This is a genomic window from Bacteroides sp. HF-4919 (assembly GCF_018860125.1).
This window is the reverse complement of sequence record NZ_JAHKNF010000012.1, coordinates 1-57,671: the sequence shown is the minus strand read 5'-3', so window position 1 is coordinate 57,671 and position 57,671 is coordinate 1. Positions and strand designations below refer to the sequence as shown.

Below are 57,671 nucleotides of genomic sequence, written 5' to 3'. Positions count from 1 at the left end.
ACACCTTGTTCTGTAAAGGCAAAAGGCATATATCGTGTACCACCTCTTTTGTTTGAGGACGCAATTTGCGACCTCAAACTTTCAAACTCTTTTTTTGTTAGTTCGAACATGAAATCGCCGGGGAAGCGCTTGAGGTTTCTTCTTACTGCTTCTTTCAATCGTTTGGTTTCACTCCCATAAAGTTCAGCTAAATCAAAGTCGAGCATTACCTTTTGACCTCTAACTTCGTATATTTTATTTTGAATAACTTGTAATTCCATAATTTATAACCTGTTTTTATAAGAAATTATTCAACTTTTGGTATGGTTCACACCCATTGTCTGTACATTATGAATTCGGCACACAGCGTGTGCCGAATCTTACTTTTCTAATTCGGTGGATGCCATCCGCCAATTTGGGTATAGTGAATTTGGCGGTTGCTGACCGCCGAATCTCTAAACTATACATATCATAGTCTAATATTGACATGATCTACTAATGTTTCAAAGTTCATAGGTGCAAAGTTACTTCTTTTATCCTCAAAGTTTTAGTTCTGGCAAGCTATTTATTGCTTCCTCTTTCAATTTATCCACCGCACGGGTGTACTTTTCCGTATGCTTTAATCCACTATGTCCGAGCAAGCTGGCTACTGTTTTGATATTAGCTCCATTGTTCAGGATATTCACTGCGAATGAATGACGGGCACAATGCCAACTGATATGCTTATTAATTCCAGCCCGTTTAACCCAACGTTTCACTGATTTACAACAACTTTCATAAGATGGCAAGTTAAAGATGAGCGCATCTTTGTTTCCGTCAGCAGGTGGCTCACCTATAACGGAAAGTAAACCATCATTTAGCGGAATAACTACGCCACTGTTTGCAGAATGACCTTTTGTTTTAGTTTGCTCAAATCTGAGCAACTTGTTGGAATAGTCTATATTCTTATAGGTAAGGTCTTTTATATCGCAGAAGCGTAGCCCACTGTATAGACAGAAGATGAACGCACGTCTTACATTCGGGTTCTCGTTTTCGTAATGGCAGTTGATAAGTGTCTGAATCTCTTCCAGCGAAAGTACATCTTTCCGCAATATTTGCTCATCCACCTTACATGAAACATCTTTGCAGGGGTCTTTCAACATCACATCATGGTCAATGGCATAGCGTACCACCTTTTTGAAACGCTGATAGATGCTTTTTGCTCCTTCACCTACGCTACGTGATTGCAGGTAGTCCACAAACTGTGCTATCATATCCTTAGTGATAAGTTCCGGTTTGATGCTGAACTCATAGATAGGGTATTGCTCTTTCAGAAAGTCTTTGAAACGACTAAGCGCAATTTGCACCATTCGCAAATCCTTCTTTGTATAGCTGTCTATATAGGCTTGAAAGTAGTCCAAAAAATTGATGGTTCGGTCTTTTTTCAACCGATAGCCCAACATACTTTCTTTAAACTCCTGTTCACGCTCTGCACGTATCTTTATGGCGAGCTCCAACGTTTCTTTGTTCTGCTGACGTTCCGCAGGGGTACGGGGCTTATCTATCAGATACAGACTAAGGTTTTCTTTTCGCCTGTTATGCTTTACTGCAAACTTGGGCTTGCCTTGCATCTTTCCACTATCATAGTACACTTGATTGCCGTTTTCATCTAATACGGGCTTCTCTTCTCTACCTAAATAATACTCTAAGTACAGGCTGATTCTACCATCTGAGAGCTTATTTTGCTCTAACTTGGGGTTTCTTTCGTTTTATTCTCTATCTTTGCCATACGCTACTGGTTTTATCCCGATTTGGGTACATAATCGGTAAAAAGTGCTAAGTGATTGATTTTCTTTTGTTTTTCGATGTTGTAAAGGTGCGAAAGAAAATGAGAATTCAAAGTGTACTAAGTAACAAAATAAGGGTGTAAAATGGCAAAAATGGAAAATATAAGAAAATATAAATCGTCTGATAATCAGTTGGCTATTTTCTCTTATTTTCCTATGATTTCTATAGTTTGCACCGGGTCTGGGTACGAAGAAAAAAGCTAAGTAATTGACTATTCAATACTTAGCTTTTTCTTTTATCTGAATTTTCCTCACATTTTCCCCACACGTGCAAAAAATACGATATTAAATGAATGTTTTTCTTTGGCTGAACATAGTAAATACACTACCTTTGAAAAGAATAAAGCCTATTAAATAAAAAGCAATGGAACAAGGCGTTTGGCAAGAGATAGAACAGTTATACCAAAAGTTTCAGAAACTTGGTATCAATGAAGCGGTGGACTATGATAAGTACTACCTGTATTCTCTTATTACCCATTCCACAGCCATTGAAGGCTCAACACTTACGGAACTTGATACGCAGCTTCTTTTCGACGAGGGAGTAACAGCGAAAGGGAAACCGCTTGTGCATCATCTGATGAATGAGGATTTGAAGCAAGCGTATGAACTTGCCAAAACCGAATCCAGTAGCCTTGTACAGATAACTCCTGCCTTGCTACAAAGGTTGAATGCAACACTGATGCGCACTACAGGCAGTGTACACAGTGTAATGGGCGGTTCTTTCGATTCTTCGAAAGGGGATTTTCGTCTATGTGGTGTTACGACTGGTGTCGGTGGACATTCTTATATGAACTATCTGAAAGTTCCTGCTAAGGTAGATGAACTTTGCGCTATACTGCAAGCGAAGCAGAAGACAGTGGGGACACTTCGGGAACAATATGAACTGAGTTTCAATGCTCACCTGAATTTAGTAACCATACATCCGTGGGTGGATGGTAATGGCAGAATGGTTCGGTTGCTGATGAACTACATCCAATTTTGCTATCACCTTTTCCCGACGAAGATATTTAAAGAGGATAGAGAAGAATATATTCTTTCCCTACGCCAATGTCAGGATGAAGAAACCAATCAGGTTTTCTTGGACTTTATGGCAAGGCAATTAAAGAAATCCCTCTCTTTGGAGATTGAACGTTTCAATGCTTCACAAAAGAGAGGGTTCAGTGTTATGTTTTAGAGGTCTGAGAGCCTATCTTTCCGTAATAAACGCTGAAAATTAATAATTTGCAAATAAACACCCAGTTTTATACCCAATAATGTAAAGCCGGGTGTTTTTGTACTATTTAACCAAATTCCTAAATTCCTCTTTTAGCAATTCAAAATAATGGCAATCTGTAAATACTCCATTCTTGAAGCAGGCATTACGATGTATGCCACATTTACGAAAACCTATTTTTTCTAATACTCTCATCGATGCTATGTTGCCAGCATAAACATTTGCACAAATGCGCATCACATCTGTATGATGAAAATAGCAGCTAATAGCCAGTGCTAACATTTGGGTCATAATCCCTTTACCCCAATATGGTTCAGCAAGCCAATAACCTAATTCTGCATTGTAGCGCTCTACATCTATACCACGAGCAAAACTTATATTACCAGCCGCTTCCTGATTTACTTCGATACAATAATTATTTTGTTCGTTTTGAATTGAAACGGACAGGATGAATTGTTGCGCATCGTTTTCAGAATAAGGATATGGTAGGCTATCACGGCAATTATCCCATATCTTTTTATTATTAAGATATTTAGCTAAAGTGGAAAAATCGTCTTTAGACCAACTTCTTATTTTGTATTTATCCACATCCATTTCTTTATTCAATTCATTTACCATTATAAATTCGCTGTATGAAATAAATTACTTAGGAAATGTTTCTGCTATTTGTTTAGCAACACGTTTTATAGCACCTCTAATGTCTGCTGATGCGCTGAATCCTAAGGTTGTATATGCGCCACGGCATGAAGCTATCGGGCGACCAGTGAGATAATCTATGAAATTTACAGTTACGACAGATTCTTCTTCTAAAATATCTACTCCATATTTTACCATAAGCAACTTTGATTGTTGATTCGGAGAAAGTTCGCCAATACGTATATCATTGACAAGTTTAAGACGGGAACTCTCTATGGCATCAAATAGTTGTATTTCATATTCCATCAGTTGAGCCGGAATATGATAAGTGTTGTTGTTGATAATTGAGGCATATTCATACCTCGACAAGTCCGCCTTTTGTGATATTACACTTTTAGAGGTTGTACAAGATGATGCTACTATACCAATTAAAAGGAGGAATGTGACTATTACTTTATTCATTTTTTTATTGTTTAGGTTCAACGTGTAGATAATACTTCTCTTGTGTCAGGTCATCGGGGTCAGTGGAGAGTTGATGCAACATCAGTATACGGGTAGTCTTGTTTTCCCAATACAATTCAGCTTTCACACCCTCTTCGGGCAGGCATTTGAACAGGTTCTCTTTTCCACCAGCATTTTGCCCTTCACCAATGTTATTCTCCATCAGTGTTTTGATGGCTTTTTGCGCTGCTGCCGGGAAGTCTGAATCCGAGAGTTGCTTATGGTTCACCGGGATTATTTTAGAAAAGGGGTTATAATCCTTTGCCACGATGTCATACACCTGATACTCATAATCTGTGTCCAGCAGGCAATAGGTTGTAAGGTTCTGTGGACTCTGCAACACGATTGTCCCCCATTCAATCCCCAAGAAATCACGTTCGTACAGTCTCACAGCGAGCGAGGTCTCATATTCAACCTTTCCTTTGCGATAGCCTTTCAGGTAATTTTTGATGGTACCGCTTTTGAAGAAGTGCGAACTCCATTCCGTAGCAAGATGTGTTTCCGTCCCTCCCTCCGTTGTATTGCTTTCATAGACTCTGAACGTATGAGGGAAACCCTCGGCACTCCAAACAATAGAGTCGTAATATTGTGTAAACTCAGGAAAGCCCAACGGGGTGTAATTGTCGTTTATATCCGTGATTCTGAACGTCACCAGATCGAGCGGTGCCGGGAATTGGGTGTCAAGGTGCATAAACGGAGTGAAGTATGCCTTTTTCATCTTGAATTTGGCTTCTTCGGGCAGAGGTTCCGGCTCTGGATCGGGTTGCCCTTCGTCCTTAAAGGTTCTAGACAAACAGATAATTGTACTTGCTGTTCTCTTTCCATCATTTGTCGAGATTGTAATCTCCTCGTATGCATCCGGGGCTTCCGCAACCTGACGGGGAAAATGAATCTTCAACTGATTGGCTTCCACCTTGAGCGTTGCCCATCCACAATCGTATGTGTAAGAACCGCCCGAAATAGGATTGAGCACATCGAAATTCTCGCAAGTCATCACGATATATCCCTCATTACCGTTTGCCTTGAAACATTCTTTAGGTATCCAACCTACGGTGCCACCTTCATACTCTACACTTTCCGGTGTCAGAATCTCATACGTCCAGAGCATCGGTCCACCGGGTAAAATATCATCCTTGTTGCAAGCCGTAAAAAGCAAGCAAACAAGCGTCATAAATGGCATAAGCAATTTATTCATATTCGTAATAATCCCTATGGCTCTATTGGGGGATTAAATTTATAATGAAAGAACGTGAGCCACCTATGCCACGTCTAAGTGAAGGTCGTAGGAAACCTTTGATGCAGATGTAACAAGAGCAGCCCACGCTATATGCGTGAGAACCACTATGCTATCTCTTACATCAGTCTGAAAATTTCCTACATTTTCACCTACAAGATAAACATAACGTTTCTTCTTTTCTCTAATGTCTTGGAAAGAGTTACCTTTATCCGAATACAAAATTAGCTATTTAATTGATATTTTGTATTATATAGAACGGAATTATAACTTGAATCCTCTACTTTTTCTAGGTTCTTCCGCAGACTGTCGTAAGCCAAAGTCTGCATTGCTGCCATATCCTCGTCATTGATTTACAGCTTGATGTTGCCGTTTCCGTTTTGGATAATTGCCAATAAGTCTGTCATAGGCTTCTTAAAACTGCCGGTTGTAAGGCTTCTCGTTCTGGCAGTATTATAAACGAAAAGCCACTACCCCGATTAGGATAGTGGCGCAAATATATAATGAAAATCAATCGTAAAATAATGATATTCAGTTAGCTAAATTTGTGAAATCCAAAAGCGAATTAAACGAATTTTAATCGGATAAATAGGCTTTCAATTCTTCGATGGCATCATGGTCTTCGCCAACGTCTTTTATCAACTTTTTGCCGTTTCCAAGTGGCGAAATGAGATTTTTGTATGCTTTCTGAATACCTCTTTCATGAACGATTTCTTGTTTATTAAACTGGTTGTACAGGCATTTCTGAAAGTCTTGATGGGACACTTCCGCATGAAACGGTATTCCACTAATGCGATAAACAACCGTGCTATATCTGTTTCTGTGGCATGGGTTTTCAATTGTGTGCCAATTTTTTCAATTAGAATGTCATGCCTTTCTATCAGAAGTTCGGGTAGCGTGCGTGGGTCGGCTCTGCGTCATGCGGTATAGGTCGCTCACTCGACAGCCTATCAGTGTTTGGAATATAAATATATCCCTCTGTATTGCCAGTTGCGGAGTGGCTGATAGGTCGGCATTGAAAATTTTGTCCTTTTCTTCAAGTGTTATGTAATGAGGTGTACCGTATGTACATTTTTCTATCGGGAATTTGTCGAAAGGTCTGTTGTTCAAGCTCCGTCGGGATATCTTGCAAAATCCGTAATCGTGTTACACTTATCCGTAATTTGTATACGGTAGATTTTGTTGTAACGGCATACTTTTGCATAGTGAATGTAGAGTAATAAATGTTATTAGAATTAGATCAAGGAGAAAGAGTTATGAATGACAGAAAGATTTTAATGGCGTACTTTTCATGTAGCGGCGTAACTAAAGCTGTGGCAGAGAAGTTGGCTGCAATTACTGGAGCAGATCTGTATGAAATTAAGCCGGAGATTCCTTATACGGAGGCTGACTTGGACTGGAATGATAAGAAAAGCCGTAGTTCGGTGGAGATGAGAGATGCTCTCTCGCGTCCTGCCATTTCCGGTACGTTGTTTCATCCGGAAGAGTACGAAGTTCTGTTTGTAGGCTTTCCGGTCTGGTGGTATATTGCCCCTACTATAATTAATACATTTTTGGAAAGTTATGACTTTGCCGGTAAAATAGTTGTTCCGTTCGCTACATCGGGAGGCAGCGGCATAGGAAATTGTGAAAAGAATCTTCATAAAGCATATCCGGATATCGTGTGGAAAGATGGAAAACTTTTAAATGGACGGATAACGCGGGATTTGGTTACGGAATGGTTTGAAAAGATTAGATTGTAAATTAAATGGAGGTATAAAAAATGTATATAGAAAATATTAGTTCACCGAAAGATATAAAAGAATTGTCAGTTCAACAACTAAATGTGCTGGCTGAGGAAATAAGAACTGCGTTAATCAGGAAATTAAGTGAACACGGTGGTCATATCGGCCCGAATCTTGGTATGGTGGAAACTACAATTGCACTGCATTATGTTTTTAACTCTCCCATTGATAAAATAGTTTTTGACGTATCCCATCAGAGCTATGTTCATAAAATGCTTACCGGAAGAATGGCTGCATTTCTTGATCCGGCTAAATATGATGATGTCACCGGATATACTAATCCGGATGAAAGCGAGCATGATTTCTTTACGATAGGACACACCTCAACATCTGTTTCACTGGCAATGGGACTTGCAAAAGGACGTGATCTCACAGGTGGCAAAGAAAACATCATCGCTGTAATCGGTGACGGTTCGTTGAGTGGGGGAGAGGCTTTGGAAGGACTCAACAATACGGCAATGCTTGGGTCTAACATGATTATTATAGTCAATGACAATGATCAATCCATTGCTGAAAATCATGGAGGACTTTATAAAGGATTGAAAGAGCTTAGAGACACGAATGGGGAGAGTCCTGATAATATTTTTAAGGCTATGGGGCTGGAGTATTATTACCTTGGAGATGGGCATGACGTGTCAGCACTCATAAAATTATTTACGTCTGTCAAAGATATAGACCGTGCAGTAGTATTGCATATCCATACGATCAAAGGTAAGGGATTGAAATATGCAGAAGAAAATAAAGAATACTGGCATGCAGGAGGTCCTTTTCACATCGAAGACGGTTCTCCCAAAGGACCCGGATGGCCGGTGAATGAAACTGTCAGGGAGTCTGTCTTAGACTTGATTGAAAAGAGGTCGGATGTAGTTGCAATTACTGCGGGAACACCGTCTGTAATAGGATTTACGGAAGACTATCGGAAGCGTGTCGGCAAACAGTTTGTTGATGTAGGTATTGCGGAAGAACATGCTGTTGCAATGGCAAGTGGTATTGCCAGGAATGGAGGAACACCGATTTTTGGAGTTTTCAGTCCGTTCTTGCAGAGAACGTATGACCAACTTTCGTCAGACTTGTGTTTAAATAATAATCCGGCTGTAATCATGGTGCTTATGGCTTCAGTATATGGGATGAACAGTAATACTCATTTGGGGATCTATGATATTCCGATGATTTCACATATACCCAATCTGGTATATCTTGCTCCGACGAGCAAGGAGGAGTATCTTGCCATGTTTAAGTATGCCACTACACAGAAGGCGCATCCCATTGCTATCAGAATTCCAATGATGATGCCTGAGACGGGAATTGAGGATACCACGGATTACTCTTTACTAAATAAATATCAGGTCGTACGAAAAGGTTCAGGTGTTGCGATTATTGCACTTGGAGATTTCTTTGAACTGGGCGTACAAATTGCCGATAAATATAAAATCCTGACAGGTAATGATGTAACACTGATAAATCCTAAATTTATCACAGGTATTGATGAAGAGTTGCTGGAGTGCTTAAAAACGGACCATGAACTTGTGCTTACTCTTGAAGACGGCATAGTGGAAGGAGGATTCGGGCAAACAATTGCAAGTTTCTATGGCTTATCGGATATGAAGGTTAAAAATTATGGAATAAAGAAATCATTCCCCACCGATTTTCGGCCTGAAGAACTGATGAGAGAGAATGGAATATCCGTAGAGCAAATAATAGGGGATATAGAATCCGTATGTAGAGAGAACGTTATGTGAGAACACTCACAATCTGTGGAATAAGTAAAAAGGAGGAAAATTCAGAATAAAAGAGATATTATGAAAAAGAATTTGGGTGCGACGCTGGCTTTATATCTAGCATAGGCTGTTGTCGTAGAAACAATGGAGGAGTTACGTGATGTAGTTCCTCCATTATTATCAGAAAAAGTTTCTAATTCTGTGAGAGTCTGTAATTATTCGGAACTACTCCGGTAATTCTCTTAAATAAACGGCTAAAGTATCGTATATTGGGGTATCCAAGTTTTTCCGTAACTACACTTACCGTATTATTAGAGTCGAGCAGCATGCTTTTAGCCATTTCCAAACGTTTTGACTCGAAATATTCATCGATATTTTTTCCACTTTCAAATTGTAGCAGGTCGTTGAAATAATGAGATGACAGTTGAAGTCTTTTTGCACAGTATCCCAATGAAGGCGATGTATTGCATTTTGATTTTCCGGATAGAATATAATCTTTCAACAATACATCTGTTTTCTTTATAATCTTTTTGTTAGCTTCGCAACGTGTGATAAACTGACGCTCGTAGAAACGGTTGCAATGATCTAATAACAATTCTATGTACCGTGAAATCAGTGTTTTGCTGTGGCAGTCTATCGCATGACAAAGTTCCTCTTCGATGTTGCATATGCATTCTACAGCCTTGGCCTTTTCCCGTTGAGAAAGGTGGAGTGCCTCCTCCGGATTGTAAAAAAAGAAGGAGTAATCTTTTATATGTTCTCCCAAAGAGGTTTGAGAAATCAAGTCCGGATGAAATGCCAGCAGCCACCCTTTTGAGGGAAGCGCTTTACTTTTGTTTATTTTGATAGATTCTCCCGGTGTGAGGAATACCAATGATGCATTGGAATAATCATAGTACTTGCGGCCATATAAAACATCATCGATCTCCCCTTCCATCATCAGGATGGTATAAAAATCAAATTTAATAACTTGCTGCTCCAGATTGGTCTTTGACAGGTCGATTACACTTACCAGCGGATGGAGTGTTTTGCAGCCCAGGCAGCAGTTGCATTGATGGACGGTTTCTATATTTAATATTCTTTCTTTCATAGGAGTCACTTATTTCCTGCGAAGATAGGATGTTCCGGCCAATATTGTTCTTCTTTGTCACTTATATCCGTAATCAAGGTTATGATATCTGTAATTTGTGTAAGAAGAGGTATGTCTTGCCACAATTTGCTATCATTAGGATAAAAGTGGAATGTTACGATAGATTGCTTTTGGAGTCTTTTCTGTTAATGAGGGTTAAATCTGCTTTTCTGAACAACTTAATAAACAATATTAGTAACACAGAGGTAAGTGACTGACATAGAAGTTCCTTATTGTTAGATGATTATAAACTACTTACCTTTGTATCATCTCAAACACAGAAAAGGAGATCTTTTTAATACTATTATTGATTAATAAATAAAGGAGTTATGAAGAATTATCAAAAAATGAGCGTAGCACAAGATGCACGTGTAGAGTTGCATGACAGTCTTGCCCTGACGGGTGCCGAAGTATCTATCAATCATCTTCCGGCCGGTGCCGGAGTCCCTTTTGTTCATTCACATAAACAGAATGAAGAAATTTACGGCATCCTTTCGGGGAAGGGCTTTATCACCATTGATGGCGAAAAGATAGAATTGCAGGCTGGGGATTGGCTCCGTATTGCTCCGGATGGAAAACGTCAGATTTCTGCTGCATCTGACAGTCCTATCGGTTTTATTTGTATTCAGGTGAAAGCAGGCTCCTTGGAGGGTTATACCATGACTGATGGAGTCGTACAATAAAAAGAATAGTTGATAAAACCGGTAAAAGGCTGAAGTGCACCCTAAAAGTTGGACAAAAAACTTTTGGGGTGCACTTCAGCCTTTTTAGATATTTTTACGGGATATAGCTCTGAAACGTGAGCAACTGTAGGGATTGGATATAATGGAAGTCTATGGCAGTAGAGAAAATTCGGATATTAACGTTTTTAGCTGTGATAAAATCTTTAGGTAAAAACAAGAAATTTAGTAACTCTCCGGCTGGTTTCATCCGGAAATTCTGTACATTTGCTGTGTAGGGTATAGATTGCGAGTATATGGTATGTATAGGTGATCATTAATTTCTCATTAAACAGAAAGGAAAAATATGGAAAATGTTATTCAGATACAATATTATCAATCGCCATGCGGAGAACTGATACTGGGGGCATACCGGGAAAAACTTTGCTTATGTGATTGGAAGATAGAAGAACGCAGGATCATCATCGACAGAAGAATACAAAAAGAGTTGCAAGCTTCTTATAAGGAGGGCATATCTGAGGTAATCACACGAACGATCGGTCAACTGGATGAATATTTTGCCGGACAAAGAACTACATTTGATATTCCTTTGCTTCTTGTAGGTACTGATTTTCAGAAAACTGTTTGGAACGAACTGCTGAATATTTCTTATGGAAAAACAATGTCTTATGCAGGGTTGTCTCAAAAGCTGGGGAATCCTAAAGCTATCCGTGCCATAGCTTCCGCCAACGGAGCGAACCCTATCTCGATACTTGTTCCTTGTCATCGTGTGATCGGCAGTGACCGTAAATTAGTAGGGTATGGCGGTGGGCTGCCTGCTAAGAAGATCTTGCTTGACCTGGAGTCCTCCGACAGGTTATTCTAACTGTTCAGGCTTATAAACGACTGACCGTATTATTAATGAAAGGTAGTCGAAAAACTGATTAGAAGAGTAACTTAAGCTCTTTGGCAATTCTGCAAGCTTCAATGGAGTTCTTTACCTGAAGCTTTTCCAATATATTTTGTCGGTGTCGGCTGACGGTATTTTTGCTTATAAACAGTTCCCGGGCGATCTCATGACTTGTTTTCCCCATATCGATCAACTGTAATATTGTCTTTTCCCTATCGGATAGCAATTTGCTACAATCTTGCTTTTCCAGTTCTATGATCTGTCCGTTTGTCGAGTTGATCACTCTGCAACTCATTGTAGGATCGACCGACAAATTGTAAAGACACAGAGCCAGCCACATACTGTCGTTTGAGTGAGTGGCTACATAGAACATCCTGTGTAGGATAGGGACATATTTCCCGGAAGGATCACGCATACGGAGTTTGCTCATAAGAAAGTAATCTGCACGTTTTTTGTGTGGAATCTGTTTCAGGAAATGGTAGAAACGGAGTTCCTGTACATACTTTTCCGCCAAGTCATCCGGATGGATATATTTAAAGACTTCTTTTTCCCAGATTGATTCAAGATTTTGATTATCTCCTTTTCGGGCTATGCCCAATGTCTCAGCTGTTCCTCCATAATAGATATAGCTGATATTGGTATGCATATCACTTAGAACGGCAATTGAATTTTCTATTCGTGCATAGTTGTATGCGATTCGTTTATATTCATTCAGTTCTTCCGGCAGCTGTTCATTTTTGCAGAAGGGCTGAGTCAGGAACTCTTTGTTCAGTTTGTCAACAATGTCCATATCGGGAAAAGAAATGGTTATTAATAAGCATTGTGTACTTAGATACAAGCTTTTACCTTTGCAAAGGTAATCATAAAACATAGTTATTTATGGAAAGTGAAAAAGAAAAAATGGGTACAGGCAGGCTTTACGATGCTAATTATGATACAGAATTGATAGCCGAACGTCAGTCTTGCAAAGAGCTGTGTTATACCTTAAATCATTTACCTCCCTCGCAGATAGCTGAACGGGAGGCCATTATCCGTCGGTTGTTTTGCAAGACGAAAGAACGTTTTCTGTTGGAACAGCCTTTTTATTGTGACTATGGCTATAACATTGAGATTGGTGAAAATTTCTATGCCAATATGAACTGTGTCATTCTGGACGAGGCTAAAGTAACGTTCGGTGATAATGTCTTTATCGCTCCATCCTGTGGCTTCTATACTGCGGGTCATCCTTTGGATGTGGAGCAGAGAAATCGAGGGTTGGAATATGCCCGTCCCATTCGTGTCGGAAATAATGTGTGGATTGGGGCGCAAGTGTGCGTATTACCGGGCGTGACGATTGGTGACAATACAGTGATAGGTGCAGGAAGTGTAGTAAATAGAGATATTCCTGCCAATGTGATTGCTGCGGGTAATCCTTGTCGCGTGATTCGGGAAATTACGGAAGAAGATAAAACAAAATATTTATTATAGAATAAACATAATCAAAAGGTAGCAATGAAAAAAGTATGTTTAAGCCTGCTTATGGGCCTGATGGCACAAATGATGTTTGGGCAGACACTGGAAAAAATGCAATGGTTCAACGAACCGGAACAATGGGAGATAAAAAATAACGTATTGTCTATGTCCGTTACTCCGCAAAGTGATTACTGGCGTATTTCTCACTACGGTTTTACAGTAGATGACGCACCTTTCTATTATGCCACTTATGGCGGTGAATTTGAAGCGAAAGTCAAGGTTGTCGGAGAGTATAAAGAACGTTTCGATCAGGCCGGCCTGATGCTCCGTATCGATCATGAAAATTACATTAAAGCGGGTATTGAGTTTGTTGATGGAAAATTTAATTTGAGTACCGTTGTCACTCATAAAACGAGTGACTGGAGTGTGATAACGTTAGATAAAACGGTACCTTATATCTGGATAAAGGCTGTCAGGCGGCTGGATGCAGTAGAGATTTTCTATTCATTTGATGATAAAACTTACACGCTGATGCGTAATGCCTGGTTGCAGGATCATATTCCTGTGAAGGTTGGACTGATGGCAGCTTGTCCCGATGGTAGTGGATTCAACGCTAAGTTTGAATACTTCCAGGTAAAGCATCTGCCGGACCAGCGCAGAGTGGAATGGCTGAAGAAGAATGCAGAATAAATAAGCAGAATGGAAGATAGACGGTTCGGAAAGTCATATCTTCCATTTTTTTGTGGTTGGGCTATATCAAGCAGATTGTCTGTTATCGCATTTATTTATAAATCAAACGACTTATAAATAGATAGCCTCCGAATATTTGCAGAGCCATTCCCGGCAGACCGATACGGAAATCCTGTACGGCACTGAAGAAATCGTTGACAAGGATCCATTCGCCTAAAGTGCCGACCACCTGATAGGATAACACGACCAGGAGGAGGATAGGGATGGAAATGCGTTTGTAGCGGTGGGCTGCATAACCGGCAGCTATCGCTAAAAGTGTCGATTTTAAGAGTATGGCGGGTAAGATCACCGGTTGGGGCATACCGAACAATAATGAGTTTAAAACAGGTGATAGAAGTGCTGTCAGTAGCCCTACTTTCCATCCGTATTTATAAGCTCCGATCAAAGTAAAAAAATAGATGGGTAACCAGGTGATACCACCTTGGGGAATGAGATGGAAAAGTTGGGGGAGTGCCATATTGCCCACTACGAACAGCAGCGTTGTCAGATACGTTTTCGTATCATTGTAATTCAATGAATAAAGCTTGATAGATGTTGTTTCCATAATTATGATGTAATAATTAAAAGTTAATACTAATTCCTCCCATACATGTAGCTTTCGGCATGGGGTAACCTGCGTTTATTTCATAACGTTGTGCCAGCAGATTCTCCCCTTTTACAAACAGGCCGGCAATAGAACAAATGCGATAACTGCCGCGAAGATTCCACAGGAGGAAGTTTTCTTTCTTTTTCTGAGGATCGACTGCCGTATAGAGTCCTGTCACATATTGTATTCCGGTGGAGAAACTCCATTTCTTCTGTGTGAAATCGATGCCTGTATATAGTTTATGTTCGGGTGCGGCTATCAGAGGATACTTCATATGAAGCCAACTGTAGTTAGCTGTCAGTCTCCACATGGGGTGAATGCGATATGCTATGTCGGCTTCTGCTCCCCAATTCTCGACTTTGCCTGTGTTTACGTTCAGTGGGCGTCCGTCTGTGCGAATGGTCTGAATCATATTGTCCCCGTTGATGTAAAAAAGGTTGACTCCATAATAAAAAGTACCTTTGAGTAAGCGTTGTGAATAAGATAGTTCGTAATTCCACAGCCGTTCCGGCAGCAAGTCGGGATTGGCCGGTCGGAACATATACAGTTCACGAATCGTTGGGTTACGGAATCCTTTACTGGCCATTGCTTTCAGGCTTGCGTCTTGTGGCAATTGTACCGACAAACCGACTTGTGGTATCCATTCCGTTCCGGTGACGGTGTGGTGATCTATACGGAGCCCTGCATCCATTGTCAGGTAACTGCCGATTGTCTGGCGGAAATCAAGATATCCGGCAATCTCATTTTCCGATTTATCCGAGATACCTTCTTTGTGTTTGTCCGCAATGAAACGGTTCCAGGCTTCACCGCCGAATTGCATATAGTCTATTCCTGCTGTCAGTCGGTTGCCGGAAAATAAAGAGGCACTCTGATACCAGGAGATTCCCATCATCCGGTCCTTGGAATTGAAGCGGTAGTCTGACGGTTCTTCTCCCGTACCATATCCGTCATTAATGTGATGTTTGCCCCAATTATAGAAAAATTTGAGTGCGCCCGATGTACGTTTGTATTTGTTTTCCAGAGCAAAAGAAGTCATGCCGCGTGTAATATGCGAGTCATTATCGAAAACCGGTGCACTGACAGTTCCCGGATTGGAAGCATTGAAGTGTGTCAGGTTCAGATCGGCCGATACGCTCCAACTGCGATCCAGCTCATAACCCAACCTCGTGTATCCCCCATATTGCTCAAATTCCATATCGGGACGATGACCGTTTGTCCGGTTATAAGATCCGGTAATAACGCTGTTGAAACGTCCTTTTTTTACTTGGTTGGTAGCTTCGGTCATCCATGTGTCATACGAACCATATCCCAGTCGGACTCCGGTTCTCACTCCGTCTTCCCGTTGCCGGCGGGTTACGATGTTGATTACTCCACCCATGGCATTCGAGCCATAAAGTACGGATGCGGGGCCGCGCACAACTTCCACTTTCTCGGCCAGCATCGATTGGTAAGCATCAGCAATGGGATGTCCCATCAATCCCATATATTGGGGATGCCCGTCAATCAATACCAATAATCCTGTAGTGGGGCTGCCACCTATACCACGCAGGCTGATACCGCCTGCCGCACCGTTTGACACTCCATATCCCATCACGCCACGACTGGTGGTGAACAATCCGGGAACCTGTTCTGTCAATGTGGGGAGCAGGGAAGGTTCGGAGCGTTGCCCGATGGTTTCACGGTTCACCACGGAGATTGTCATTGGCAGGTGACGGATATCGGTTTCATTCCTCGTGCCGGTCACTACCACGCCGTCTATTTCATAATTATGCCCTGCTTGTGTCGTATCTTTCCGGACTTGTGCCTGTAAAGATGAACTGAGGAAAGCGCATGCCAATAGAATGCCGAGTAGGTTTTTCTTCATCCTGATCTTGGAAAGGAAGTTTTCGATGATCCGGAATATTTCTTGTACGGATTCTATTCCGTAGCAAGCCGTCTCCAACGGACACCATCCGCTTTTGTCCCGGTTTTCGATGAAAGGCACCAGCCGTACGTAGTTCACCTCTATATTGGCATTGCGCAGGAGTGCAAGTGCTGGTTGGCTGATGACATCTGCATATACCTGCCGGATTCCTCCCAATACCATTAGACCTGCTGCTGCTTTTCCAATTACCTTGTCGGCGATGCCGGCTCCTTTCATAAAGGACGGGTCTTGCCGAAATAAGTCATATAAATCGGCAACGCCCCGCTGAGTGAAAGTTCGTATCTCCGTTCCGTTTCCGATGACACAGGAATATCCTCCGGAATGTAGAAGATCGATTATCTTTTCCATTATAGCGTTTCCTGTTTGAGTTGTTCTATAAAATGATCGATACGGTGCAGTTCGTCCGGAATCCGGATAGACTGCGGACAATGTGAGGTGCATTGGTTGCAGCCAATACAATGGCTGGCTTGCCGTAGTTTGGGTACACTGCGGTCATAGCCTATCAGGAAAGCGCGCCGTGCTTCTTTATAGTTTTCGCTTGTCCGGCTTTGCGGAATATTCCCTTCGTTTACGCACTTGTTGTAATGTACGAGAATGGCAGGAATATCGATGCCGTATGGACAGGGCATGCAATATTTACAGTCATTACAGGGGATGGTAGGGTATTGCATCATCAGTTGCGCGGTTTCTTCCAGATACTCTTTGTCGTCATCGGTCAGCGGAACCAGTGGTGAATAAGTGCGGATGTTATCCTGTAAGTGCTCCATATAAGTCATACCGCTCAATACGGTCAGTACCAATTCCGGTGAACCGGCGAAGCGAAATGCCCACGATGCCACACTGTCTTCGGGGCGTCGCTGTTTCAGTCGTCCCACGATGTGTTCAGGGACATTTGACAGGCGTCCACCCAACAGTGGTTCCATGATGACGGCGGCAATGTTTCGTTTGGCCAGTTCTCCGTACAGGTATTCCGCATTCACATTGTTTCCGGTTGCGTGGCGCCAGTCTACATAGTTGAGCTGAATCTGTACAAAATCCCATTTCACCGTATCGTGCATGGCAAGTACCTGGTCGAAAACCTCAACGTCACCATGGAATGACCAGCCGAGATGACGTATGCGTCCGGCCTCTCGTTCCTTGAGAAGAAAATCCAGCATACCGTTATCGACATAGCGCTCGTTGAATACCTTCATCCCGCCTCCGCCAATGGCGTGCAGCAGATAGTAATCAAAATACTCCACTTGCATATCCTTGAATGATTGATGATACATCGCAAGTGAGTTTTCGCGTGAGAAGTTTGAAAAATTCGATAGTTTGGTCGCTATGTACAGTTTTTCACGCGGATGCCTTTTGAGGGCAATTCCTGTTGCTTTTTCCGACCAGCCCTGTACGTATACAGGTGATGTATCGAAATAATTCACTCCATGAGCAATGGCATAGTCTACCAATTCGTTGACAGCTTCCTGATTGATAAGGTCTCCTTTTCCTTCCGGTGAAGGAACGGTAGGCCAACGCATACAGCCATATCCCAGGAGGGATACTTTATCTTTGATTCCGCCTACTGAGCGGTAAGTCATCTGGTCTGTCGGAACAGGAGAGGAGGCATTCCGTCCCTGGCTGCTTTTAGTTCCGGAGCCGCAGCCATAAAGAGCTGCTGTCGTTGTAGCGGCACTGATGCCCACAATTTTGAGGAATCCTCTTCGGTCTATATGCTTATTCTGTTTTTCCATATGTTTCTACTTTTGGGATGTGTTATATGATACGGTGTCTTTCGTGACCTTCTACATAGATGGCACTGAACGGGCGTGCCGGGCAAAGATTTTCACATGCTCCGCAACCGATGCAACGTTCGGTATTGATTGCCGGTATTTTGGGGGAGTCTGTTTGGTTCGGTATGGATAGAATCATCTGAATGGCTCCTGTCGGACAATGACGGGCACAATTGCCACATTCCACCCCGTCAGTCAGTGGTACGCAGTTCGCTTTTACCCAGACCGCATGCCCGATTTGAGTCGAAGACTTGTCGGCCACCGTGATAGGGCGGATTGCTCCTGCCGGACATACCTGAGAACAATCGTTACACTCCGGACGACAATAGCCGCGTTCGTACGACATTTCGGGCTGCATCAGGTTCATCAGTTTCGTGGAAGGACGCAATACCTGATTGGGGCAGGCTGATACACACAGTTGGCAGGCCGTGCAATGTGCAGACATATTACGCGCACTCAACGAACCGGGAGGTGTGATGGGTGTCTGCCGATTGGGTATTTTCTTATCTTCTATGGTGGCGAGTCCGCCATCTACTTTTTTCTCCTGTGCTTTGAGCGCCGATGTTGCGGCTACCATTGTCGTTACGGTCAGGAAGTTGCGGCGTGCTTCATTTACTTGGCCGGATGAGGCCAGAGGAGCATTCTGCTTCACTTGTGGTGATCCTGTTTTGTTTGTTCGTAATTGGTAACTGAGCGCTTTCTGCTTGCATTTGCCAAGGCAGTCCATGCAAGCCACACAACGGCTGTAGTCTATCGTATGTTCTTTGGAGTTGATGCATGCCGCTTTGCAATGGCGTGCACACAGTCCGCACCCGTTACATTTATCCGTATCAATCGTGACGCGGAATAAAGAATAGCGTGAAAGAAATCCCAGTACTGTCCCCACAGGGCAGATGGTATTACAGTAGGTACGCCCGTTTCGCCATGCCAGCAGAATCAGGATAACGAAAGTCGCTGCAGCGATGATAAATGTCGGCAGACTTTTCATCCAGACTTCGACGTCATAAAATGCATAACTGTCGATTCGTTCCGCCAGATGAGCAAACAGGTTGTTTCCCCATAACCAGATGGGTTGGAACAGGTTGTTTGCAATACGTCCGTAAGCACTATACGGAGCAAACAAAGTTGTGATGAAACTAACTCCTGCTATCAGGGTAATGATGAATATAGCCAATGCCCCGTAGCGTAGTGAAGAGAGTGCCGGAGAATAGGAGTAAGGCAACTTTTTCCGTCTTTTCCCAACCCAGGCTGCCACATCCTGGAATACTCCGAGCGGACAAATCACCGAACAGTAGATTCGTCCGAATACGGCTGTCAGAATTATTAAAAAGGCTACTACCCCTATGTTCAATGCCAGTATCGCAGGAAGGAACTGGATTTTTGCCAGCCAGCCGAACCAACCGTGCAGTGTTCCGGTGAAATCAAGGAACAGCAGGGTGATCAGTGTCAGGCAGATGATGCCACATGTTAGTCTGATTTTTCGTATCATTGCGTTTGTTTTTATTGAGTTTGTTATTTATCGTTTACAAGCCACGTCTTAAATTCCGATGCTTTGTTTTTGCTGACATAAACACGTTCCGGCACTTCGGTATCGAGTGTGATAAGCAGTCGGCTGTCAAACCAGATAGTTATATCCGTTACGCTGTCTCTGGCTATGACAAACTGTTTGTTAGCCCGGATAAAGTCTGTCGGATTGAGTGAGGAGACGATCTGTTCCAAGGTCTTGGAATAAGGATAACAGTTGCCGTCCTTCAGGCATACATATGTGTTTTTACCGGTTGCGTAGAAATAAGAAATCTCTTTTATGCTCACCGGGAGCAGTTTGTCTTTATGTGCAATCAATAGTTTGTCTTTGTACTTGGGTGCGGGTTTCAGCTGCGTCAGTTGTGCCAAATATTGCAAAAGGTCCTGTCGGGTCAGTTTGCTGTATTTTTCCAGTGCGTGTTCTACATCCTCCACCTTGACAGGTTTCAGTAAATAGTCTATGCTGTTCACTTTAAAAGCTTCGATGGCATATCGGTCATAAGCCGTTGTAAATATAATAGGAGTCTCCAGCTTTATTCTGTCGAAAATGGCAAAGGCCGATCCGTCTGATAAATGAATATCCATGAATATCAGATCCGGAGCCGGATTTGACTGCAACCATCCGACAGTCTGCGTGACACTTTCTGTATTGGCCATGACCCGGATATCGGGGGCTACCTCCGCGAGGATATCCGTCAGGTTTTCATAGGCAGCGGTTTCGTCTTCTACAATCAGTACTTTCATAACAACTACTATATTAGAGGTAGATATACCCGGAATGTCTCTTCGTCAGATTCCACCCGGATTTGCTTATTCATTAACAGATTGAATCGATTTTCCAAGTTACTTAGTCCGGTTCCGTTTGTGTCGGGCGGGGATAGTTTAGGGTAAATGGGATTGGACACCACCAGTTCAGATTGCTCGTTCAGCCGGATGGAGATCTCCATCTTGTGTTCGCTGTCTATCCGGTTGTGTACGGTGACGTTATCGACTAACGGAAGTAGTGAGAGTACAGGCAGTGTCAGCAAATCTTTTTGCCTTTCGGCTACGTCGATGGCAAAAACCAGTTTATTGGCAAAACGTACCTCCATTACGTATTGGAAAGATTGGATGAACTCCAGTTCTTCTCTCAGCGTGACGAGCCCTTTCCGGTCGCTTTGCAAGATGTACCGGAAGATATCAGATAGCTGATTGACGTACATCAGCGTGTTTTCATCATTCTTTTTTCGTATTAATGAAGATATTCCGTTCAGTGAGTTAAAGAAGAAATGCGGGTTTACTTGATTGGCCAGTGCGTCACAACGACTTTGTAAGTTCTCAAAACGAAGACGTTCTATTTCCTGCTCTTTTTCTCTCTGCCGGGTATAAAGCATGGAGATGTATCCTACCAATGTGCATAAAAAGCAGAGCGTGAAGAACTGGGAGATTAAAGTGCTTCCCAGAAAATCCGTATGGAAACCATGCGAAGAGATGGTGTACGAAACGGATGCGAAGAACAGATAACCGGTCAGTGCAAACAGGAAGTTGTGAGTCAGGCGTTTCCGGAATAGTGCTGTCGGGATCTGCCGCAGATTGTAGTTTATCAGGAAACCGATCATCCCCCAAAAGAAAAGGAAGCGATATATAAAATAAGAAAAGAAACCAAGGTAGTCCGATGGCTTCAAAGAGTTTAGCTCCCACGGAGTGCAGGCTATATTGGGGTATATGATAAAAACCGCACTGATCAGGCTGACCAGCGGAAGGTTTCGGGATATATATTTATCAAAGGAATCCATGATGCTCTTCTTTCTCACTGCAAAGAAAAGCAAAATAATGATTCCTTATTTGTTATGTCATGTCAAAACGAAAAAAGAGGCATAAAAGCGAAACTTTTTCATTTTTTCAGCATAAATACGATATAGTCTCTACACAAAATAAGAATGCAGAATGACAAAACCAAAGAAGCGATCAGCATAAATTCTTTCATAATGTTTGTTGGTTTTATAGGTTCTTTCCTATAAAGACAACACCCAATGAAAAATTCCCTACCCGGATAACTGTTTTATTTCATTTGTTTTTGTTCTGCTACGTATTTCCAGAGCGGTGCCGCATGTAATGCCTGTATGATTTGGTTGCTTTTCAGGAGTTCTTGTACCTCTTCAAAGGTGAGCAGATGCACTGTAAGTGACTCCGTATCTTCCAGATGTTGTATGTCTACTCGTTCTACATCCGTTGCCAGAAAGCAGTGAGTCAGATTGGTATGTGTGCTTGGATTGGCCGAAATCACCATATATTCCTGCCAGTTACCATTGCCGTATCCGGTTTCTTCCAGCAGTTCACGTTGTGCCGAAACAAGCGGTGATGCATCCTCTTTCTCGCATACACCCGCACAAAGTTCATATAGCTGTTTGCCGATTCCCGGTCGGAACTGGCGGACAAATACAAACTTTCCTTCTCTGGTGATGGCGATGGTGTTCACCCAGTCGGGATACTCAAGGATGTAGTACTCCGGGATATGATTGCCGTTAGGCAAAAGCATGTCGTCGCACCGTACGGTCAACCACGGGCGGCGAAATAGATATTTGCTGCTGACCACTTGCCAGGCTTCGTCTTTTGTTTCCATTGTTTTATTGATAACGGTTGCTGGCAAAGGTAATTAGAATAATTGTCAGGAACAATTGTTTTCATACGTATCTTTTTGGGTTTGAAAACCGTTGTGTATCTTTGGGGCGGATAAACAAACAGAATAATGAAAAACGCAATCATCTCTTTATTCCTGCTTTTTATTGCCGTGCAATATGTAGCAGCACAAAAAAAGGTTATTAAAATAGCCTGTATCGGTAATAGTATCACATATGGTGTAGGTACACGTAATCCTGCTAAAGACAGCTATCCCGCTGTGCTGGGGCAGATGTTGGGCGACGGTTATGAGGTCCGGAACTTTGGAGTCAGTGCCCGCACCATGCTGATGAAAGGGGACAATCCCTATATGAAGGAAGAGCGCTATCGGCAAGCATTGGACTATAATCCCGATATTGTGACTATTAAATTGGGGACCAATGATACGAAACCTCAGAACTGGCGATATAAATCCGATTTTAAGAAAGATATGGAGACGATGATCCGAACGCTTCGGGCATTACCGTCGAAGCCGGAAATTTATTTATGTTATCCTATTCCCGCATACGCTGTCCAGTGGGGCATCAATGATAGTATCATTGTTCATGGAGTGATGCCGGTTATCAACCGGTTGGCTGCCAAATACGGATTGAAAGTAATCGATCTGCATACTCCGTTAACGGGGATGAAAGAGTGTTTTGCCGACAACGTACATCCCAACGAAAAAGCTGCTGTCCGTATTGCACAGGCCATTTACCGGCAACTGACCGGCGAGGAACCACCGGCACATGTTTCTCAACCCTTCCCGGGACTTAAAGGTAAATGGAAAGGGTTCGATCAATATACTTTTGCTTATCAGGATCGGGAGGCTATTGTTGTCTGCCCGAAACATGCGGCAACCGGTAACCCCTGGATCTGGCGTCCTGCTTTTTTCGGTGCTTTTGCTTCAGTTGATGAAGAATTGTTGAGGCGTGGTTTTCATGTGGCATATTATGATCTGACTCATCTTTATGGAAGTCCCCGTGCCCGGAAGTCCGGTACTGATTTTTATTGGAATATGGTACGTATGTATGGACTATCTCCCAAAGTAACGCTTGAGGGTTTCAGTCGTGGAGGTCTGTTTGCTTATAATTGGGCGGCCGATCATCCGGATAAAGTGGCCTGTATCTATGTGGACGCTCCGGTTTGTAACGTATTCAGTTGGCCGGGACGTTCGCCTGAGAATGCCGGACTATGGAAAGGTCTGTTAGAGGAATGGGGGCTGGCGGATGATCAGATGAATTCATTTTCCGGTAATCCGATTGACCGGCTGAAACCTTTGACGGATGCGGGGATTCCGGTGATCTGTGTATGTGGAGACAGTGACAAGGTAGTGCCGTTTTCAGAGAACTCGGCTATTGTTCGCCAACGATATACAGCCATGGGGGCTCCATTCGAACTTATCTTGAAACCGGGAGTGGATCATCATCCGCATAGTTTGTCAGATCCTGCTCCGGTGGTCGACTTTATTATCCGCCATCAGCCGGGTTATGAAGCCAAACAATGCTATACATTAAGAGGTGACTATCGTAACTCGTATCAGATGTTTGAGAAAGAACGTGTTGGTACGGTTGCTTTTCTGGGAGGTTCCATCACAGAAATGAAGGGATGGAGGGATATGATTTGTGAAGATTTGAAGCAGCGTTTCCCTTATACAAAGTTTACCTTTATCGATGCCGGGATTCCTTCTACGGGCAGTACGCCCGGAGCATTCCGCTTGGCGGACGATGTGTTGTCCAAGGCCAAAGTCGATCTGCTTTTTGTGGAAGCGGCGGTGAACGATGATACCAACGGCTTTAATGCCATTGAGCAGGTAAGAGGAATGGAAGGTATCGTACGCCATGCTTTGCTTTCCAATCCGTCTATGGATATCATGATGTTGCATTTTATCTACGATCCTTTTATCCCGAAACTGGACGGAGGTCAGATGCCCGATGTGATTCTGAATCACGAACGGGTGGCGAACCATTATCTGATCCCTTCCGTCAACCTCGCTACAGAAATCGCCGCCCGTATGCGGGAAGGTGAATTCAATTGGGAACAGTTTGGCGGTACGCATCCCAAACCTTTGGGGCATGCTTATTATGCGGCTACGATAAATAAGGTGCTCGATGAAATGTATGCTTCTTGTGTTGCTGCCGGACCTGCCGTCAAGCCTCATGTGCTTCCTGCCGTGCCGCTGGACGGATATAGTTACACAAATGGCAAGTTGGTCGACATCCGGCAAGCTCATATAAATAAAGGCTGGCAGTTAGTCCCTTCGTGGACTCCGCGCCTTATTGCCGAAACGCGTCCGGGCTTTGTCGATGTGCCCATGCTTGAAACCGATCGTCCCGGAGCGAAACTGACACTCGACTTTGAAGGGACGGCTGTCGGTATCTTCTGTGTAAGTGGTCCGGCTGCCGGGATTCTGGAATATAGTATTGACGGTGCTACGTTTAAAAAGTTGGATACGTTTACGGCTTGGAGCGGCGGACTGTATATTCCTTGGGTATATATGTTCGATACGGAGTTGCCGAAAGGCAAACATCGTCTGATGCTCAGGATGTCAAAAGATCATCATCTGCAAAGTAAGGGTACGGCCTGCCAGATCAGACAGTTTGTGGTAAATGAATAGAATGAATGGTAAAGTTGGGTTGCGTTTGATTGAACATATACTGCCATCCGCATAACCTTCTTGCAGATAGATAAATGCTTTTCTGAAAAACATTCATTATTGTTTGTTGTTTTGTTCAGAAAAAACGTATCTTTGCAGTAGAACTATGGTTGGCATAAACATTTTTATGCCCATAAATACGCAGTTCTCTCCGGTCAAACGAAAAATGTAGCGATTTTTAAAGATGCACCGGATGAGTACAGCCTGTATCTGTATTGGTACGGGCTTACTTATCCATGCATCAAGGGTGCCGCTACATACCTCGTTTGTTGGATGAGTAATGCCCCGTACCTTTTCATATAATCACATTCAAGAAACCGTGCAGGGTAGATTATTTTAACTTTAATCTTTTTCCCTGTATGGCTAATTGGATTACTCTACGGCAAGCTGCCGAAAAATACGAGACTACGGTAAAAGATGTTCTCTCTTGGTCGGAACTTCCTGAAATTACTTTCACTTACGTAAACTACACTTTGTTATTGAATGATGACAGCGTGTGTGATTTTATTAAATTGCATAGTCTTCCGGCTGAAGCAGGAAAAGACTACGGTTGTGCCATCACCTTTGAAAATGTCGAGATAATCGCGAAATTATATGCTAATGCATTAGAAAAGATCCGTTTGCTGGAAAAGCAAACCGAACTGCTGAATGAATGTGTTTCCAAACAGTCAAAACTCTTTGAATCGATAGAGGAGAGGCTTGCGGCAATGCTGGTCTCCATGGGAGATACTGAAATTCAGGATACAGACCCAATAAACGAGGAATCGAAGTTTGCCGCTTTCATGAAGAAAATCCTCCTCTCATACAAAAAATGCATTTCGATCTTCCATCTTCCACCTTTTAAAAGATAACTGTCTGATTCGTAGTAAACTAATAGGGTGGAAGATGCGGTTTTTTAGCCGTTTATCTTCCACCCTCATCTTCCATCTTCCACCCGCTAAATTTCCTCTTTGGAAGGCGATTTTTTGATAAATACCAGTAGGCTTCCTCGCCCTTTTGGTTCGATAATTCCCTGATCTACAAATCGGTGTAGATCTTCCAACGCTTTATTTTTCAGTCGTCCGGTCAGTCGGGTGTAGTCCGAACGGGTGATAAAAGCATTTTCATTTAGATGCCTTTCCAGTCGAAAAAGCTTTTCTTCTTCGCTGAGCTGTGACGAGCTTCGTGAACCGTATTTGCCGGCACGTTCCACATAGCCCTTGGTATGTTTGCGAAACCACATCGAAGCCCTGAAATTAATGTTGTCGAAGTAAATGGATTGTGCGCGGATCTCTTTTTTATCTTTCACCGGATGCGTTGCCTTCAGGCTTGCCGAGAAATAGCCGATCTTGCCCAACTCCACATGGTATCCGTCCACCAGATATTTGGAGATTTTCTCTGTCAGGGCACAGAGCACTCCTTCCAGGTCGCCTACTGTGAAGGTGGAGGCTTCCGAAATTTCTTCAAGAATGGTGCGTGTCCGGATGGTTCCACTCGAAATGATGTGGGGATAAAGCTTGGGTTCCTCTCCGTTCTCTTTTTTAGAAGGAACTTCTCTGAAATCATAACGTGCTGCCATAATTTGTTTGGTTTTTAATTGTTGATAGTTATTTGTTTATTGGTTTTTCTTTCTTTGTTTTAGCCTTTTTCCTTTGTTCTTTACCTGAGCCCGCATCCCCGGGCTCATTAGCCTCGGTATGCAGGCCGGTCAGCCCGGGTATGCGGGCCCATGAGTCCCACTGTCCGGGCTTGGATAATGCTCCTATAAAGATACATAATATTTATCGTGAAAACAAGTAATACTCCTCTTGTTTGTTATTAAATATAATTGATTTATTTGTGATGATCCGCTTGCTTTATCCGGTAAGAAAGAGTACCTTTACCACATTATAAAAAACCGGAAAAACCATGAAAATAACCCTGATCCGAAAGGAAGAAACTGTCGTAGCACAACGTACGGTGAAACTCGAAACTGTGTTGGAGAATATGAAAACCGAAACCAAAACCTGCCCCGTGAGTGCTTTACGTCGGACACTGAAGTTTTCGGGTGGAAGTGGACATGTCACGGCGGTGGACAAACTGCCCCGTATCCTTTTTTCGGTGGAACTGGGCAAAAGCAAAGAAGTATCGGTGATGAAGGCTTATCATGGATTGGTGCTTCTGAGCGTGAAGGGACTCACCGGAGTAGAAGAGGCTGTCCGCTTGCGTGACAAGCTGGCCGGACTGCCCCAGACGATGATTGCTTTTGTCGGTTCGAGCGGCCGGAGTGTAAAGATACTTGTGCCTTTCCTCCGTCCCGACGGTTCATTGCCCGTAACCGTAGAGGAAGCCGGACTTTTTCATGCCCATGCCTACCAATGGGCGGTGAACTTTTACAGAGGGCAGCTTTTGGCGGAACACCGGGATGTTACGCTTGAGAATCCGGTGCCGGAACAGAGTTGCCGCTATTCATTCGATCCGGGACTCTATTTCAATCCGGATGCCTACCCCATCCGTCTGGAACAACCTTTATCGATGCCCGGCGAAGTTACCTACCGCGAAACAGTGGAGGCGGAAACTGATCCTTTGCAGCGTATGATGCCCGGTTACGAACGGAGCGAAATTATCTCGACATTGTTTGAAACTTCACTGTATGAAGCTCTTAATACGGTAGACTGCGACCGGGAGGAGGATTCTAAATCTTTGATCGTGGAACTGACCCGGAACTGTTTTCGTTCGGGAATCCCCGAAGAAGAGGTAGTGGGCTGGACGCTGATGCATTTCCGGGGTAAAGTGTCCGAAATACTGATACGTGAGACGGTTCACAATGTGTATACCGTTGAGAAGCGATTCGGAAGTAATCCTTGCATTTCCCCCAAGCAGACCATGGCTATACGCACCGACGAGTTTATGGGCAGACGTTATGAGTTTCGCTATAACATACTGGCCGGAATGGTGGAATATCGTGAACGGAAGACATTCTGCTTCGATTTTCGTCCCGTGACGGACCGGGTGCTCAATACAATTGCGGTAAATGCTATCAGCGAAGGGCTTGAACTTTGGGACAGGGATGTGAAACGCTGGATTAACTCCGAACGTGTGCCGGTCTATTCACCTGTTACCGACTTTTTGTATGGCTTGCCCCGTTGGGATGGAAAAGACCGCATTCGGGCGTTAGCCCGCTACGTGCCTTGCGACAATTCGCATTGGCCCGACTTCTTCCATCGCTGGTTTCTCGCAATGGTGGCCCACTGGAAAGGAAATGACAAGCAGTATGCCAACTCCGTTTCACCCCTGTTGATCGGTTCGCAGGGATGCGGCAAATCCACTTATTGCCGCAATATCCTGCCGCCTGATTTGAGAGCCTATTATACCGACAGCATTGACTTCAGCCGGAAACGCGATGCCGAGCTTTATCTCAACCGCTTCATGCTGATCAATATTGACGAGTTCGATCAGGTAAGTGTCAATCATCAAGGCTTCTTGAAACATATACTCCAGAAACCGGTGCTTAATGTGCGTAAGCCCAACGAGGCGGCTGTCCGCGAGTTGAAGCGTTATGCTTCGTTCATAGCGACCAGCAATCATAGCGATTTGCTTTCCGATCCTTCGGGAAGCCGCCGTTTTATCTGTATCAATATCACCGGCAGAATCCGTAATGATGCTGTCATCAACTATCCGCAACTCTATGCGCAGGCAGTGCGGGAGCTCCGTGACGGTGAGCGCTTTTATTTCTCTCCCGAGGAAGAGGCCATTTTGATGGAGAGCAATCAGGAATTTGAACTGCAAACTCCGGTTGAACAGCTCTTTCAACAGTATTTCCGCTCTGCCGGCGAGGGAGAAAAGTGTGAAAGCCTGCTCGCAGTCGATATTTTAGGACGCATACAAAAGAAAAGCGGCTTTAAACTGTCGGCTACGAAGATAGTGCATTTTGGCAGAATACTTCGTAAGCTGGGAGTGCCTTGCAGGAAAATGAAAAACGGGAATTTCTATTGTGTGGTGGAGTTGTAAAGGTAGCAGACTAATGCCATTTTGCAGTATAAGTATCATTTTTTACCTAATAGGCACTATTTTGCACTCGTGCTCTTTTTATTTTTTTAATATCTTTGTTACTAATTTAATTATTGTATATTTGTAGTGACGTTTGTGATTATAGGCATTTGACTTATAAGATAGCTAAGAGTTCTTGTCTCTCCGAATCGCCAAGCTTTTTAAAGACTGTGCAGGAACGTTTTCAACAGCACTGCATCTCGTTGAATGTTACTTACGAAGACGAGATGCGTGCTGTTTTATTTTTAGAATCTTTTGCAACTTGTGTTTTTTTGCCTATTTTTGCAAGTAATAATGGTGGGTTGAGCGAAACTTTATCATATTTTAGTTAACGAGCGTAAGTTGATTCTTGTCTCTGAAATCGCCAAATTACTGAGACTGCACAAGAAATATGCTTCAACGATTGTTTACCCTATATTATCGTATCCGTATCTATATCTTGTTTTCAGAGCGAGATATTCATCCTATAGTATAATGGGCGCAAGCAAAGTTGGTCATTGAGTGCAGAGGTGTTTGGCGATACCTGAGAGGCGCGATGGCAAATGGGCTTGCGCTTTTTGTATTAAAATCAATTATGAAATGCACAGGTATGGTAATAGACAAAAAACAGGCAAATAATAGGGATGCCCAGATCATTTTATCTTGTTTTAGCGACATGGTAATTGCATTCTCGCAAAGACGTGGCAAGTTTATGAATCAAAAACTTGAAATGATTGCTTTTCGAATGTCTTCGCAATATCAGGCCGATTTCGGGAGGAGTCAACATCTCTTTCTGAAAAAAGATGTCTGGATAAAACGGCCAAAATTACTACTGATTCTTTTTGAGTTGTTAACGATATTAGGCTGAAACTGTTTAATTCGGGATATACAACAAAATCCTTCTCAAGTATATGTATAAATCATGAATCATTAACATAACAAATAACATTAATTACAACATGGGACAAAAGTTTAAAATCTTGGGATCACTTGTGGCTTTTTTAATTTTAGCAGGAATTAGCTGCTGGGCTACGGAAAAGTCATTGCATTTATTATTACCGGCAGGATGGCCGGAAGTTTTGGTATGGGGCATTACTATTGCTTTCTTTGTTATGGCCTCGTATGGTAGCAAATTAATTGTGGACACACTTAGTTCGCCTGATTTTATTGATAATCGTAATTTGAAATTGTTTGGGGGTGTGTTACTACTTTTTTTCTTTTGGTTTATTATGAGTATGCCGACTAATACTCATACATTCTTTTACAATGACAAAATAGGATCGGTTATAACAAAAGATATAGAAACTACTAATAAATATCTACTTCAGCTAATAGATAAATGTACTGGTTCAACTATGATTCTTGATTCAGTAGGTAAAAGAATGAAAGATAAAGTTGAAGAACAGAGGAAACTTATTGTTGCTGAGTTTAATGGTGATGGACCCACAAGTAAACGTGGGAATGGGGTTAAGATTGGTGAACACCTGAATATTATCAATGGTATTTTAAATTCAAGCATTCAACAAGATTCACACTATAATAGTACGGATCCACAAATATTAAGTAAGTATCATGCGCAAATCAATGCTGCTTTGGCAAGTGCTTTGAGAACACATACTATCAGCGATAAAACTGTAAAAAACTCAAAAGTAGCAAAAGCTAAGTTAGAAGCAATGAATGACTCCATACAAGACCATCTTTCTGTGGGGATTGTATCGGAGGACGAAATCAAACAAGTAGAGAAGCTATTAACCGATGGCTATAATATAATAGCGACAAATAAACAATTTGTTGATTTTGATTCTAAAACTGATGATAAGGAGGTTTATACAAAAGAGAATGGTGATACCCGCACTAAGAGAATGGCATCAGTGATTGATGTGTTTTTTGTGGATTTTTTACACGGGAAATACCCTGCTTCTTTTTGGTATTATGTGATATTGTCTATTCTTGTAGATGTGGCAGCTTTCATCTTTTTTGATATAGCATTTAAGAAACAAGATAACGTATATTGATATGGAAGATTTAATCAATTTGAATGATGTTCATGTTGAACAGACATCATCGACAAACATTAGTGGAGAATCAATTAGACCTGCTTCGAATAATGATATGGGGCAAAATTCGTCTACTAATAATAACAAGAATAATGTTACGATAGGTGACCACCAATCTCCTATAGTGATGCTTTTTGGTCCAAGAAGTAGTGGAAAGTCAATGTCTCTCGTGCGACTTTCTCGTTACCTTAGAGAATGTGATTTTAAAATTGTAGTAGATAAGACCTTTAAATCAGATGATAATTATAAGGAAAAGTGTGACAATTTTCTTAATAATCTGGATACGAAAGAGGCTTTGCCTGGTAATGCATATACTGATTTCCTTCTTGTTAAAATAATCAAGAATGGGAAAACTATTTGCCAATTCTTAGAAGCTCCGGGTGAGCATTATTTTGATCCTAAGAATGTAAGTGCTACTAATTTTCCTCCATATATGACTAAGATCATAAGGAATTTGCCAAATAGAAAAATTTGGGTGTTCATTACGGAGGCAGAATGGGAAGTGGAGTCTGATATGAAAAAAGCATATGTCAGCCGTATTGCGAATTGTAAGTCTCAGTTGATGACAGATAAAGACCGGAAATTAGTTTTATATAATAAGATTGACAAGAAACCGGAACTTTTTGACTCAGGTAGAATACATATTAAGGAAGCTGAAAAGGCTATGAGTGATGAATATAAGGGATTGAAGAAACTATTTAAGAATAATAATCCGATCACTAGTCTTTGGTGTCCCTTTAATTATAAATTTGTTCCATTTTGTACAGGTTACTATAATAAGGAAGACGATACGCTCACTTATACTGAAAGTGAAGATATCTATCCTAGTACTCTGTGGAATAATCTCGTGAAATGTTTTAAAGGGTAAAATATGGCAAAGTTTAATTTGTATGTACATGGCGTTCCTATTGGTCATGATATTTGGGGAGCAAGTGAAGATTTGAGTTATATAAAAACATTTTACAATCACGATGCGGATGTAAAAGAGTCTGTAATATTTTGTATAGAAGTGTTACGTAATAAGACCTTTTATTCTTATTTGCGGCAGAATGATGTAGATAATGCTGAAAGTCGACCAGGCTCCTATTTCGGTATTACGTTAAGTTTTAGCAATTTATATTGTAGCAATGTGTATCTGTTGTATAAGATTTTTGATGCAGTATATAAACAGCTATGTCTTGGTAAGTTGATAGAACAGGATGGAAGGAAAGTGCGATATTTGGTTCGGCAATTCATTGATGATACTCTAACGTTAGAGAAAATAAATGCTGCATTTAGTCAGCAGATAGACAAGCTGCTAACTAATAGTTTTTTAGCCTTGGATGATTCTGCTAAACCAACAGGAATTGCCAAGTATAGTTTGTCCGATGTAGATAGTCCTGCTTTCATAGAATCTTTCAAATCAAAAAAGATACTTGTTTCTCCCGATTACATTTCAAAAGAAGATGAAAACGCATCACTTCAAAAACAAGTGCAACCTTTAAGAGTGCAATGTGAGCAATTATCGTCAGAAATTCTGCAATGGAAAAATAAATATGCAGCATTAGAGCAAAGTAATATTGTACTTCAGAATCAAATTACACCTTTAGAGAAAAAGGTAGAATCACTTGAATCTCAACTTGTGAGTGTTGTAACTGATGCAACTAGGGAATTTAAACAGAAGTTGGAAGAAACAAAGGGCGCTTTAGATAAATCTGAAAAAGAAGTTGAAATTTTGACAAATACCAATAAGAAAGCACAAGACGAAATAAAGAAGCTTAGGGAAGATATCAAGGTTATTGGTGAGAATAAAGATATTAATAATTCTGTTGCTCAAATTAAAGAACCACTTAAAAATCTCGCTCGCCTGATGGCGAGTCGATTTCCTGATGATCCTAGGAAGGGCAGTTCAATCAGGAAAAAGAATTTTAATAATCACGGTGCGTCTAATTTATTCAAAACTTGGATCTCGGTGATCAATTGTGTTTTGCTGTGTTGTGTTGTTGCTATTGGTGTATGGTATTATAGTCATCCTGCTAAAATTAATGAGGATAATTATGCCTTAGAAGATCAAAAGGTACAAATAGAGCAAATAGAGCAAAAGGTTCAAAAGCTAACGCAACAAGCTGAAGCAACTCTCACAGCGATACAAAAAACCTCTATAGAGATGCAGGCGGCTTTCAAGTCAAGAAAAGAAGATTCTAAGGCAGCGTCCAGAGAGGCTTCCAAGAAAACCAAGAAGGGAGGTTCGACAATCCAAGGGGCTTCTACTGTGTCACAAGAAACTATAAAAGCAGATTGATATGAGAATAGTGAATATTATTGTGTTTCTGGTAATGGTGCTTGCATGTTCATCTTGCAACACAAAAGGTAAAAAGCCTCCAGTAGACTTATCTGGCTTGAATTCAGTTACAGATATTAGCATTCCTTATACGGAGCTTAATGGTGTTAAAACCATTCCAGTAAAACTTAATGGAATTACTATGAGTATGATTTATGATACTGGATGTTCTGGGGTACACTTATCGTTGAATGAGCTACAAACTCTATTTAAGAATGGTAAATTCTCTGAAGATGATATTATAGGTTCTAACTATTCACAGATTGCAGACGGAAGTATTGTTGAGAATGGTCTGATCAACCTTCGTGAGGTCGAGATCGGTGGTGAGGACGGACTTGTGCTTCATAATGTAGAGGCGACGGTGGCGCTTAATCAGAATGCTCCAATTTTATTGGGCAATGATGTTTTGGATGAGCTTGCTTCCGTGAAAGTAGACAATGTCAATAAAACTATTAACTTCACACGTTATTAATAGGATGAATAGCTCTGTATATTTATTTGGTGAAATGGCAGAAGGATATACCCAATATCCGGAAGATAGTTCATCGGAAATATTTCATAGACTTTATGCAAATTCAAAAGCAACAACTCAGATTGCCATTCATCGTGATGGCAATCTGATGTATTATGGATATATTAGAAAGTTAGAAAATAACAAGTATCTTGGTTTATGTGTTGTTCTTAACGGAATCATGTTGACAAGAATTGATAGCCTTGTCTCTTTATTTGAAAATACTATTGCTTCATTGGTAAGTAAGGGCACTCTTATTCACTATAATGAAGCTGGTGACATTGTTACAAGTGTTAATAAGCTGTATAAGAACGAGCCCGATATAGACCTATTGGTAGAGCATTTAAGAGCAGGCTTTTTGAATTTTGAAAAGAATTCCAGAAAACTTCCTCCCATTAACTTTGCTGTTGCCAAAAATTCGATAAAAAATTTTAGTATCGAAGATAATTTTAATGAGATAGTTGAAGCGTCACACACTTATGGTTACACTTTTATATATAAGGATAAGGACTATAATACAGTTCAAATGAATAGTTATAAAGCTGTACTTAGTCGTGTGAATCAAAAAAATATAGAATTAAAAAAACAAAATCAAGGACTAAACGAACTGAATGATAAAATCCAGAAACAGAAGAAACAGTTTCGCAATGTTGTGATACTATTCATATTAGTTATGGGGTGTTTTATAGGATTATTTGCATTATATAATAGTTTAAATAAGACAGAACTGAATTTGGCAGATGTGGAAAATCAGTTAGTATTGGCCCAGGATACAATTAGAGATTTAAATAAAAATCTTATTGTGAAAAATAATAAGATCCAAGTGCTTGAAATCAAATGTGAACAAGAAGTTTCAAAGCGAAAAGAGGCGGAAGCTATAGTGAATAAAGTAACGTCTCGATACCCGATAATAATAACGAGTACTTCATTTGACTTTTCGTCCAGAAAATTGAATATCGAATATTATACAACGAATGAATGTGAAAAAAATATTAAGATAAAAGCTTATTGCGAATCATCTGGGGACTTTATTGAATCATCCGAGGGGAAATTAACTTTTTGGGATGGCGGAGGAAGTTTAACAGGGAATTTTTCAAAATTATTTAATTCGTCAAATTGGTATACATTTGAAGTTTGGGTTGATGGAGAACTGGTGGGAGGCGGAAGGCATTAGCTATTACTTTTAAAAGACACAGTATCTTGCTATCTAAATTCTGCCTCCACAATCTGGGTTTATTGGTTTGATTAATAGTTGTTTAGTGCTTCTTCTCAATCCGTATACAATCCAGTCCGAACAAAGTTCCTGTCGATAGCGGATTCCGTCCGATCAATTCTATCCGCAGGATAAATTTACCGTTTATGGGCTTGTGCATTTCCAGGCTTATGGCACCTGTCGGCTCGACTTTCTCGCTGTAACAGTCCAACTGCTTTCCGTTTTTTGGGTGATTTACATATAACCTTATATTGCCGTAGTCGGTTGCTTTGGTACAAAATAGACTCAAGCTGTATTCACGATCCTCAAAACCGGAGAATTCGAACTCGATGTAATCGCCTTCCTTACCGCCATGGCATACCAGGTGGTCTTTTAAGTTCCATTTGCCCGGATGCCCGCTGAGTCTTTGTCTGTCATAACGCAGTCTTTCTGATTTGGAAGTTGGCTGGATTTGGCAAAAATCAATGGCATTTGGTATGTTGCAGACAGGAGATTGAGTAGGGGTAGGCAATAACCCTGCTTCTATTTCTTCTAAGCCGGAAGAGCCTGTGGCTTCGGAACCTAAGTCTCCGTACCAGAATACAGTCGAAGAGTAATCTACCGTCCCGTTTTCCCAACCTAACAATTCGAAATCGAACTTCAATTGCCGGTTGAAGGGAATGGCATCTAAGCATCTGACTCTGAAGAAGCTGTTGTAGCCATAAAAATCTCGCATATCCTGGCGGGGTTGCCCGGCAAATGGTGTCTGACTTTTAAAATAACCATCGAAACTGTAGTAGTCTTCAGTGCCTGTTCCGAAATGGGAAGGAAATGGTTCGTGATCTACGGTTATTTTTTCATCTCCTTCCCCATACCACTCTGTCGTATGGTTGAAAAGTGATAGCAGGTCTCCCCGATAAACTCCTCTGCCGGATATAGTGGCGAAATTCCAATCCATACATTTTTCGTGTTCCATCCAGGTGACGACGGGCAGACCACGTTCCTGCTTCCAGGCTGTATGGAAATAGAGAGACCGGTTGTCCCACTTATAGGGCTGTGAAACAATATCTGTTTGTATATCGGCTTTGTATGGAGAGAGGTTCAAGATCGTGATTTCACAATCTTGCTTATAGGGCATCAACCATTTGCTGCAGACAATCCCTTTGCCGTCGGAATAGAAGAAAAAACTCCTGGACGCAAAAGATCCCATGCCGGAGCCTGCAAAATCGGATAGTGGAGCCCATACGGTTTGTTTTCCGTCAAAGCTTATGGTTACGATCAGGCTACGCATCAATAGGGCAAAATCGTCTGTTCCGGGTTTCAGGTTTTTATCTGTTTTCACATTGAACTGAAGAAGGCTGATCGCTCTTTTTCCTGTGCGAAGGTTCAGCTTTTGTTTTTCACCTTTATTTAATGAAAAACTCTGTTGATGGTTAAGTGAACCTTTGCCATAATCAGACTGGGGATCAAATCCCTTATCCATATTTTTATAGAGTGTGTCGGATGTTTTTTCTGCTAAAGCGGGTATGCGGTCTGCCACTTCCTGTGAGAAAGTTTCTACCGGAGTACCTGTGGGGTATTTGCGGTAATTGAACAAAAAGTGTCGGTTAGTCCGTTCGGGGGTAAGTTCCTCCATGGTCACTTTGCAACCGTTGTTATAGGGGACAGGTAGATAAATCAGGCTGCCTCTGTTCCATTTATTGTCCGGTTCGATTAACCCTTTCTTCAATCCTCGCACACCGAACTTCTGGAGATCATAAGAGGGCACCTCCCAGCCCGGTTCGTCTTTTCCGTCAAAATAGAAACGTAAGATTGTATTTATGCTGCCAAAGGTCGTGAGCCATATACGGGTAATGGCACCGGGACCTTTGTCCTCAAAAAGAACCTTTTCTTTCCGTCCGTTGCGTTCTTCGAGACGGATGAATCCTTCGCCGTCATCATTGGCAAACCAATTGGGCCGGTCAGGAGAAACGGACCTGCGATCGTAGCTGCTTTGCTGCATACTGCGATAGGGCAGGGCCGGATAGCGGCTCATTTCATCCCGTGAGGTCATCTCTTTCAGGAGATTTTCTACTGTGATCTGATATTTTGTCTGTGCAAATGAACAGGTGCACAGAGCGGAGAAAAGTAAGGTGATCCCCCATCTCATTATTCCTGTTGTAAACTCAGGCTTCGGAGAAGATAATAAGCGTTGTTTCCATTTTGTGTCCATAATACGATTTTATTGATGGTAAGTAGCCGCAATATTAAGAAAGTATATCGGATGAGGCTATAATGAATTGTACCAAATCATAGTACAGACGTTACATGAAGCATTTTTTTGGGGTTTTGCCGACTTATGGTGGTGGAGTGATCGGCTTTCCGCTATCTTTCTTGCATGACGCACACGAATTGTTATCCGAACAACTATAGAATATTGCGGCCGTCAGGAAAGGCAGGAATATTAATTTCTTTATAAATCTTCTGGTTCAGGTTTTTAATTACTTGCATATAACACTTTACTTCTCAAATGGTTTTATATATCTTTGTGCGTTGAACGCGATATATTTCAATTTATTATGAACGGATTTCTACTGTTGAAACGCCCTTTTATCTGGCTGGCCCGCTTTCGTCACCGTTGTGGATATGGGGTTCATTCACCATTTGCTTTCGACTTGATAACCAACGTCATTTATGAGCGTACCCCTTACTATGCTTACAGTTTGCTGGAGACTGAACAAAAGAAAATGTCGGTAAATCCCGGCAAGAAGTGGAAGCATGAATCAAAGAAGGTGAACCGGTTATTGTTCCGGTTGGTCAACCGAATGCAACCTGCTACGATTGTAGATGCCGGAACGTTGTCGGTATCGTCTCTCTATTTGCAGGCCGGACATGCTAAAGCGGGTTATTTGGGTGCTTCTGATTTGTCCGAACTCTTTTTGGAGAAAGATACACCTGTCGATTTTCTTTATTTGCACCATTACCGTGACCCGGAATTTGTAGAGAAAGTATTCGATATCTGTGCGTCGAGAACAACGGAACAAGGAGTTTTTGTGATTGCCGGTATCTGCTATACGAAAAAGATGAAAGCACTCTGGAAAAAGATACAGCAGGATGACCGGACGGGTGTTACATTCGATTTATATGATCTTGGAATCGTCTTTTTCGACCGTACGAAGATAAAACAGCACTATATCGTCAACTTCTGAATCCTTTTGTGTGTTAACCTTTACAGAAATAATAAACTTACTATCATTATGAAAAAGAGTCTTGTATATACAAAAACGGGTGATAAAGGAACAACGGGTCTGATAGGAGGAACCCGTGTGCCGAAAACCCACATCCGCCTTGAAGCGTATGGAACGGTCGATGAACTGAACTCGAATCTGGGATTACTGGCAACTTACCTGATGGACGAGCATGATTTGGATTTCGTACAGTCAGTGCAGGATAAACTGTTTGCCATTGGTTCGCATCTGGCCACTGACCAGGAGAAGATCCAACTGCACGATGTCAGTATTATTACCCCTGCCGATGTAGAAGCTATTGAACGTGAAATTGATGCTGCCGACGAAATTCTTCCGCCTTTACATTCCTTCATCATTCCGGGAGGAAGTCGTGGCTCGGCACTTTGCCACGTTTGCCGTACCGTTTGCCGGAGGGCGGAGCGGCGTATTCTTGCATTATCCGAAAGCTATACAATCTCTGCTGATTTGCTGGCTTATGTCAACCGGCTGTCTGATTATTTATTTGTCTTGTCTCGTAAAATGAATTTTAATGAGGGAAAAGACGAAATATTTTGGAATAATAGTTGCAAGTGAAATTTTTTATTATACTTTTGCCGAAAAATAGAGAGTAGGTATTAATATTCACATTTTAAATACGAAAGCTTATGTATTGGACGTTGGAATTAGCATCTAAACTGGAAGATGCTCCTTGGCCGGCAACTAAGGATGAACTGATTGATTATGCCATGCGGTCGGGTGCTCCTCTTGAAGTGATTGAAAACCTTCAGGAAATGGAAGATGAAGGCGAAATCTATGAAAGTATAGAAGATATTTGGCCGGACTACCCCAGTAAAGAAGATTTCTTCTTTAACGAGGAAGAGTATTAATAGTCTTCGAATAGTCTAAACAATTAAATATCAGCGCGACAGATAAAGGTGATTTGTTTGTCGCGCTGGTGTTTAAGGGTGCTTGGTGGTGTAGTTTGTTTGTCTAAATTGCGGTTTTTCTTCTCAAAAATGTAGTTTGTTTGTCTAAAATTCCATACCTTTGTTTCTCCTCAGGAATATTGCTAAAAGGAGGATGATATATGGGAAGACCGAAAAGACTATATCCGTTGGGCAAATATCGACTTCGCACACCAAAGGAGGTTGATAAAGATAAAGCCTATCCTGTCGAGTTGGAATATACTTGGAACAGGCAGATAATCCGTAAGACTACAAATGTCTTTGTCAAGGTTGCAGACTGGAATCAGAACGGCAATCAGGGACGGGGTGAAATCCGTGCAAGCTATGGTGGGGAGTTCAAACGGCTGAACCAACTTCTGCTTGCACGTGTTGAACGTATAGATTCGCAACTTGCCGAGTATCACGAAAAGCATCCGAACCAAATTACAGCGGATGTCGTTTCCGGTCTTCTTGCAGACAAGCCTTTGGCACGTCGTGATCAGGGAAAAGATTTTGTGGATTTCACATTGGAACGCCTTTCTTCGGATTATTCGAGAAACAGAATCGGTAGAAGCCGATACGAGAACGGAAAGAGTTGCATGAATATTTTCCAGACTTTTTTACGGGCGACCAAACAAGGCACATATCGGTCGGACGCAATATATGTTGGCGATATGATTCCGGAACTATTGGACAGTTATATCGTTTGGCGCAAGGAAATCAAACAGAATAGCGATGCGACAATCAATCATGCCTTGACACCGATATTGAAGGCGTGTGCATACGCAAGTGAAATGAGCATGATAGATCCTGCTGTGAATGCAAGGATTCAGGATATGCGTATCGTTACAAAAGTTTCACTTTCAGAGGAAGAAGTTGAGTTTGACGGAAAGAGCCTGGCCAAAGAACAGGTCTCTGCTCTTTTAGAATATTACAAGACCTGTCAGGAACCACGTAGAAAGGAATTTTTGGAAATGTTTTTCTTTGCGTTTCATGCTTGCGGACTTCGTGTGGTGGATGTGATGACCCTGCAATGGAAGCATATCGATTTTGCCCGGAAAGAGTTACGGAAGATTATGATAAAGACAAACAAACGTCATGTGATCCCTCTGACTGAACCTGCATTGCGCATATTGCAACAATGGCAGGAAAAACGTGCAGGATGCCGGTATGTATTTGACCTTGTGAAGGAAACTTTGGATCTGGATGATGCGGAGGCACTTTATAAGGCACGTAATAATGCGACTAAATGTATCAATCAGTCATTGGCGGTCGTGGGAGAGCAGATTGGGCTACCTTTCAGTCTTTCAATGCATGCGGCCAGACATTCGTTTGCGGTTTTTGCCCTAAATAAGGGATTGTCCATGTCTGTAGTCAGCCGATTGCTCGGTCATGGAAGTACGGATGTAACAGAGAAAGTCTATGCTCGTTTCTTGCCGGAAACCTTGTCTGCAGAAGTAGCCCGACTGAAAGACGAGTTAACTCCGCTTGAAATAATCTGATTTTAGAATGGTATTGAGATAATTAGTTTTTGTTTCTATTTTCTATGTAATTGAAATATTTATGCTACAAATAATATTCTTGGTTATAGGTCTTTTTATTATCGTTCTTGCATTGTCCTTTGCTTTCAAAAGATATGCAAGGCTGATTCTGTGGTCAAGTGCAATCACCTTGTTTGCTGGTACACTATTGCTTGTCGGAATCGGTGTGATAAATCCGATTGATGGAGACAATATTGGCTCTACAACGTTTTGGGGTACTATCATAACATTGATTTCAGGTGCAGCTCTCGCCTTTTGTGCTGAAATGCTGAAAGAGGGAAATAAGGGAAAAACAAAGGTGCAAAATGGCAATTCCTCTGTTTCAGGGAAGCAGACGGCAGATAACGAGGAAACTGTTGTTTTGATTGGGATGTTGCATACTGAACTGGCTATAAAAGTTTTCGCCAAAGCGATAGAGGCTGGTTATATAGGCGAAAAAGGTTCCCATTATAAGTGGAATGATTCCAAAGTTCTGTTGGCATATATGTGTGGGCGGATATATTGTGGAGACAAGCCTGAATATTCCGAAATGGATGAGAAATCATACTGGAAATTTGGCAGAATGGGAGTCTTCCCCGATACAGAACTGAGCAACTTGTTTGAAATGCCTGATTTGGGGCAATCTCGGTCGAATAGGAAAGACCTTGCCGTTCCTGCAAAATCCAAGGAAATCGATAAGTTTTTTGAGTAGCTGTCTGGCTACTCTTTTTGTTTATAATCAATGCTTTAATCTCCAACTCTAATATTATCTAATACAATCCTAACTTCAGTCTAATTCATTAGCCTAATTTACACTAACTTCTTAAGTATTAAGAACTTTTTACCTTCGCTGCCGTTATGGCCGATGTGCACAGTCGTGCCATAACATAAACCCGGCTTACAGTCCGAGTGTGCATTAGGAAGGAAGCCATAATACGAAAACTATGGCTAAAAAATTAGATGGAGATAAAAATCTATGTGAACGGGAACTCCTTGAGAAGATTCTCGGCATAGTGGAGAAACAGTTGCAATTACCACTTCCAAGTGAGGCAGGTGGGTGCTGTCTCTATGACAACAAGTCTTTGATGGAGAAATTGCACATCAAAGAGAAGTATCTGAAAAAGTTGCGTGACAACGGTTATCTCGGTTATTCGCGCGAAGGTGACAAATACTGGTATACACAGGAAGACGTAGACCGTTTTCTGCGCCGATTCCATTATGACGCTTTTGCTATTGGTGATGAACTGCCTAAACAGGAAGGAGGTGGCTATGTTTGATAATCTGCATTTGACCAATATGCTTCGCTCGGAAGTTGAAAGCGTTCCGGAGACAGGTCTTCCGTTGGATGCATTTCCAGACAAGATACAAGAGATTATACTAAATCTTGCCAGATACGAGAATTTCAATGTGGAATATACAGTTTCGATTATCCTTTCTGCCGTTGCTACTGCGGTAGGTAATTCTTGTCATATCCGCATAAAAGGAGAATGGAAGACCTGTCCGTCCATTTATATGATGTTGGTTGGTCGTCCTGGTCTTGGAAAGACACCTCCTCTTGGTTTTATATATAAACCGATTAATGAGTATGATGACCGGCTGCATGAAAAATATGAATTGGAATGTGACGAATATGAAAGAGCCATGTCTGTCGGCAAGCACGGGAATGACGGGGAAGGGCAGTTGCTCAAAAAACCGAATTTTGTAACGACGGTTATTTATGACTCCACTCCGGAGGCGATGATGAATATTCATCAGCATAATCAACGTGGGATAACATTGGTAGTCGATGAAATTCTGGCTTTATTCAATTCGGTCAAAAGGTACAATAGTAAGAATAATCTCATTGAAGATTTGCTGACAGCGTATAGCGGACAGCCGTTAAAGGTTATCCGCAAGTCCGAATCACGTCCTGTTCTAATCAAGAATCCGTGTGTAAATGTCATCGGTTCAGTACAGACGAATATGCTGCAGGAAGTCTTCCGCGCAGAATTTCTTGCCAACGGATTGCTTGACCGTTTTCTGTTTGTCTATCCCAAAAACAGGAAGATATCCGGATGGAGACGGGAAGAAAGGAATACAGTCCGCCCTGACGTCATGAATCAATGGAGGACAATAATCAATAGAATTTTAAGCATCCCTTGTATCCTTGATGACAAGGGCACAACGGTAAATCCCCGTATCCTTACAATGTCTGACGATGCGGAAGAATACTTTTATGAATGGTACAATGGAATTATCGATGCTGTAAATGCCATTGAGGATGATGCGAATGTTGAAAGCCGGAAGATGAAACTCAACGGCCATGTAGCACGTCTTGCCCTGTTGTTTCAGGTAATGAAATGGGCTACTGATAGTGGAGATATGCAATATATTGAGTGGGATTCCGTAGAATCGGCAATCCGTATGATTGATTATTATGAGGAAACATACAGGAGGATCCAGGAAACCATTGTCATAAACAGTATCGGCGAAACGAAGGAAGTCTGGCTTTCCCTATTGGGAGATAGGTTTACTTCCGGGGATGCTGTTATTGCTGGTAGAAAAGTCGATATGTCCAGACGTACCGTCTATTATGCGCTTGACCAATTGTGTCGACTTCAGCACCCTCTAATAGAAAAACTTCAGCATGGAGTCTATCGCAAACTTATGACAGAAAACACTGATGCACCTTGCACTATTGCACTTTCGTCTTACCAAGATACCAAGCAAATTTCTCAAAGTGCAAAAGTGCAGAGTGCAACCACACTAAAATCAGAGGACCATGAGTGAATACAGATTCCATTTACAGAAATACCGACCTGGAAGCAAGACTACTTGTCCGAGCTGTGGTAAAAGCCGGTGTTTTGTCAGGTATATTGATGAACAGGGCAACATTTGCTTTCCCGAAAATGTCGGTAAGTGTGATCGTGAAAACAGTTGTGGCTACCACTATACACCTAAAGAATACTTCAAGGATAATCCTGATGTGTTGGAAATGGATGAGGGAAACGGCAAGTCGCTCCTTTCTGCCCCTTATAAGCAGGCAGATAAAACTCCGTCTTGTATTGTTCCTTCGTATATTCCATCATCTTATGTGTTAAGGAGTCTGTCGCATTATTCAATCAACCCTTTATATCAGTATTTCTGTCATGTATTTGGTGAAGATGAGACAACCAGATTGTTTGAAATGTATCGCATAGGGACATCTTCAAAATGGGGAGGCGCAGCGGTTTTCTGGCAGATAGATATAAATGGGCAGGTAAGAACCGGAAAGGTAATGTGCTATAATGCAGAGACAGGGCATCGGGTTAAAGGGCCTCAGGCTTTTGTCAGCTGGGCGCATTCTGAGTTGAAGTTGCATGATTTCCGTTTGAAGCAGTGTCTGTTTGGAGAACATCTTCTGAAAAATTCATCGTCTCCGGTAATGCTGGTGGAAAGTGAAAAGACCGCTGTTGTAATGAGCCATTTTATCCCCGATTATATATGGCTGGCAACAGGTGGAAAGAACGGTTGTTTCAACAGTGAAGCTATGCAGGTTCTCAAAGGCAGGGAGGTTACTCTCATCCCTGATTTAGGAGCAACCGAACAATGGAACGCGAAGTCCGCTTTATTATCTGGCATTTGTAAAAAGGTTACTGTCTCTGACATTCTAGAACGTACAGCGACTGAAGAACAACGCAGTCAAGGGTTGGACATTGCAGATTTCTTTCTCTTTTCACCGTCCAAACGTCAAATACTTCAACTGATGATACAGCGTAACCCTGCTTTGCAGTTGCTCATTGACGGACTGGATCTGGCATTGGTGGAGTAATCCGAAGTCTTACTTCGGGAATTTATAAGAAAGTCCATAACACAATAAGGACTTTTTGCCTGACAGCAATAAAGTTCCTCTGGCATCCGGCAGAATCCGGTTCGGAGTGAGCAAGCTCAAACATAAATCATTTATAAAAAGAATACCTATATGAATACAGATATAAAACAAGCTATGCACGTCGGAGCCGGCAAATCATTCGGCACGGCAGAGGCCAATGAAAATGAAAGACGTTGGAACGATGACAAGATTGACAGAAAGAATCAGGATCCGACCAACCACTACGACAGGACCAGAATGAAATTGAATTTCGAGATCGGTCCTGACGGAAAGATACATCCGTTGGGTTATCAGGAGAAATCGCTTGAAGTCCGTCTGCAAGAACGGCTGGACGAATTGGGTTGGAAGCCGTTCAAGGCGGACAGCAAAATCCAACCGAACTGTTGCGCTAAGTTTGTCTTCGGAGGAAACCATGACCGGACGCTTGAAATGGCTTTCGGGAATCAGTCCGTCAATCTGGAGAAAGGTGCGGACAACAGCCACCTGCACCGTTGCGAGGAAATCGAGAATTGGGCGAAAGATGTCTATGACTGGTGTGTCCAAATATACGGGCAGGAGAACATTGTCGGGTTTCAGGTACATCTTGATGAGAGCAGTCCGCATATTCATGCCTTGGTTGTTCCTGTTGGTATTCGCCCCAAAAGCGGACGGAAGTGTGTGATGTGGTCGGCAAAGTTCGGGAAAGACCGCTATGAATATGGTCAGATATTGAAAGAAATGCACACATTCTTGTATGAAGATGTCGGTAGCAAATACGGTCTCGAACGAGGTGACAGTATTGAGGGGCGTAACGTGCATCATCTGCACAAACGCGATTATATCCGCAAACTGACCAAGGAGGCAAAACAGGCGGAGAAAGCCGTCAAGGGACTTCAATCCATGATGCGGAATCTGGAATCAAAGATTTTCAGTTATAGGCTGCAACTTGAAGAGACGGAAAAGGAACTGGCTTCCGGCAAGATCACACTCGACAGATATGAAGCGCAGAAAGCGGATATACAGAAACTCATTGCCGAGTATCAGACCAAACTCGAAGACAAGACCGACAAGCTCCACGCAAAGGAGCAGGAACTGGAGCGGCTGACCGCAGATGCGACAAAAGCACGTTCAGTTGTTCAGCCGTTCCGCAACCACAAAGTTGATTTCATGCCACCTCAAATTACCGAGAAAGTACCCTTGTTCGGTACTGACAAATGGGTCGAGCGGCAGAACCAACGTATTGCCAAGCAGTTTACCGAAATTGTCCGCAAGATAGAATCACTGTACAGGAATGATGCTGCACGGCAGGTTGAAGCCGCCCAGCGTAATGTATTGGCGGATTATGGGGAGCTTTATCAACTGAGACGGGAGAACAAATCTCTTTCTGACACAAACGAAAGTTTGGAGTCAGAGTTGAATACACTGCTTGACCAGCTGGCTATACCATCGGCGCGCAATCTGATTTTTGCCGTTGCCGATGCACTTATCGGTGGACAACCCGTACCGGTTTCCTCCGGAGGTGGTGGCTCGACCTCTGACCTGCCTTGGGATGGCCGGAGATCTGACGAAGAGGAAGAAGCTTATCGGAGGAGGTGTTTGATGTTTGCGATAGTAACGGTATGTAAGCAGCAAACGAAAAGTCGAAGGAAATAATTATAATTCGCCAAATTGCCAAACAAAAATACGCCAAATTTCCAAATGTATTTTATCCAAATTTCCAAATTTGTGTTGCAATTTATATGATTCATAAACTATTTCCCTATCTTTGCAAAAACTATGTATCCATGGAATATAAAAATCGAATAGCAGATAAATTATTGCGTGATAAGTTAGAGGCAATGGGGGCTGTTTTAATTGAAGGTCCAAAGGCTTGTGGTAAGACGACTACGGCTGAACAACAAGCTAAAAGCATCATTTATATGGACGACCCAGTAAAGCAAGAACAGTATAAACAGATGGCGCAAACTAATATCCGTTTTTTGCTTGAAGGAGAAACGCCACGTTTGATTGATGAATGGCAACATGTTCCTCAGTTTTGGGATGCCATTCGGTTTGAAGTTGATCATAGAGATGACGATGGTCAGTTTATGCTTACAGGATCTGCAGTTCCAGCTGATATGAAAGAAATTCATCATACTGGAACTGGAAGATACGGATGGCTTACTATGCGTCCTATGAGTCTTTGGGAGTCAGGAGAATCTACAGGAGAGGTTAGTTTGTCGGATTTGTTTCTTACTCCTGATAGAATAGGAGCATTAAACAAACTGACATTGCCAATGCTTGCATTTGCCGCTTGTCGTGGCGGTTGGCCTAAGTCTCTGCAAAAGAAAACGGAAAAGGCAGCATTATCGCAAGTGACGGAGTATTATAAAGCCATTACAAATAGTGATATATCGCGAGTAGATAACGTGAAAAGAGACGAGGAGCGAGCAAAAAGAATTATGCGTTCATATGCTAGACATCAGGGCTCTCAAGCAAGCATAGCAACAATTCTTGCTGATATATCAACAAATGATACTGGAAACATCAGCGATGAGACAGTAGGAGCATACCTTACTGCTTTACGAAAAATATTTGTGATAGAAGATATGCCGGCATGGAATCCAAATCTGAGAAGCAAAACAGCAGTGCGCACATCTGACACAAGATATTATGTAGATCCTTCATTGGGAGTTGCTGCTTTGGGGCTTGGGCCTAATGACCTGGTTAATGATTTGAATACATTTGGATTGTTTTTTGAGACGATGTGTATCCGTGATCTTCGCGTTTATGCAGATGCTTTGGATGGTTCAGTCTACCATTATAGGGATAAAAATGGTTTGGAATGTGATGCTGTGGTGCATTTGCGTAATGGTGCATATGGTTTAATTGAGATAAAATTAGGCGGAGAAAAACTTATTGAGGATGGAGCTAAGACATTAACTGCACTTACCAATATTATTGATACTTCCCGAATGAAGGCACCTGCTTTTTGTATGGTACTAACTGGTGTCGGAGATTTTGCCTATAGACGGACAGATGGTGTTTATGTTGTTCCTATTGGATGTTTGAAAGATTAATTGTGGGTAAAAGCGGTTATAGGAATAATAATTTTGTCAATAAGCCGAACGACTCCATCATCCCTAAAGCAATATCTCACACCATAGAGAAACTGATAGATATTACGCAAGATGGTTCACATAAAAGGGTTGATTTAAATTTACAAATTTCAGAATATGTAAAAGAAACCCAGTCTCCTTTTATCTTTAGGTCTTGCCTTTATCAAGTAATGGATGTTGTAAGATGGTACAGTGACTTAATAACAAAATTGGCTGAAGGTTAAATTAATGGTGTAGATACTAATTGAAAAGTGCGCCAATATTCCAGTTGAAAAGTGCGCCACCATAGGATAAGTATAATGACCTTTGTATAATCCAAATGCAAAGGTAAAATGAAGACTATGGTAGAAAGACAATCAATAATACACATGTATAGAGTATGCGGTTATAGCAAACGGCGTATCTTTCGTGAACTTCATGTCAGCCGTCATACCGTTGACAATATTCTTTCAGAGTACGAATCAGCCATCCGCACGGACAATCCAGAAGAGGCTTTGAGTGATTTGCTTACCATCCAGCCCAGGTATGACAGTTCCAGACGCCGTCCTCGCCGGCTCACACAAGAGATTAAGGATAAGATAGGATTTTGCCTGAAGAAGAATGCCGTTAAGATAGCTACCGGACTTCGCAAACAGCGCATGTTGAAAAAGGATATCCACCAGTTTCTGTTATCTCAAGGATACACCATCAGTTACGCCACAGTATGCAGTTATATAAAAAATATAGAGTCATACAAAGAGAAGAAAAAGAGCGAAGCCTTTATCCGGTTGTTCTATGAGCCTGGATGCATTGCCGAGTTTGATTGGGGTGAAGTTCTTCTTTTTATTGACGGTGTCAAAACCAAGTTTTATCTGGCCGTATTCACTTTCGGGCATAGCAATGGCAGATACGCCTATCTTTTCAGGCATCAGAATACGCTTGCCTTCATGGAGTCCCACCGTAACTTTTTCAGGGATATACATGGTGTCCCCGCTATGATGGTCTATGACAATATGCGTGTAGCCGTCAAGAGCTTTGTCGGTGGTGATAAGAAACCTACAGAAGCTTTGATGAAGATGTCCGGTTTCTATTGTTTTGAGTACCGTTTCTGTAATGTACGGGAAAGGACATGTGGAGCGCAGCGTGGAATATGTCAGAAGGAAAGCTTTTTGCCTGACAGACCATTTTGGTGATATACATTCTGCCCAGGAGCATTTAAACCGGGTATGTATGCAGGTCAACAACGAGCAAGGCAGTCTTTCAACAGCGGAGAAAACATCACGTTTGGAAGCTGACCTGTCATCGCTGAAGCCTTTTCCCGGTAATCTGGGCTGTTTTGAGGTCTATGAGTACATTGTGGATAAATGGTCAACTATCAGCATGAAAAATGTTCATTATTCCGTACCTGATTCTCTTGTGGGAGAAAAAGTACATGTCAAGGTTTATAGTGAAAAAATCGTCATCCTGTACGGGAAGGAGAAAGTGGCCTCTCATCAACGCAGTTATTGCGGTGGAGACTGGTGCATCAAGCTGGAGCACTATTTGCGTACACTTTCCCGTAAACCGGGGGCATTGCCCCACTCTGTGGTCTGGCAAAGAGCACCGGAAGAACTGAGAAGGCTGTATGACATCCATTTTAAGGAGGACAACAGGACGTTTGTTCTGTTGCTGGACTATGCCCGAAAAAATGGATTTTCCGGAACGGACATTGTCACGGCATGCAAGGAGCTGACCGGACGTGGTGTCAGAAAGATATCTCCGGACCAGGTAAAGGCCATGCTGCATGGTAGCGTACAGGGAGAAACAGAAGAAACCATGGAACCGCCTGTTCTCCCGGCACAACAGGAGAATATAGAAAGAGAAGCTGTGGATATGCTTGAAGGCATCACGGCGCTCATGACAGGATACAATGAAGTGCATGATATAATACCAACCATTTAAGTTTATAATATATGAAATCAGAAAAAGAAACCATTTATGACTATGCTGCAGAACTGAAGCTGCTGTCCTTTAAAGAGGAACTGGAATGCACCCTTTCATTGGCAGCTGAAGAAAACTGGAACCATCTGCAGTTCTTGACGGAATTGCTTGGAAAGGAAAGCGCCAGGAGAAGGGAGTGTAGAAGAAGATCAAGGATAAGATCTGCGGGATTCCCACAAATGAAGTATCTGCATGAGCTTGTTATGGAAGACATGCCCAAAGAGGCACAGGTAATATTACCTGAATTGGAGACACTGGACTTCATCAGACAGGGAAGAAACCTGGTCCTGTATGGAAATCCGGGAACGGGAAAGACGCATATTGCTACGGCTTTAGGAATAAAGGCCTGCCAACAGGACTTTACCGTATTGTTTACTTCAGTGCCGGTCCTGCTTACCCAGATAAGGGAGGCTAAATCAGCAAAGACACTGAGGACGCTACAATTAAGGTTTGAAAAATACGATCTGGTCATCTGTGATGAGTTCGGATATGTCAGTTGTGACAAGGAAGGAGGAGAACTGCTTTTTAACCACCTGTCGTTAAGAGCCGGGAAAAAGGCTACAATCATTACTACTAATTTGGCTTTTAACAGATGGAATGAAATCATAAAGGACAAGGTGCTTGTGGCGGCAATGGTTGACAGGCTTACACATAAAGCTTATCTGGTTAATATGACCGGACTGTCTTATAGGCTTAAGGAAACACAAAAAATGAGACAAGATAAATGAATATTTTAAACTTATAGTAATTTTGTAACCAGTTATGGATGGAGCTCTTTTCAATTAGAATACGGCGCACTTTTCAATTAGTATCTACATATATATTATTTAAGTTCGAAGATTCTGTTGATGGTGTCAGCTAATTTATCATTGATGATTTTCGAGTTCCAACTGTCAAATTCAAGAATAATACCAACTTGTCTGGAACCGCCGGAGTCTGTATAAGACCTGCCCATTGTGATATTTACAGGCAGGTTCTCCTCTTTGGCTACCTCTATAAAAGCGTTTGCCAGCTTTTTTAACATTTCACATCTTATCAACATAGTATTTTCGGATTAGTGATTATGAATTGGCAGCCATGAAGAAACCGGCATTATTATACTGTTGCCTGATTTCTGCGGATGTAAGAATATGATACTTGGTATACAACTCAGCATTGAACAAGTCAACCTGAATACAATACTCCACGATTTTCTCCACTTCTTCCGGAGAGAGTGCCCAATAGTCCGCTACTCTGCAAAGCATATTCTTACACCAATACAATGAATGGTTTCCTGTACGGAATATCTCATTTTCTATATAATCATAAACCGCATATCCATTACATCCATATACAGTTTTCAGATCACTGACTTTGGTTTCATGCAACTGTGATGTCCTTTTATAACAAGGCAGGAATGGAATAATCTTATTGTCTGAAATAACGGATTTCATAATGTCTTTTATTTAAATTTCGGTAATAAGGATGCAGTTCAGATTCTTATTGAATTCTGAACAAAAGATTGTTGCTGCAAAAAATTATACTCTTGCAGGTATATCGTATCTTTTACGTATTTTTTTTACGTAATTGAAAACAGTCTTTTCACAGACTTTTGGAAAAGAGGGATTATTCTCCTTTAGATATTCATGAATCTGGGTGGAAGAATAATAAGGACAGGTTATCAGCAAATGCTTAACTGACTCCTCATAAGGATCGAGACGGCAGGAATAAGAAGGGCGCGGACGATTGCCATGTTGAAGAAGCTCATCAACATTTAATCGGGAAAGCCGCATGACTCTGCCAGGAGGAAGTTGCAGCTTCTTTGCTATTTGAGAACGGCTCAAGCCAAGAAGTCGAAGTTCGGCAATGTTATGCCAGTCTTGATAGTCTTCTGTAATCTTTTTTGCATCCATTTTCTACATAAATATAGTTTTCGTAAAGTGAAATATTTAATGTTACGAAAAAGTGATGCGGCAAAGTTACGAGTTACAAAAGGTAGGCTTCACTGTCTACCACCTTGTCTTGTTGTGCGGACAGCGGGAATACCGCCAGGGCAAGCAGCAATGTGAACGCGATTCGTTTGAGTTGATCCATAATATTGTTTGACTTTTCGGGGTTAGACATAACGACCGATGGCGACACGCGGGCACGAGTCGCGCGTCACGTATCGCCGTCAGGCATGTTTTTCCTGCCGCCATGAACAACGGCGGGGGTATATGGTTATCCGGATGTTGCCGATGGAAAAAATCGGCTGGAAGAAGAAATAAATTTCTCGCAACGTTTCACAACAGCTTTGACCTGATGCTTTTCAACACACGCCACACCGTCATGCCTGAGAGCTTTATTCTCTTCCTAAGCAGATAGTTGGCAATCCGTTGCGTTCCCCATCTTCTTGTCTCACGCACAGATTAAGGATAATGGTTTCAATTTCAGGTGTTATCTTCATATTGGCAAGTCTTGATGGACGTTTAGACTTATCGGACAATTCCGACTTGCCTTGTTCTTTCTCGCAATTTATCCAACGGTATAACGTGGAACGGGTAATCCCGCACCGAAAGGCAGTTTTTGTCACAGAACCCGTTTCGACGTATAGCTCAAGCCATTTTTGGCGCATCCGTATATCTTCTTTCATGCTACGAAGATACGGATTAAGATTTGCCAACGAAAAGAAAAAGTGTAGCGTATCTATTGATACTTGGAAATTAAATACTACTCCGCTTTTCAGCCATCTCCTTAATACCAGCCTGTCAATCTACACATTGTTGAGAAGCCATTCATGATTAATATGATCAAAACAACCCTTAATGTCACCTTCCAGTATCCATTGTGGTAAACAGTCTCTACTCAACCATCTATGAAGTGCGTCTATTGCATCTGCAGTACTTCTAAACTTTCTGAACCCATATGAGTTCGCATCCGCTTCACTTTCAGTTATAAGTTCTAAAGCCATAAGATATATCCTGCACGGCTCTGTCCTTCATGGTTGGTATTCCCAAAGATCTTGTCTTGCCATTTGCTTTGGCTATGTTGACCTTCCTCAGCGGGAAGGCCTTATATCCTCTCCTTTTCAATAAACATATAGCTTCTATTTTCTTGGCATCAGTGTCCCACTTCATATGGTCAACCCCTGCCGTACGTTTACCTTTATTGGAAGTTACTTTCCTTATCGCCAATGCCTTGGCTTCGTAGGAAGTGGCAAGTAGGTACCGTAAGGCCTTTACCTTGTTGTACCTCTTTTCTTTGTGGGCCTTTGCTATTCGGACCTGCAGTTTTCTCACCTTACGCTCATATTTGGAAGAATCGATATCTTTTCATGTCGTGTTTCGTACGGTTAAAGATGCACACTCGGCTTTTGCCTTGCTCATTTGCAGTTTCTTCATTTTATTAAAGTTCTACAATCGTTTCACAAAGAATTACCCTGCGGAAGTCTGCCTGATTTCGCATGGGGTGATGTTTAAACCTCTATCCTCCGCATTACACAGAATCATTCACTTTCTCCGCAATCCTTTACCCGCACCACATTCGGCTTTTCTTGCAATTGGCTTACCTGCCTGACATAGACAGGAGAAATACGGGTTTACCAAGTTCCGTACAAGTAACTGACGCCCGACTTAGAGCCCGCCCCTCCACCGCCAGTATGATGTCCGTGTAGCCTTACATTCCAAAAAGACTATCCTGACTACCCACCTTTTGGTTATAGCTTATAAATATCCGTAAGCTATTTCTTTATTACGATGGTATAGCGATTCACATATGTTACTCATATCAGTCAGCCTAACAACCTATACATTGGATATTTTTGTAAAGGACTGCATTGTCAAGAGGACTTCGCACTAAACCATTACTGGTAAAGTACGCCTCTTTAGACTACTATTGACGGAACAATAGGTTCAGGCACAGTGCTGAACAATTACTTGTACGACTTCTTGTCACACGGAATACCTAAAGATACCAAAAGGCCAACTAATTCGCAATAATCTGGCTATAAATTAGTTGTCTAATTTTATGGTATTTACTGGATTTCTCTAATTAAGCCTATTCCACAAAAGGCAAAGTTATACTTAAATAGTTGACCTTTCATTTTGATATTTGAAGTAATTTAGATAAAAAATAACTCATTGTATATATCACCTCGTCGGCAATATCACAAACGAAGGATTATTCCGTATTTCCCAGCATTCCAGCTTATCTCCGTTGGGCAGTATTATTCTCTCTTCTAGGTAAGTAACTATAGGCTGTGGGGAGAGCCTCACCCGGCTGTCCGAAACGAACAGCCGGAGAGGGCGGTCAAAATTCCGGCTCTGAAAGTCCGATAAGGCTATTTCCGCAAGTTGTGTTTTCCCGTCCTTTACCATTGCTACAAACAATAAGCTGTCGTTCCTTCCTTTCGCTACCGAACAGATCTTTACGCCGCTTGACCAGGTTACAGAAGTAGGCGTATCATTCTTCTTGTCTGCTATCTCATGTATATTCCATGCGTAGATTGTTCCCGAGCGAGGAATGAAGGCATACAGTGAGTCACCGATGACCTCCATGTCATAGGATTCACCATGCGGTTCTGTACTGCTACCAATAAAGTCGCTGCCAGTACCTAGCTTGGCAAACACGGTGTTGTTGTTCACTGCCGTCAACAGAACCGCCTTACGGTCGAACACCCGTACGTTAGTCTCCTTCGAGTCACGTACGAAGACGAAGTTCTTCGTGGCAGCCACACAGCCCGCCCACGACACGTTACTTACCGGCCATATGCCTGTACCCAGACGAGTTAAGTACGTCCCAGAATGTTTATCGAACACCTGCACCTCCCGACTGTCACCAGCAGCTACAAACAGGTGCCCATCCTCCACATAAATATCACGGACAAAAGTGCGCTCTCCGTTGGAGATGCTCCGTTTATAAGTCAAGCGCTTTACGTCAAAAACGTCCACGCATCTCTCGGCAAAGTTTGCCACGTATAGCTCGTCCCCATCAAGGAAGAGGTTCACTGCCTGCAACGTGCGTCCCTCACCTATATCCTCTGCCCCACGTGATATATAGCCGTCTAGATAATAATTGTCCGTTATCTTCACTGTATCCATTGGCTGTGGCAGGTAACGGTCTTCTGTGATTTCCCTTACCTCAGTCTGCTCGCAGGCCGTCAACGCTAACGCAACCCCTACGCCTATCATCATTCGGCTTCTCATCTCATTTCCTCCTTCTCTTTAGGTATAGTGACTGTATCTATCGGGTGCTCGGTGAAGTATTTCACTAGCCGGCTCTGCCTGCAGAATCTCTCAATATTCTGCTTCAGCACTGTATCGTCCTGAAAGATAGCACTGATATCACAGTCCCTATACGAGGCATTCTCTGGCTTATGGAAACCCAACAGATTGCGGTTGGGATAGGGCAGGTCACCCTTGTAGCTCAGCCACAGGTGCAGTTGCCAGATAAACTCTGTCCAGCCCACGTTCACCCCTTCACCGTTATTGGCAGCATAAGTCATGTTACTGTTGTGAGAGTAGCCCATGCAGTGCATAAACTCGTGTGCAATGGATTCCCAGCCGCTGAACGAGGCGTAGTGCCCGTAGAAATTCCAGTCTGTCACTGCCCAAATGTATCCACCTCCCAGTCCGCCATAGGCTGGACTGCTCTGTCCCAAGCGGAATGTCTTTTCTGATTTGAAGCGTTCCTTCTCCGTCTGGTATTTTTCAGCATTGAACAGATTTCTGTCGTTATCGCACAGATCGCCGCCCATCACCTCTCTGAAGTGGGACATCACATAATTATATTCGAGTGTAGTCATCATATAGGCGTAGTTAGTCACAATCACCACCCACTCGCGGGCGTAGATGGGACGCAGTTCTCGGTAGGGACAGTTATCTCCAGCGGTAGGTGTCCAGCTGTAGTTAGAAAAACTGCATGTCCATTTAGCATCTATCTTTGACAGCTTCTCGAGATGTTCGTCGTCGCTCACTAGGCGCACCTTCATCCGTTCCATGTCAAGGTGAGGACATTCTAAACTCACGAAGCCCCCATCCATCGTGCGACACACGCTCCTCTTACCCACGAACGAGGGCTTGAATTCGAAACTGGAGAACGCAGGAATAGAGTCGAGGTAAGCCACAGGCAAATATTCCTCGGCCTCAGGTATATACATCTCCAGACTCACTTTATGAATAGTCTTTGCCGACCAGCTGGTGATGCGGAGCAAGTCGTCCTCTTCCGCCCCTGTTACGGTAACAAGTTGGTCTGTACGGAAAGTGCAGTCTGCCTTGTTCACGATTTTTGATGAAGGATCGCTCAGGTTCAGGAGGATTCGGGTATGTTCTGCTCGCAGCTTGTCGTAAGTCACAGTGTCCGTAGGGAAATCATTCTTGAAAGGAATTTCGATGTTATTGTATACCATCTTTTCCTCATAGACAGTGGAGCAGCCTGCAAGTAGTATTGCCGTGATGCAAATTGCCGCTGTCACGCCTTTCAGAATCATACTTTTTGTCATTTTCTTGTCATTCATACGATTATTCTTTTGTAGGTTGTTTATAATAGTATTTAGGATGAGAATATTCATTGCCTTTCACTTTAGTTGTTTATCTCGGTCATGCGAGATATCGGGTTGCTGCTCAGCTCCAGCCTATCTCCCTGCTTTGCCTTATAATACTTACGGTCACATTCCAATTTGCAAATATAGCTGTTTAGATAATGTGTTCAGGCTAGGGTGCGATGGCAATAAGGACAAATATCGAGTTGGCAGACCACTCCCTTCCACTCGCAGTCCTTACGGAATTCCACCGTGCCCCTTGCGTAGTATACTTTCCAGATCGTTTCCAAAAAAGATGTATATTAATACCCTATTTTTTACAGTAGTACAGTAGGATTCATTATTAAAGGGTAGAAATCAAAAAGCATACTGTCGGCCTCCTGCCACTTCAGAATGTTCGTGATCTCAATCCGTTATTACTAGGAATCGAATGTGTACTTGTTATACCTTTGTCAATAATTCCCAGCACTGCCATGCCGGAAACAGGTCACAAATGACTATTCAAAAAAAGGACATTAATCGGAACACGAATGATACCTCCTGAGTTTCCAAAAGGGAGAAAAACATAAGAATGAACAATAATGTCACGGGAACGATCTCCACACCCCATTTCTCTATCAGTTCAAAAGTCACGTGCAGGTCACATACCCTTCTTTCCGAAAACATATGACCGGAAAGGCAGGAGCAGAGAACACGGAAAAAACAATTCAAAATTTAGTGCATGATATTAAAAAAATATACATTGAAAATCAGAGGAGCTACCCGCCAATCAACAGGTGATTGGCGGGTAGCCCTCTGGCTTAAAATAAAAAATCACCTTACCAGATTCGGGTTTTTCTGGGAATCCATATCAGGATATGGAAGATACATCAGATTGTCACTCCATGTCCTGTTCGTATATTCTACAGACTCCTTTACCTGAATCCCGTCGGCGACTTCAACAGCCGTGTTCTCCGCTCTTTCCTTAAAGGTGTCTTTCAGTCTGTTCATACGGAACTGGTCCGCACGGCGTGTGACAAGGGCCACCCAGTAGCCTGCCACCTCCCAACCATGCTCCTTATAAGCCGCTTCGGCAAGGTCATCTGCAGAAAGTCCGGTGAGCGGTTCCAGTCCGGCACGCTTGCGGACATCATTCAGACACTTGAATGCCAACTCGTCCGTCTGCCCCGTCCTGGCCTTGGCCTCCGCATACCACAACAAAACCTCCGAATAACGAATGATTCTATGCCGATGGTCATTACACATGTTCTGACTGGCCGGTTTTGTATAATCATACGGGGCACTGATATTCACTTTTGACGCAGGATCCCAGTTGACGGAGAATATACTGAACATGGGGTGATGTTCCGGAACGACAGGGGTACCGTCCTCCTTCAACTCCCACCAGTCAACCAACGTTCCGTCTTTCAGACGAATCTTGGGATCATAAGTCGCATCTTTTCTCGGACCGTCAGGAAACTCCTTCCAGAAACGAATTTCACCCCAGGCGTCTCCCCAACCGCCCAGCGATTCAAACTGGTTACATGAAGTAAGCTCCGAATCCTGGGCCCAATCCACGAACGGTGAATAGTTTATGCCGAGCACCGTCTCATTATTATAGTTATTGCTCATAGCATACACATCTTTGTAATCCTTATCGAGCTTATACTCGTATTCACCTCTGTT

At 42.3% G+C, this 57,671-nt stretch carries 51 protein-coding genes and 4 pseudogenes (1 of these 55 running past the window's edge); 28 read left to right on the top strand and 27 right to left on the bottom strand.

The window, feature by feature from the left end; genetic code table 11:
- Positions 1-260 carry the beginning of an ORF6N domain-containing protein gene (locus KO473_RS19110; protein ID WP_005822240.1) on the bottom strand. The gene continues 322 nt to the left of window position 1, outside the view, so the window shows 260 of its 582 coding nt (coding positions 1-260); it begins with the start codon at positions 258-260; the stop codon falls past the left edge of the window.
- Positions 261-518: 258 nt separating this feature from the next.
- Positions 519-1,747, bottom strand: a pseudogene (locus KO473_RS19105) (tyrosine-type recombinase/integrase).
- Positions 1,748-2,169: 422 nt separating this feature from the next.
- Here KO473_RS19105 and KO473_RS19100 point away from each other — a divergent pair.
- On the top strand, positions 2,170-2,979 hold the full coding sequence (locus KO473_RS19100; RefSeq protein ID WP_005822234.1) for a Fic family protein: 810 nt from the start codon (positions 2,170-2,172) through the stop codon (positions 2,977-2,979).
- A 102-nt stretch (positions 2,980-3,081) separates the two neighbouring features.
- Here the strand turns inward: KO473_RS19100 and KO473_RS19095 are convergent, their stop codons facing one another.
- From KO473_RS19095 to KO473_RS19080, 5 genes and pseudogenes are all read right to left on the bottom strand, one after another.
- The gene (locus KO473_RS19095; protein WP_005782068.1) at positions 3,082-3,612 is read right to left on the bottom strand and encodes a GNAT family N-acetyltransferase; all 531 of its coding nucleotides are present in this window, start codon (positions 3,610-3,612) and stop codon (positions 3,082-3,084) included.
- Positions 3,613-3,660: 48 nt separating this feature from the next.
- A complete protein-coding gene (locus KO473_RS19090) occupies positions 3,661-4,116 on the bottom strand; it encodes a hypothetical protein (protein WP_005822232.1) in 456 nt (151 codons plus the stop codon).
- Positions 4,117-4,120: 4 nt separating this feature from the next.
- Positions 4,121-5,335: a hypothetical protein gene (locus tag KO473_RS19085; protein ID WP_005822231.1), complete on the bottom strand. Its 1,215-nt coding sequence runs from the start codon at positions 5,333-5,335 to the stop codon at positions 4,121-4,123.
- Between the two features lie 630 nt (positions 5,336-5,965).
- Positions 5,966-6,249, bottom strand: a pseudogene (locus KO473_RS23840) (DUF6043 family protein).
- A 52-nt stretch (positions 6,250-6,301) separates the two neighbouring features.
- Positions 6,302-6,496 (bottom strand): annotated as a pseudogene (locus KO473_RS19080) (recombinase); the annotation flags it as partial.
- Positions 6,497-6,645: 149 nt separating this feature from the next.
- Here KO473_RS19080 and KO473_RS19075 point away from each other — a divergent pair.
- Both KO473_RS19075 and KO473_RS19070 read left to right on the top strand, forming a co-directional pair.
- Positions 6,646-7,131, top strand: a complete 486-nt coding sequence (locus KO473_RS19075; RefSeq protein WP_032537605.1) for a flavodoxin — start codon at positions 6,646-6,648, stop codon at positions 7,129-7,131.
- Between the two features lie 20 nt (positions 7,132-7,151).
- On the top strand, positions 7,152-8,912 hold the full coding sequence (locus KO473_RS19070; RefSeq protein ID WP_005782084.1) for a 1-deoxy-D-xylulose-5-phosphate synthase: 1,761 nt from the start codon (positions 7,152-7,154) through the stop codon (positions 8,910-8,912).
- 172 nt (positions 8,913-9,084) lie between these two features.
- Here the strand turns inward: KO473_RS19070 and KO473_RS19065 are convergent, their stop codons facing one another.
- A complete protein-coding gene (locus KO473_RS19065) occupies positions 9,085-9,981 on the bottom strand; it encodes an AraC family transcriptional regulator (protein ID WP_005782086.1) in 897 nt (298 codons plus the stop codon).
- Positions 9,982-10,349: 368 nt separating this feature from the next.
- On the opposite strand from KO473_RS19065, the gene KO473_RS19060 reads away from it, so the two are divergent.
- Together KO473_RS19060 and KO473_RS19055 are read left to right on the top strand one after the other, a co-directional pair.
- Positions 10,350-10,703 (top strand): cupin domain-containing protein, encoded by a 354-nt coding sequence (locus tag KO473_RS19060; RefSeq protein ID WP_005782089.1) that lies wholly within the window; start codon positions 10,350-10,352, stop codon positions 10,701-10,703.
- Positions 10,704-11,046: 343 nt separating this feature from the next.
- Complete coding sequence (locus KO473_RS19055; protein ID WP_005782093.1) at positions 11,047-11,565, top strand: methylated-DNA--[protein]-cysteine S-methyltransferase; 519 nt, start codon at positions 11,047-11,049, stop codon at positions 11,563-11,565.
- A gap of 58 nt (positions 11,566-11,623) precedes the next feature.
- Here the strand turns inward: KO473_RS19055 and KO473_RS19050 are convergent, their stop codons facing one another.
- Positions 11,624-12,460, bottom strand: a complete 837-nt coding sequence (locus tag KO473_RS19050) for a response regulator transcription factor (protein ID WP_005822228.1) — start codon at positions 12,458-12,460, stop codon at positions 11,624-11,626.
- 8 nt (positions 12,461-12,468) lie between these two features.
- Between KO473_RS19050 and KO473_RS19045 the strand changes: the two genes are divergently transcribed.
- Together KO473_RS19045 and KO473_RS19040 are read left to right on the top strand one after the other, a co-directional pair.
- Positions 12,469-13,056 carry a sugar O-acetyltransferase gene (locus tag KO473_RS19045; protein WP_005782098.1) on the top strand — a complete coding sequence of 196 codons (588 nt, stop codon included), beginning with the start codon at positions 12,469-12,471 and terminating at the stop codon, positions 13,054-13,056.
- Positions 13,057-13,080: 24 nt separating this feature from the next.
- A complete protein-coding gene (locus tag KO473_RS19040) occupies positions 13,081-13,731 on the top strand; it encodes a DUF1349 domain-containing protein (RefSeq protein WP_005782101.1) in 651 nt (216 codons plus the stop codon).
- A gap of 91 nt (positions 13,732-13,822) precedes the next feature.
- Here the strand turns inward: KO473_RS19040 and KO473_RS19035 are convergent, their stop codons facing one another.
- The 7 genes from KO473_RS19035 to KO473_RS19005 all read right to left on the bottom strand — a co-directional run bounded on the left by KO473_RS19035 (position 13,823) and on the right by KO473_RS19005 (position 22,196).
- The gene (locus KO473_RS19035; RefSeq protein ID WP_005822227.1) at positions 13,823-14,335 is read right to left on the bottom strand and encodes an ECF transporter S component; all 513 of its coding nucleotides are present in this window, start codon (positions 14,333-14,335) and stop codon (positions 13,823-13,825) included.
- Between the two features lie 16 nt (positions 14,336-14,351).
- Positions 14,352-16,649 (bottom strand): TonB-dependent receptor domain-containing protein, encoded by a 2,298-nt coding sequence (locus tag KO473_RS19030; protein WP_005822226.1) that lies wholly within the window; start codon positions 16,647-16,649, stop codon positions 14,352-14,354.
- On the bottom strand, positions 16,649-18,031 hold the full coding sequence (locus tag KO473_RS19025; RefSeq protein WP_122130938.1) for an aldo/keto reductase: 1,383 nt from the start codon (positions 18,029-18,031) through the stop codon (positions 16,649-16,651). Before KO473_RS19025 ends, KO473_RS19030 begins: the two co-directional genes overlap by 1 nt.
- 22 nt (positions 18,032-18,053) lie before the next feature.
- Positions 18,054-19,559, bottom strand: coding sequence for a 4Fe-4S binding protein (locus tag KO473_RS19020; protein ID WP_122130936.1), 1,506 nt, complete (start codon positions 19,557-19,559; stop codon positions 18,054-18,056).
- Positions 19,560-19,582: 23 nt separating this feature from the next.
- Positions 19,583-20,338 carry a LytTR family DNA-binding domain-containing protein gene (locus tag KO473_RS19015; RefSeq protein ID WP_005782112.1) on the bottom strand — a complete coding sequence of 252 codons (756 nt, stop codon included), beginning with the start codon at positions 20,336-20,338 and terminating at the stop codon, positions 19,583-19,585.
- Between the two features lie 8 nt (positions 20,339-20,346).
- Entirely contained in the window at positions 20,347-21,369 is a 1,023-nt protein-coding gene (locus tag KO473_RS19010; protein WP_032531583.1) for a sensor histidine kinase, read from the bottom strand.
- 266 nt (positions 21,370-21,635) lie between these two features.
- Positions 21,636-22,196 carry an NUDIX hydrolase gene (locus KO473_RS19005; protein WP_005811532.1) on the bottom strand — a complete coding sequence of 187 codons (561 nt, stop codon included), beginning with the start codon at positions 22,194-22,196 and terminating at the stop codon, positions 21,636-21,638.
- 126 nt (positions 22,197-22,322) lie between these two features.
- Here KO473_RS19005 and KO473_RS19000 point away from each other — a divergent pair, with 126 nt between their 5' ends.
- Positions 22,323-24,848 carry an alpha/beta fold hydrolase gene (locus KO473_RS19000; RefSeq protein ID WP_122130934.1) on the top strand — a complete coding sequence of 842 codons (2,526 nt, stop codon included), beginning with the start codon at positions 22,323-22,325 and terminating at the stop codon, positions 24,846-24,848.
- 398 nt (positions 24,849-25,246) lie between these two features.
- Positions 25,247-25,738, top strand: coding sequence for a hypothetical protein (locus KO473_RS18995; RefSeq protein ID WP_005811525.1), 492 nt, complete (start codon positions 25,247-25,249; stop codon positions 25,736-25,738).
- Positions 25,739-25,824: 86 nt separating this feature from the next.
- On the opposite strand, the gene KO473_RS18990 is transcribed toward KO473_RS18995, so the two are convergent.
- A complete protein-coding gene (locus KO473_RS18990; RefSeq protein ID WP_122130932.1) occupies positions 25,825-26,445 on the bottom strand; it encodes an HU family DNA-binding protein in 621 nt (206 codons plus the stop codon).
- A gap of 329 nt (positions 26,446-26,774) precedes the next feature.
- On the opposite strand from KO473_RS18990, the gene KO473_RS18985 reads away from it, so the two are divergent.
- From KO473_RS18985 to KO473_RS18960, 6 genes are all read left to right on the top strand, one after another.
- Complete coding sequence (locus KO473_RS18985; RefSeq protein ID WP_181996074.1) at positions 26,775-28,856, top strand: VapE domain-containing protein; 2,082 nt, start codon at positions 26,775-26,777, stop codon at positions 28,854-28,856.
- A gap of 977 nt (positions 28,857-29,833) precedes the next feature.
- On the top strand, positions 29,834-30,889 hold the full coding sequence (locus KO473_RS18980) for a hypothetical protein (protein ID WP_005822212.1): 1,056 nt from the start codon (positions 29,834-29,836) through the stop codon (positions 30,887-30,889).
- A 1-nt stretch (position 30,890) separates the two neighbouring features.
- A complete protein-coding gene (locus KO473_RS18975; protein ID WP_005822211.1) occupies positions 30,891-31,799 on the top strand; it encodes a hypothetical protein in 909 nt (302 codons plus the stop codon).
- A gap of 3 nt (positions 31,800-31,802) precedes the next feature.
- A complete protein-coding gene (locus KO473_RS18970) occupies positions 31,803-33,212 on the top strand; it encodes a hypothetical protein (RefSeq protein WP_005822210.1) in 1,410 nt (469 codons plus the stop codon).
- 1 nt (position 33,213) lies between these two features.
- The gene (locus tag KO473_RS18965) at positions 33,214-33,723 is read left to right on the top strand and encodes a retropepsin-like aspartic protease (protein ID WP_005822209.1); all 510 of its coding nucleotides are present in this window, start codon (positions 33,214-33,216) and stop codon (positions 33,721-33,723) included.
- A 4-nt stretch (positions 33,724-33,727) separates the two neighbouring features.
- Positions 33,728-34,936 (top strand): hypothetical protein, encoded by a 1,209-nt coding sequence (locus tag KO473_RS18960; RefSeq protein WP_122130930.1) that lies wholly within the window; start codon positions 33,728-33,730, stop codon positions 34,934-34,936.
- 82 nt (positions 34,937-35,018) lie between these two features.
- Here the strand turns inward: KO473_RS18960 and KO473_RS18955 are convergent, their stop codons facing one another.
- Complete coding sequence (locus KO473_RS18955; RefSeq protein ID WP_005822207.1) at positions 35,019-37,166, bottom strand: glycoside hydrolase family 172 protein; 2,148 nt, start codon at positions 37,164-37,166, stop codon at positions 35,019-35,021.
- A gap of 346 nt (positions 37,167-37,512) precedes the next feature.
- On the opposite strand from KO473_RS18955, the gene KO473_RS18950 reads away from it, so the two are divergent.
- The 12 genes and pseudogenes from KO473_RS18950 (at position 37,513) to istB (ending at position 50,238) form a co-directional block, all read left to right on the top strand.
- Positions 37,513-38,142 carry a hypothetical protein gene (locus KO473_RS18950; protein WP_032537602.1) on the top strand — a complete coding sequence of 210 codons (630 nt, stop codon included), beginning with the start codon at positions 37,513-37,515 and terminating at the stop codon, positions 38,140-38,142.
- Between the two features lie 48 nt (positions 38,143-38,190).
- Positions 38,191-38,754, top strand: coding sequence for a cob(I)yrinic acid a,c-diamide adenosyltransferase (locus tag KO473_RS18945; RefSeq protein WP_005782133.1), 564 nt, complete (start codon positions 38,191-38,193; stop codon positions 38,752-38,754).
- 71 nt (positions 38,755-38,825) lie between these two features.
- The gene (locus KO473_RS18940; RefSeq protein ID WP_002558131.1) at positions 38,826-39,047 is read left to right on the top strand and encodes a DUF2795 domain-containing protein; all 222 of its coding nucleotides are present in this window, start codon (positions 38,826-38,828) and stop codon (positions 39,045-39,047) included.
- Between the two features lie 200 nt (positions 39,048-39,247).
- Positions 39,248-40,606: a tyrosine-type recombinase/integrase gene (locus tag KO473_RS18935; protein ID WP_005822203.1), complete on the top strand. Its 1,359-nt coding sequence runs from the start codon at positions 39,248-39,250 to the stop codon at positions 40,604-40,606.
- Positions 40,607-40,667: 61 nt separating this feature from the next.
- Positions 40,668-41,336 carry a hypothetical protein gene (locus KO473_RS18930; RefSeq protein WP_005822201.1) on the top strand — a complete coding sequence of 223 codons (669 nt, stop codon included), beginning with the start codon at positions 40,668-40,670 and terminating at the stop codon, positions 41,334-41,336.
- A gap of 232 nt (positions 41,337-41,568) precedes the next feature.
- Complete coding sequence (locus KO473_RS18925) at positions 41,569-41,901, top strand: helix-turn-helix domain-containing protein (protein WP_005811501.1); 333 nt, start codon at positions 41,569-41,571, stop codon at positions 41,899-41,901.
- Complete coding sequence (locus tag KO473_RS18920; protein ID WP_011203629.1) at positions 41,894-43,393, top strand: DUF3987 domain-containing protein; 1,500 nt, start codon at positions 41,894-41,896, stop codon at positions 43,391-43,393. The genes KO473_RS18925 and KO473_RS18920 overlap by 8 nt, the downstream gene beginning before the upstream one ends.
- A complete protein-coding gene (locus KO473_RS18915; protein ID WP_005822199.1) occupies positions 43,386-44,414 on the top strand; it encodes a DUF6371 domain-containing protein in 1,029 nt (342 codons plus the stop codon). Before KO473_RS18920 ends, KO473_RS18915 begins: the two co-directional genes overlap by 8 nt.
- 150 nt (positions 44,415-44,564) lie before the next feature.
- Positions 44,565-46,106 carry a MobV family relaxase gene (gene mobV / locus KO473_RS18910; protein WP_005822197.1) on the top strand — a complete coding sequence of 514 codons (1,542 nt, stop codon included), beginning with the start codon at positions 44,565-44,567 and terminating at the stop codon, positions 46,104-46,106.
- 131 nt (positions 46,107-46,237) lie between these two features.
- On the top strand, positions 46,238-47,512 hold the full coding sequence (locus tag KO473_RS18905) for an ATP-binding protein (protein ID WP_005811493.1): 1,275 nt from the start codon (positions 46,238-46,240) through the stop codon (positions 47,510-47,512).
- A gap of 371 nt (positions 47,513-47,883) precedes the next feature.
- A pseudogene (istA, locus tag KO473_RS23835) lies at positions 47,884-49,471 on the top strand (IS21 family transposase).
- An 11-nt stretch (positions 49,472-49,482) separates the two neighbouring features.
- The gene (gene istB, locus KO473_RS18895) at positions 49,483-50,238 is read left to right on the top strand and encodes an IS21-like element helper ATPase IstB (RefSeq protein WP_005811485.1); all 756 of its coding nucleotides are present in this window, start codon (positions 49,483-49,485) and stop codon (positions 50,236-50,238) included.
- A gap of 95 nt (positions 50,239-50,333) precedes the next feature.
- Here the strand turns inward: istB and KO473_RS18890 are convergent, their stop codons facing one another.
- The 3 genes from KO473_RS18890 to KO473_RS18880 all read right to left on the bottom strand — a co-directional run bounded on the left by KO473_RS18890 (position 50,334) and on the right by KO473_RS18880 (position 51,402).
- Complete coding sequence (locus KO473_RS18890; protein WP_005811483.1) at positions 50,334-50,552, bottom strand: hypothetical protein; 219 nt, start codon at positions 50,550-50,552, stop codon at positions 50,334-50,336.
- Positions 50,553-50,571: 19 nt separating this feature from the next.
- On the bottom strand, positions 50,572-50,943 hold the full coding sequence (locus KO473_RS18885; protein WP_005811481.1) for a DUF4373 domain-containing protein: 372 nt from the start codon (positions 50,941-50,943) through the stop codon (positions 50,572-50,574).
- A gap of 84 nt (positions 50,944-51,027) precedes the next feature.
- Complete coding sequence (locus tag KO473_RS18880) at positions 51,028-51,402, bottom strand: hypothetical protein (RefSeq protein WP_005811479.1); 375 nt, start codon at positions 51,400-51,402, stop codon at positions 51,028-51,030.
- A 55-nt stretch (positions 51,403-51,457) separates the two neighbouring features.
- On the opposite strand from KO473_RS18880, the gene KO473_RS18875 reads away from it, so the two are divergent.
- Positions 51,458-51,595, top strand: a complete 138-nt coding sequence (locus KO473_RS18875) for a hypothetical protein (protein ID WP_005811477.1) — start codon at positions 51,458-51,460, stop codon at positions 51,593-51,595.
- Positions 51,596-51,830: 235 nt separating this feature from the next.
- On the opposite strand, the gene KO473_RS18870 is transcribed toward KO473_RS18875, so the two are convergent.
- From KO473_RS18870 to KO473_RS18845, 6 genes are all read right to left on the bottom strand, one after another.
- Positions 51,831-52,121: a helix-turn-helix domain-containing protein gene (locus KO473_RS18870; protein WP_011203625.1), complete on the bottom strand. Its 291-nt coding sequence runs from the start codon at positions 52,119-52,121 to the stop codon at positions 51,831-51,833.
- Positions 52,122-52,241: 120 nt separating this feature from the next.
- Complete coding sequence (locus KO473_RS18865) at positions 52,242-52,439, bottom strand: reverse transcriptase domain-containing protein (protein WP_008775183.1); 198 nt, start codon at positions 52,437-52,439, stop codon at positions 52,242-52,244.
- Positions 52,417-52,767: a reverse transcriptase N-terminal domain-containing protein gene (locus tag KO473_RS18860; protein WP_004308130.1), complete on the bottom strand. Its 351-nt coding sequence runs from the start codon at positions 52,765-52,767 to the stop codon at positions 52,417-52,419. Before KO473_RS18860 ends, KO473_RS18865 begins: the two co-directional genes overlap by 23 nt.
- A gap of 849 nt (positions 52,768-53,616) precedes the next feature.
- Positions 53,617-54,672: a YncE family protein gene (locus KO473_RS18855; RefSeq protein ID WP_005811475.1), complete on the bottom strand. Its 1,056-nt coding sequence runs from the start codon at positions 54,670-54,672 to the stop codon at positions 53,617-53,619.
- Entirely contained in the window at positions 54,669-55,982 is a 1,314-nt protein-coding gene (locus tag KO473_RS18850; protein ID WP_005811473.1) for a hypothetical protein, read from the bottom strand. Before KO473_RS18850 ends, KO473_RS18855 begins: the two co-directional genes overlap by 4 nt.
- An 837-nt stretch (positions 55,983-56,819) precedes the next feature.
- Positions 56,820-57,671, bottom strand: an 852-nt coding sequence (locus tag KO473_RS18845) for a RagB/SusD family nutrient uptake outer membrane protein (protein ID WP_216035136.1), incomplete at its 5' end; no start/stop codon positions are given.

What these genes read in the sequence shown, in the direction of transcription:
- KO473_RS19090 (WP_005822232.1), bottom strand. Translation starts at nt 4,116, where the DNA reads ATGAATAAAGTAATAGTCACATTCCTCCTTTTAATTGGTATAGTAGCA.
- KO473_RS18980 (WP_005822212.1), top strand. Translation starts at nt 29,834, where the DNA reads ATGGGACAAAAGTTTAAAATCTTGGGATCACTTGTGGCTTTTTTAATT.
- istB (WP_005811485.1), top strand. Translation starts at nt 49,483, where the DNA reads ATGAAATCAGAAAAAGAAACCATTTATGACTATGCTGCAGAACTGAAG.
- KO473_RS19000 (WP_122130934.1), top strand. Translation starts at nt 22,323, where the DNA reads ATGAAAAACGCAATCATCTCTTTATTCCTGCTTTTTATTGCCGTGCAA.
- mobV (WP_005822197.1), top strand. Translation starts at nt 44,565, where the DNA reads ATGAATACAGATATAAAACAAGCTATGCACGTCGGAGCCGGCAAATCA.
- KO473_RS18850 (WP_005811473.1), bottom strand. Translation starts at nt 55,982, where the DNA reads ATGAATGACAAGAAAATGACAAAAAGTATGATTCTGAAAGGCGTGACA.
- KO473_RS18990 (WP_122130932.1), bottom strand. Translation starts at nt 26,445, where the DNA reads ATGGCAGCACGTTATGATTTCAGAGAAGTTCCTTCTAAAAAAGAGAAC.
- KO473_RS19015 (WP_005782112.1), bottom strand. Translation starts at nt 20,338, where the DNA reads ATGAAAGTACTGATTGTAGAAGACGAAACCGCTGCCTATGAAAACCTG.
- KO473_RS18890 (WP_005811483.1), bottom strand. Translation starts at nt 50,552, where the DNA reads ATGTTGATAAGATGTGAAATGTTAAAAAAGCTGGCAAACGCTTTTATA.
- KO473_RS18885 (WP_005811481.1), bottom strand. Translation starts at nt 50,943, where the DNA reads ATGAAATCCGTTATTTCAGACAATAAGATTATTCCATTCCTGCCTTGT.
- KO473_RS19010 (WP_032531583.1), bottom strand. Translation starts at nt 21,369, where the DNA reads ATGGATTCCTTTGATAAATATATATCCCGAAACCTTCCGCTGGTCAGC.
- KO473_RS18950 (WP_032537602.1), top strand. Translation starts at nt 37,513, where the DNA reads ATGAACGGATTTCTACTGTTGAAACGCCCTTTTATCTGGCTGGCCCGC.
- KO473_RS18945 (WP_005782133.1), top strand. Translation starts at nt 38,191, where the DNA reads ATGAAAAAGAGTCTTGTATATACAAAAACGGGTGATAAAGGAACAACG.
- KO473_RS18975 (WP_005822211.1), top strand. Translation starts at nt 30,891, where the DNA reads ATGGAAGATTTAATCAATTTGAATGATGTTCATGTTGAACAGACATCA.
- KO473_RS18915 (WP_005822199.1), top strand. Translation starts at nt 43,386, where the DNA reads ATGAGTGAATACAGATTCCATTTACAGAAATACCGACCTGGAAGCAAG.
- KO473_RS19040 (WP_005782101.1), top strand. Translation starts at nt 13,081, where the DNA reads ATGAAAAAAGTATGTTTAAGCCTGCTTATGGGCCTGATGGCACAAATG.
- KO473_RS18880 (WP_005811479.1), bottom strand. Translation starts at nt 51,402, where the DNA reads ATGGATGCAAAAAAGATTACAGAAGACTATCAAGACTGGCATAACATT.
- KO473_RS18970 (WP_005822210.1), top strand. Translation starts at nt 31,803, where the DNA reads ATGGCAAAGTTTAATTTGTATGTACATGGCGTTCCTATTGGTCATGAT.
- KO473_RS19070 (WP_005782084.1), top strand. Translation starts at nt 7,152, where the DNA reads ATGTATATAGAAAATATTAGTTCACCGAAAGATATAAAAGAATTGTCA.
- KO473_RS18935 (WP_005822203.1), top strand. Translation starts at nt 39,248, where the DNA reads ATGGGAAGACCGAAAAGACTATATCCGTTGGGCAAATATCGACTTCGC.
- KO473_RS19035 (WP_005822227.1), bottom strand. Translation starts at nt 14,335, where the DNA reads ATGGAAACAACATCTATCAAGCTTTATTCATTGAATTACAATGATACG.
- KO473_RS18985 (WP_181996074.1), top strand. Translation starts at nt 26,775, where the DNA reads ATGAAAATAACCCTGATCCGAAAGGAAGAAACTGTCGTAGCACAACGT.
- KO473_RS19065 (WP_005782086.1), bottom strand. Translation starts at nt 9,981, where the DNA reads ATGAAAGAAAGAATATTAAATATAGAAACCGTCCATCAATGCAACTGC.
- KO473_RS18920 (WP_011203629.1), top strand. Translation starts at nt 41,894, where the DNA reads ATGTTTGATAATCTGCATTTGACCAATATGCTTCGCTCGGAAGTTGAA.
- KO473_RS19020 (WP_122130936.1), bottom strand. Translation starts at nt 19,559, where the DNA reads ATGATACGAAAAATCAGACTAACATGTGGCATCATCTGCCTGACACTG.
- KO473_RS19095 (WP_005782068.1), bottom strand. Translation starts at nt 3,612, where the DNA reads ATGGATGTGGATAAATACAAAATAAGAAGTTGGTCTAAAGACGATTTT.
- KO473_RS18855 (WP_005811475.1), bottom strand. Translation starts at nt 54,672, where the DNA reads ATGAGAAGCCGAATGATGATAGGCGTAGGGGTTGCGTTAGCGTTGACG.
- KO473_RS18875 (WP_005811477.1), top strand. Translation starts at nt 51,458, where the DNA reads ATGCGGCAAAGTTACGAGTTACAAAAGGTAGGCTTCACTGTCTACCAC.
- KO473_RS18905 (WP_005811493.1), top strand. Translation starts at nt 46,238, where the DNA reads ATGGAATATAAAAATCGAATAGCAGATAAATTATTGCGTGATAAGTTA.
- KO473_RS19045 (WP_005782098.1), top strand. Translation starts at nt 12,469, where the DNA reads ATGGAAAGTGAAAAAGAAAAAATGGGTACAGGCAGGCTTTACGATGCT.
- KO473_RS18940 (WP_002558131.1), top strand. Translation starts at nt 38,826, where the DNA reads ATGTATTGGACGTTGGAATTAGCATCTAAACTGGAAGATGCTCCTTGG.
- KO473_RS19085 (WP_005822231.1), bottom strand. Translation starts at nt 5,335, where the DNA reads ATGCCATTTATGACGCTTGTTTGCTTGCTTTTTACGGCTTGCAACAAG.
- KO473_RS18960 (WP_122130930.1), top strand. Translation starts at nt 33,728, where the DNA reads ATGAATAGCTCTGTATATTTATTTGGTGAAATGGCAGAAGGATATACC.
- KO473_RS19005 (WP_005811532.1), bottom strand. Translation starts at nt 22,196, where the DNA reads ATGGAAACAAAAGACGAAGCCTGGCAAGTGGTCAGCAGCAAATATCTA.
- KO473_RS18865 (WP_008775183.1), bottom strand. Translation starts at nt 52,439, where the DNA reads ATGGCTTTAGAACTTATAACTGAAAGTGAAGCGGATGCGAACTCATAT.
- KO473_RS18995 (WP_005811525.1), top strand. Translation starts at nt 25,247, where the DNA reads ATGGCTAATTGGATTACTCTACGGCAAGCTGCCGAAAAATACGAGACT.
- KO473_RS18965 (WP_005822209.1), top strand. Translation starts at nt 33,214, where the DNA reads ATGAGAATAGTGAATATTATTGTGTTTCTGGTAATGGTGCTTGCATGT.
- KO473_RS19055 (WP_005782093.1), top strand. Translation starts at nt 11,047, where the DNA reads ATGGAAAATGTTATTCAGATACAATATTATCAATCGCCATGCGGAGAA.
- KO473_RS19060 (WP_005782089.1), top strand. Translation starts at nt 10,350, where the DNA reads ATGAAGAATTATCAAAAAATGAGCGTAGCACAAGATGCACGTGTAGAG.
- KO473_RS18955 (WP_005822207.1), bottom strand. Translation starts at nt 37,166, where the DNA reads ATGGACACAAAATGGAAACAACGCTTATTATCTTCTCCGAAGCCTGAG.
- KO473_RS19075 (WP_032537605.1), top strand. Translation starts at nt 6,646, where the DNA reads ATGAATGACAGAAAGATTTTAATGGCGTACTTTTCATGTAGCGGCGTA.
- KO473_RS19030 (WP_005822226.1), bottom strand. Translation starts at nt 16,649, where the DNA reads ATGGAAAAGATAATCGATCTTCTACATTCCGGAGGATATTCCTGTGTC.
- KO473_RS18925 (WP_005811501.1), top strand. Translation starts at nt 41,569, where the DNA reads ATGGCTAAAAAATTAGATGGAGATAAAAATCTATGTGAACGGGAACTC.
- KO473_RS18870 (WP_011203625.1), bottom strand. Translation starts at nt 52,121, where the DNA reads ATGAAAGAAGATATACGGATGCGCCAAAAATGGCTTGAGCTATACGTC.
- KO473_RS18930 (WP_005822201.1), top strand. Translation starts at nt 40,668, where the DNA reads ATGCTACAAATAATATTCTTGGTTATAGGTCTTTTTATTATCGTTCTT.
- KO473_RS19100 (WP_005822234.1), top strand. Translation starts at nt 2,170, where the DNA reads ATGGAACAAGGCGTTTGGCAAGAGATAGAACAGTTATACCAAAAGTTT.
- KO473_RS19050 (WP_005822228.1), bottom strand. Translation starts at nt 12,460, where the DNA reads ATGTTTTATGATTACCTTTGCAAAGGTAAAAGCTTGTATCTAAGTACA.
- KO473_RS19025 (WP_122130938.1), bottom strand. Translation starts at nt 18,031, where the DNA reads ATGGAAAAACAGAATAAGCATATAGACCGAAGAGGATTCCTCAAAATT.